A 54,486-nucleotide genomic window follows, 5' to 3' on the forward strand; every position below is an offset into this window, starting at 1 on the left:
CCCTCGTTCATCACGACGAAGGAAGTGCATACGGCCTTACCTTCCCGGATCTACCGGGAGCCTTTGCCGCTGCCGACACCTGGGATGACATTCCCACTGCTGCAGCTGAAGCACTTGACCTTTGGTTCGAAGACCAGCCCGACGTGGCCGGCGCGTCCATCGATGATCTTCGAGCCCGCCCCGACGTAGCTGAAGAGCTGGCGGCCGGCGCTTCGCTGATGCCGGTTCCCTACATCCCGGCTGACACCGCCACGGAACGCGTGAACGTGACCTTGGAGCGGTCACTGCTCCGCGCGATAGATGAGACCGCGAAGGCAAGGAAGATGACGCGCTCTTCGTTCCTGGCGTCCGCCGCAAGACGCGAGCTTTCAGGCGTCGGCGTTTAGAACTTTCGGTATGGCTTTTTGCTCACGGCAACGAGCCATACCGATCCCGGATCAGACGAACCCGCCCCCTGGCCATTTACGTCGAGGGGCTTTCACCTCCAAGGGCACTCCGCCTCCCATGTCGCGTTGGTCTTCAGATCCCGCCGCAGGTTCCAGGGCGCATTTGCCGCCCGCCAGTCGATCTCGGCCTGGCTGAAGATCCGCATCTCTTCGACATCGCAGAAGGCCGGGCCGGGAGGTGGCGCCACCACCGCCGGCTCATTCCGAAGGCAGGAGCCAGCGGTCAGGCACAGAACGGCCGAGATCGGAATCGGGAATGCTGTCCACCGCATGGTCGCGCTCCTTGTCGAGGTGAAGATCCGCCACCCGGCCGTTGCAGCCGGTCAGCATGGTGTCGAGGGTCTGCACCCGCGCCTGCAGGCGGTCGACCTTGGCCGAGAGAAGCCAGGCAAGCCCGGCCGCAGCCAGGAAGGCCGCCAGCGCGCCTCCGGCCAGGTAAGGCATCAGGAACCGCATCACGCCGCCAGCCCCTGCAGGCAGAGGTCACGCTCGGCCTCGCGCCGCCGCGTCAGTCCGCGCACCGGCTGCAGCCGGCCCTTCATGCGGGCCTTGTTCCACATCAGCAGCGCATCACAGGCGCCAGCGAGATCTCCGGCCAGCGCACGGCGCGACATCGAGGAGCCACAGAAGGCCCCTGCCCCGATGTTGTACGCGGCCGAGACAAAGGCCGCGCGGCTCTGCTCCGGCAGCAACTCGGGCAAACAGGGCCGGATGCGCGCCTCGAAGGCGACAACCTCGGCCATGAACATCTCGCGGCACTCTGCGGCCGTCGCCGTATCGCCCAGCTCGACGCCCTCGGTGTGGCCGGTGCAGATCGTGGGGATGCCGGCGATATCCAGGTAGGCCTTCAGCCGGGTGCCCTCCCAGGGCTCGATGAAGCTGACTGCCAGGGCGATGACCGCCGCCGCGCCGGTCGCGCCACGACCGAACCAGCTGCGCGGCAGACCAATGCGCATGGCGCCATCCTCTTCGACCAGGAAGGCCTCGACCTTCTCCTGGAAGATCACGCGCGCCGGGATCGCCAGCACCGCCAGCAGGCCCGCCAGCAGCGCGAAGACCGGCGCCGGGATGCCGAGCATGCGGGCATCGAGGAACATCAGGGCGACCGAGCACAGGATCAGCACCGCGCAGGCCAGCATCAGCCAGATCGACCAGGCGTAGCGCAGGATGCTCTGCCAGTTGGAAAGCAGGCGTAGTTTCATGGGAACCTCCAGGAAAGGAAAAGGCCCCGCGCAATGCGCGAGGCCGATGACACGAATGCCCGTCTTGAACATCCGAGAGAGCGGCGTCAGAAGGCCGCCATGACCGAGAAGTACTGCAAGATCGACCGCGCCGCCGGCACCTTCACCCTTCAGCTGGCGACCTGGCACAACACCTATCCGCTGGACACGCTGGAGCGCTGGCGCGATTTCTACGTCGAGCAGCGCAGCATGTTCTCGAAATGCCGCGACACCTATGACGAGACCATCGCGCTGCTGGAAAATGCCCTTGCGGAGCGCGACGCGCAGTAGCGCCGCGCCGGATCAAAGCCGGGTCTGCAGCCAGCCGATCAGCAAGGAGGCCGCGCCGCCGAGTGCCAGCCAGAAGGCCTTGTCGAAGGAGCGGAAGAATGCCCCGCGCCCGATGCTGATCCGCTCCAGCTGTGCGACCTGGCGCATCAGCTCACGTTGGTCCGCATCATAGCGGTCCATCCGCTTGAAGAGCGTGATCATCTGCTCTTCCATCCGAGCCATGGCGACCACGGCATCGCTCAACTTGTCGAGCTTCTCTTCGATCCGCGCGAGGCGGGCTTCATCCATCTGTCCAGTCCCCTGTCGTTTGAGAGTTCCGCCGGCAGCGCTCATTGCACACTCGGCATAGCGATGCTGGCCGATTTCAGACTGCCCCAATCAAGCCCAGTGCCTGATGCGTGTCGACGCCTCGGTTTCCAATGCCGAGACCGAGATCGAAGTCAGGATGGGGTGTCACGAAACCCTCCAGAACTTGACCACAGAATACAGTTCCGTCTGACCAAGATTGGCTGGGTTAGGGGCAACGATGCTGCCACTGGCGTAGCCTTGCAGCTCGATGACATCGCCTTCGGCAACGGTGAATTGCCCGGAAACATGCATGTTCGCAGACGGCCCATTCGCGGTAGCCGCAGTGCCTGCACCAATCACTGCCGTTGTCATCGCCGTGGCGTTCTGGAGCCTGCAAGCGAAGTGCCTGCTCCCCGTGCTGTTGTTGCGGACATTGCTCCACGCCTCCACCCAATACGTGCCCGCCGCCCCGAATGTCAGAGTGTTGGCGGACAACGTGATATCCAGGTCGTTCTTGTCCTCTGTATTGATATCAAGCTTGGTGAACGCCGAAGTGTTCCAAGCGTTTCCCGTGACCCCCGCAGGCTCGGTGTATGAGAACTGTGCCTGTGGCACGGCAACTGAGCGCGCGAAAGCTCCGACGCTCTTCTGGCTCGGCGGGCGCTCCTCGCTGTCGCTGGCGAAGTCGAGTTCATTGAGGACATCCCGAAAGGCCAGGCCACCGAGCGAGTCCTCCAGCGCATCCAGCGCATCGAGCACGGTCGCCTCATCCTCCAGGAGCCCATTGAGGAAGGTGACCAGGGCGGCCAGCTGCGGTGCCCCGGTCTGGGTAAACCAGGCCATCAGCGCCTCGGCGCGCGCCGGGAAGGTCGCCGGGTCGGTTTCGCTGGGCAGCAGCCCGGCGTAGGGCGTGAAGTCAGGTACAGGCATCAGGCAATCCCCATGATCGTGAAGGAGTATTCGTATTCGTCGGGCAGATCCTCCAGCCAGCGCACCGGGCCGAGAATGCCGAAGTGGATGCTGGAGGGGCGGAGCTCGGAGCCGATGGTGGCGACCAGCGAACCAGACAGGCGGTCGAGCTGCGGCTTGACCTGTTTCCAGAGCGCGTGTGAGGCAACCACCGCATAATCCATCTCGATCCGGGTCGGCCCTTTGGCCAGGGTCAGCGAGCCGTAGTCGTTGAAGCTGTAGCGGGTGCCACCGACTGACCGGCCCTCGGTACGCTGCGCCATGCCGTCGCCGACAAAGAGCTGGTCGCCAAGGAAGACCTCTCCCAGGCTGACCTCGGCGCCACTGAGCGCGATCAGGATACGCGCCGTGGTGCCGGGCACCGAGAGATCCACCAGCTTGTCCTGGAAGCCCTCGAAGGGCTCGGCAAACCATTCCCACCAATTGCTCACCTGGCGCCCGGAAAGGTTGGTCTCGGTGTCCCGAAGCACCGCATCGGCCACGTCGTAGCAGATCACCCGCGCCGAGGTGGCGACGACCCCGAAGAGAATGAGCGTATCGACCCACGAGATTCCGGGAATGTCGAGGATCACCGGCGTGGTCGCCGGGTCGATCCCGAGCCCAGGGTCGAGCCAGGGCACAGAGGCGCCGGGATCGTCCGAGGCCACTGTCGGATTGCTGAGTATCCCGTCGAAGGCCGAGAAGGCATTCGTGAAGCGGTCGAAGACCCAGCGGGCAGCCAGCGCCGACTGGTCTTCCAGCGTGGGGTCGATACCGAGGTTATCCGCGATCACCGACTGGTAAATCCGATGCCCCCGGATCACCCGATCATTCAGGGCATAGCTTGTCCCGGCATCCCAGGCAGGCGCCTCATCCTCGACAATCGAGCTTTGCACCTGGTCGAGGTCAGGCGAGAACTCACGCGCGACATACATGTCAGCCGATCTCCCGTTCAGGCGGGGTGCCCCAGGCATCCCAGTTTTCCATGAGGCTGACGAGGCGGCGCAGGGTCGTGGTCTGCGCGGTCCCTCCCTCGGAGAGCTGGCGCAGCGTCCCGCCAAGAGTGACCCCGGCATCGCCCTGCGCCCAGACATCGGCCGAGTAGCCTCGCGCCTCGGCGATGGCTGCCAGGCGGGCGTCGAACTCGCTGGCATAGAAGCTGCCCAGGTCGGCCGCGCCGCTCAGGCTGTCGATGCCGCCTTCGACCTTGGCGAAGAGATCCGACAGGGAGAGCAGCGCCGCGTAGGTCTCGCGCCCGGCCTCTGTCATCAGGTCCTGGCTCATCACCAGCTCGCGGAACTGACGCGCCGTCTCAGGCACGGCCAGCCCCAGGCCTTCAAACTGCGCCTGCAGCGCGTCACTGGCCATCTGGAGCCGCTCGGCATCGCTGAAGAAGCTGTCGGCAAAGCTCGAGAGATTGCCCGCCAGCGCATCCACGCCGCCGGCGATCCCGGCCAGGTCCTCGGCCGCAAGGGCCATGTCCTCAAAGGTGCCCCGGAAGGCCTGACCGAGCGGCTCGATCATCGTCTTGATCGCGGCGAAGACCTCGACCTGGTCGAAGCTGAGCCCCGCGATGGCCTGCGAGATCGCGTCGGCATAGCCAGAGAACCAGCCCGCCACGGCCTCCTCGATCTCCGCTTCGGACATGTCGCGGGTGTCGATCTTCTGCATGGCGAAGTCGACGCCCTCGACCATGGCCGAGGTCACATCCAGTCCGGCCTGCCCGAAGGTCTCGCGCACGGCGCCCTGGACCTGCGCCAACTGCGCGCCAAGCACCTCTCGCGCCTCTGCATCGAAGGCGGTCAGGTTGGTGCTGGTGCGGGAGAAGAGCCCCCAGAAGCTCGTCTTCTTGATGGTCTCGAAGGTGCCACCCGTCAGGTCGCCCCCCTCGACCCCGAGCTGCAGGCCCGAGCCGACCAGCTTCTTCGAGCTGAAGCCCTTGATCAGACCGACCACCGCCGTCACCGCGCCGATGATCGGCAGCGCAGCCGAGATCGCGCCCCCGATGGCACCAAGGCTGGAGACCAGCCCGCCGCCGATCCCGGAGAGCGCCGAAGTCACGCCGCTGAAGGCGCCCTGAAGGCCGCCCCAGATCCCGGCAAAGCCGCCGCCGCCCTTGCCGAAGGAGGTCGAGAGCAGCCCGCCGAAAGCATCACTGGCCGCCGAGGAGATCCCGGACTTCAGGTTGCCGAAGGCGCCGGCCATGTCTCCCTTGGCGAGCGAGGACAGAGCGCTGTCAAAGGCACCCTGCAGGCCATAGAGATCCTTGGCCGCGTCCTTGGCGCCGTCCTTCACCTTCTTCATTGCCTTGCCGCCCGAGCCGCCAAGATCGTCGAAGTCATCGCCCAGGCCCTGCACCGCATCGCTGGTGGTGGTGATCGCCGTGGTGACGCCTTCCGCGCCGTCCTGGGCTCCCTCGGCAGCCTCTTCGCCTTTGGTCCCCGCATCGGATGTGGCCTCGCCAAGCGCTTTCACCGATGCGAGAGGCGCTTCTGCTCCAGCGGTCAGATCACTGGCCGCCGTGCGGAAGTCCTCCGCCGCCTGCAGCGCATCCCGAACCGTTCGGTCGAGCCCCTCGACGGGCGCCTTCAGCGCATCCTCGTCAAAGGCCGCGCCGAAGGCCTCGGACATTTGCGAGCGGGCAACCTCGGCGGCGCCGGCATAGGGGTTCGCAATGCCGCCCAGGTCGACGCTGCCCAGCTCTCCGAAGGCCGTGTCAATGCCGACCGCCCGCAGGGCCTCGCCGATCTTCATCGTGAAGGCTTCCACGCGCCGGATCGCACCGTTCAGCATCGCCTCAATGCCGTCGATCATCCGGTTGGCCGTCGAGAAGACGATATCACCCATCACCTGGGGCAGGCTCGACCAGAGCACCTTGATCGCATCGAAGGCGCCCTGGAAGGTATTCACCGCGCCATTGGCAAAGCCGGTGAAGCGGTCAACGGTGCTCGCCAGCCAGTCCGCCGCATCGGCCCTCAGCTCCTGGAAGGTCGCCGCGATGCTTGCGCCGACGGCCTGCACCCGCATCTCGATCCGATCCCAGGTCTCCGCCACCACGTCCTTGACCAGGCGCATCAGCTGGCCGAAGCCTCCGACCGCTTCGGCCATTCCCTTCACCTTCAGCCCGACATAGACCGCGCCCGCAGCCAGCCCGGCAAAGCCCGCGACCAGCAGGCCGACCGGCGAGGCGATGGCCACCACCACTGGCAGCAGCGCCGAAGCCGCCGCCGCAAGCCCGCCAAGCGCCAGCAGCGCCGGGCCGAGGGTCGCCGCGACGGCCCCACCGACCACCAGGAAGCGCTTCACCTCGGGCGACAGGCCCTGGAAGGCCAGCGCCATATCCGAGATCCCGCCCGCGATACCCGCCACCACCGGCATGATGATCGCGCCGACCTGCTCCATGGCATCGCCGATATCCATCATCGCCGCCTCGATCTGCCCCGAGGGCAGATTGCGCAGCGCCTCGGCCTGGCCGCCTTACTGCTTTTCCAGCTCGGTCAGCATCAGCTCCTGGGCGCCGGCGGCATCGCCGACCTCGACCATGGTCTTGATCAGCTTCTTCTGCTCTTCGCTGAAGGATACGCCGACCCGGCTCAGCGCCGTCAGCCCCTGGGCCGGATCGTTCAGCGCCTTGCCCAGCATCACGGTGGACCCCTGCAGGTCCTGGCCAAGCGCCGCCGACATATCCAGCGCCATCTTCTGCGCGCGGCTGAAGACATCGCCGGTGACATTGCCGAAGGTCAGCAGGTTCGAGGTGACCTTGCCGAGGATTTCCTCATCTCCGAAGAGCGAATTGCCCTGCAGCTCGCTGGCTACCTTCTGCAGCTCGGCCGAGGTGAAGCCCGCCGTGGTCCCCATCGAGGCCAGCGCAGCATCCACCTGCGCCACCGCCTGCGCCTGGACCTTCTGCAGGTCCATCGACTTCTTGCCGATGGCCACCAAAGGCGCCGTCAGGGCCAGCGACATCCGCCCCCCGATCTTGCGGAAGTCCCGCGCCAGGCCCGAGAACTCCTTCTGCATGTTGCGCATGCCACGGGTGGCGTCGCTCATGCCCTTGTGGAACTCGGCCGAGTTCATCCCGAGGTCGATGCGCAGCGCGCCGATCAGGCCCTTGAACATCTGTCAGCTCTTTCTCTTTGCGGATTTGGCCCGGGTCTGCGCGATCCGGCCCTGGAAGTAGGCGCGGATCTCAATGCTCGAGGAGCCGCGCTTGCGGCGCCCCTCGATGAAGGCATCAGGCTTGGGGAACTTCTTGGGGTCATTGAAGGCGACCAGCATCAGCTGACCGAGGCTGTAGACCTCGCCCCGGCGCTGGCGCGCCGCCCGTTCCTGCCCGAGAAGCACCCCGGACAGGACAAGGTCGATCTGGCGCAGGGTCAGGTGCCCGAAACGGGCATGATCCTGACCGGCCGCGACCCACTGGCGCATCAGCTCTTGCCAGTCGGTTCCTCGACCTTGCCCGGCGCCGCCTTGCCGGCCTTGCCGCCGTTTCCCGAGCTGTCTTTCGCCTCCGGGAAGGCAAGGCGGATGGCGGCAGCGATGGCCCCGCCGACCTGGGTCATGCCGCAGGCGTCCAGCACCTCGCCCGCATCACGCATGGTGGTGCCTTCCTGGTATTCCAGCAGGCCCGCCCAGAGAATGGTGCGCATGACGCGCATCGAGATCCGGCCCTCGCCGGCGCCGGCCAGGGCACCAGCCACCGAGGTGAAGTCCTTGCCGGTCTCGTCTTCGTAGGCGCACATGGCGTTGGTGGTGAAGGCAAGCTTCCAGCCCTCGCCGCCCGACTTGGGCGCGAGATCCACGTAGTTCTTCAGGGTCATTTCGGTATCCTTTCAACGGCCGCTGCAGCTGCTGCAGGTGGCCCGTCAGGGCGCGGCTCAGGCGCCCGCGGTGAACTCGGTTTCGCCGGTCGTCTTGCCGGAGATGGTGAAGGTTGCATCGGCATCGAGCTGATCGAGGCCAGAGACTTCGACCACGGGCGTGATCATCAGGCAGTCGAAGGTGTCGCCGTTCTCCAGCGTGATGCGGTAAAAGGTGCCGCCGGCGCGAGCCTCATCGGCCTTCGCGGCGACAAAGCCGGCCCGGTCATAGAGGCAGGAGATCGAAAGATCGCCCGGCTCGGCGAAGCCCTCGCCGTACTCGTGAATCTTCGAGGGGCTGTCCAGCGTCGTGCGCTGGCGCGTGTTCTTGGTCAGCGTGGGGACGCTCACCCCCGTGACCTTGGCGACGGGGGTAAAAGTCACGCCGTCCTCGGAGCGTTCGACGCTGCCGCCAAACAGTTCGGTTTCACCGGGCATTGGATTTCCTTTCTGCCGTTCAGGATTTGCGCGCCAGGCGCGCCGCTTTCCGCCGCGCCCGCGCGGCAGCCTTCTCGACCTCGACACGCATGTCGTCGCGGATCTGGTCGAAGATCTCTTGCTTGGTTTCGTCCCAGGCAGGCCGGGCATGGGGCTGGGCCGCGTGGTTCGCGTTGCCGAACTCCTGCTGGAGCCCCGCCGGGTCAGAGGTGCCCGCGTACATGAAGACATCGGCCCGCCCTTCGCGCCGGGCCTGCGCGGCCTGGCGCTTCGTCAGCCGGGCGCCGGCACCATAGCTCTCTTCAAGCGCGCCTGAGGCCCCGCGCGGCGCCAGCGCGTTCGCGCGATCCGCGAAGATCTGCGCCGCCCGCTTCAGGATGCGCCGCACCAGCGACTTGCGCGTGGTGTGCTTCGGCAGCTCATTGAGAGCGCGCTCCAGCTCATCCCAGCCATGGGTTTTTAGATCGATCTTCATGCCGCGTTCCAGCGGATCGACAGGTCAATCGACATCCCGAAGAGTGGCCCGAGGTCGCCAAGCCCGCGCCCGTCGAGATCCCGCGAGCCCCTCACGAAGGCACCACGGAAGCGCACTCCCCCGGTCGTGCCCCTGTAGCCCGAGAGCAGGCTGCGCACTTCCCAGCGAAGCACCTCGGCCTCGCTGGCAGTCTGCGCCCAGGCGTCGACCTGGACTGTGCAGCTCTGGGTTTCCACCTCGCCGTCGAGCGTGTAGGTCACCGGCGCGCTGACCATCGTCAGGTTGAGGCAGGGAAAGCCCGCCGCATGGGCCGGCGGTGTGCCCCAGTTGATCCGGCTGCCGATCCGCGCCTGCAGATCTGGATCGGCCAGCAGCAGAGCCGTCAGAGCCGCCTTCATGACAGAGCTCCAGGGGCTGCTCGGGCCGCTGCGAAGGCAAAGACACCCCGGCGCACCGCATGAGGCCCCCTGCCCACGATGTCCCAGGTCTCGCCCAGCACCTGCAGGCGGTCCGCAAGCGTGATGCTGCGCGCCTGCGGCGTGTCCAGCACCAGGACGCGCACAGCGGCCACCAGCCCCTCGATCTGCAGCGCCACCTGTTCCTGCGCGCCGAGGTTCTCGACAGCCGCCCAGGAGCGCCCGATCTCTGACCACTGGTAGGTCGGCTCGTTCAGCGCAGTGCGTCCAGTCTCGACGGACCGCTCGAAGACCACCAGCCGGTCACGCAGCAGCACCTCGCGCCCGCGCGACAGCGGCGCACCCTGTGACTGGGCCATGTCAGAAGAACTCCGTTTGGGCGGGGCGCTGGTAGCGCGCCTGTTTCATCAGATGGCGCGCACCGTAGCTCGGCCGCGCCACGTCGGGCTGATCAACCGCAATCCCCGCATCGCGCCATTCCTTGGCGATCAGGATGATGGCCTGCTTCAGCCGAGGGTCGGCCACGTCAGCGCCCACCTCGGCCTCCACCTCAATCACCGCCGGGCCACCGGCGACGGTGCCGAGCGGGAACAGGATCTGCGGCTCATCCTGCAGCATCCGCAGTCCCAGATCCGGCAGGGCGACGGTGGTTTCACCGTCGCCCTGGATCAGCTTCACGCCGGTGACCTCCGCCACCGGCGCACAGGGGAACCACCAGCGCAGCAGCCCCGGCCGCGCCGCGAAGGACAGCCGCACCGAGCGCCGCCCGAGCGGGCAATTGGTGCCCGCCTCGACCACCGATTGCGCCGCGCGCAGATAGCTTTCGATCAGCAGATCCGCCTCGGCATCGGCCTCGATGAAGCCCGTGGCCCTGCGATACTCGGCAACGCTCACCGCGAGCGCAGGTGCTTCCCCGGTCAGTTGCATCGGCCCGCCTTACTTCTTGGCAGCGGTCTTGGCGCCCTGCGCAGGCGGAATGCCGGCGTCGGACTTGGCCGAGGTGGTGGCTCCACCCGCTTCCTTCTCGGCCAGAGCGGCCTCGCGGGCGTCGAGCTCGGCGGCCCGCGCCTCCATCTCGGCCTTGAGGGTCTGCGCTTCGGCCAGGGCCTGCGCGGCCTCGGACGCCTCGGTTGCCTTGGCCGAGGTCGTCTTCGGTGCCTGGTAGGCGACCGCCAGGCCAGAGGCGATGTACTGGGCCGCCCGCTGCGGCAGGAAGCCTGCGGTTTCGCCGGGATTGTAGCGGCCGACGTGTTTCTTGAACGTCACGGGAGTGAGCATCTCGGGGTCTCCAATGTCAGAGGGAAAGGGCTGCACCGGGGTCATCCCGGCGCAGGGGATCAGGCCGCCTGCAGCGACCAGTCGGCAGCGTTGAAGCCCGCGATGGCCTCGTCATGCTCGGGCGCGAAGTCGTGCTCGGCGATGGCCCGGAACAGGGTCAGGTCGCGCTGGAAGGCCGACTGCGTGTCGCCGCTGGTATCCACGAAGGAGGCCTCGGTGGATTGCGCCAGGCGCAGATCGCCACCCTCGCCGATCATCATCTCCGCGAAGTCGGCGAAGTAGATCTCGGTCTCGTTGCTGCCCGCGCCGAGGTTGTTCGGCACCTGCGAGGTCGTGTAGACGGGGAAGCCCTTCAGCGTGCCGGCGCGCTCGATCTCGGGATAGAGCGTGTTGCCGTTGGCATCGCGCAGGCTCGACAGGAAGGCCTTGGCGCTGGCGCGCATGATCCAGCCGCCCGAGGTCATCGAGACATTGGCATCCTCGACCAGGGCAATGCAGCGGCGCAGCGCGGTATCGGCCGCCATGGCCGTTGCGGCAACGGGACCGGCATCCCAGTTCGCCACCGGCGCCCAGTAGCGCAGGCCCTTCGGCAGATCGCCCGAGCCGTCATTGCGCAGGAAGGCCAGGTCCTCGCGCAGCGCCATGACCTTCAGCATGTCGTCGCGGATCATCTGGGCACCGCCGAGCGTCGCGCGCATCAGCAGCGTGTTGGAGACCGGCACCAGCGAGCTGAGCTTCTTCAGCTTGGTGTCGATCTTGTCGAAGCTCGGCTCGCTCTCGACAATCGGGTCGATCTCGCCGCCGTAGCTGGCGGTCGCGCCGCCGGTCTGCTTGGCATGGCGCAGCTCGCCCGCCGACATCGGCACGGTGCGCGCACCGGCCTTGCGCACCACCACGCGCGGACGCAGCAGGGTGATGATCTGGCTGGCCAGCGGACGCGGCACAAGCACGCCGCCCGCGCTTTCCGTGGTCGAGTCCAGGGTGGCGCCGATGCCGGAATGGCCTTCGCGCTCCAGCATCGCCACAGCGCGATCCTTGTCACCCCGGCTCGCCGCCAGGGCCAGCGCCATGAAGCCGACCTCGACACCCTGGTGCTCGGGGTTCTGCGCCTGTGCAGGGACCGAACCGGTCGGGGCTGCGGGGGTGCCGGGCTGCTGCGCATCACCGGTGGCGGCAGCAGACTGGGCGGCCTCGACCGCCTCGGCGCGCTTCACCTTCTTGTCGGCCGCCTGGAACTCGGTTTCGGCGCCGTCGAATTCGGTCTGAGCCGCGGCCAGGGCGGTCTCGTCGGGGCTCTCGGCCCCGTCCAGCTCGGACAGCTTGTCGGCCGCCAGCTTCATCTTGTCAGCCGCGGCCTTCCGGGCGCGGCGCAGGTCGTCGAGGTTCATGGATCTTCTCCTTGGGGATGCTGCACGCGCGCAGCGGTTCAGCCCCGGCCGCGACCTGCGGCGGGGATCTCAGGGTTTCCGAGAGTGTCGGGATCAGCTCAGGGCAGATGCCTGGGCTGCGAGAGCCAGCGCCGAAGCGCCGCGGCTGCGGGCGCTGCGCGCCTTGCGCGGTGCCGGCGCATAGGTGCCGAGGATGCGGGTATAGAAGGCGCGCCGGGTCTCGACCTGGTCGGCCAACCCGCGCGAGATCGCCTCGGCACCGTCAAAGAGAGCGCCGCCGTCGCGGGGATCATCCGAGACGCTGGCCCGGCTGCGCAGGTCCTCCACGCTCATGCCCCGGCCCGCCGCCGCGGCTTCATGGAAGCGCGTCTCGGCCTCGGCCAGGCTGCGCTCCAGCTCGGCCTTGCCTTCCTCGGTCGAAGGGTCGGGCCATTTTGCGCGGGCATGGGGTGAGGTGAACTCGAAGAGCTGCAGGCCGGTGCCCGCCCCCGGCTGGACGAAGGCCCCGGTCATCAGCCCGGCCCCGATGCTGCCCAGCTCGGCGCCCGGCGCCACCGAGATCTCGCGTGCCTGGCTGGCGAGCCAGAAGCCCGCGCTGGCGGCCAGCGGATCTACCAGCGCATGCACCGGCTTCACCTTGTCCAATTCGGCGATGGCAGCCGCCGCCCCGGCACAGCCAAGGACCGCGCCGCCTGGCGTGTCGAGTTCCAGCACCACCGCCGAGACCGCCTCGTCGCTCGCCAGCTGCTCGCAGGTCTCGATCAGCCCGCGATAGGTGGCCCAGCCGAACCAGCGTTCCAGCACCGCGGAATTGGGCGTCAGCACACCACGCACTGGCACTACCGCCACGCTGCGCTCCACCGCGAAGCGCTCGACGGCGGAGGCCACCGGGCCGCGCGCCTCGTCATCCTCCATCGCCTGCGGCATCGGATGTTCCAGCAGCCACCGCGCGGCGGGTTCGTGCAGCGCCATGATGCTGCCGCCCAGCAGGGCGCGAAGGGTCGGTCGGCTCATTCCTCGGTCTCCTTGTCCTTTGTCGGGTTCTCGTCACGGGTCATGTTCGACGGCGGATAGATCGCGTCGCCGCCCGCCACGTCGCCCAAGCCCTCTTCCCGGCGCGCCTCGTTCAGCGACATCCAGGGGCCACCCACGGCCTTGTTGAGCGCCTCGTAGCGCTCCTTCGTCGTCGCCCGCAGCAGGGCGTCGAAGTTGTGGCGCAGGAAGAGCCCCCGGCGCCGCTCGGCCTCGGTCAGCAGACCAAGGGCCAGCTGGGTCTCGATGAAGCTGCCCCAGTGGCTGAGGCAGTCCGAACGGTAGTCGATGGCCTGCTGCTGGCCATTCGCCTTCACCCCATGCTCCAGCATCTGGAGCTTGGAGGGCGGCATCCGGTAGGTCGCGGCAATCTGCTCGCGGTCGAACTTGCGGCTCTCCAGCAGCTGCTGATCGGCGGCCGAGAGATCCAGCCGCTTGATCTCGTCATCCGGGCCGATCACCGGAATGCCGTTGTCGCCCTCGTCGCGCAGTGCCCGGCGCAGGCGTTCCCGCTGGCGCTGGTAGTTCTCTTCGTCTGCGTCGAAGGCCTGGATCTTGGCATAGGCCTTCATCGAGGTGCCCGAGGCCGAGCGCGCCGCCGCCTCCTGCCCGGCCAGGGCAATGCCGAAGCTCTCGGCCGCAACCGAGATCGGGCTACGCCCGGTCCAGCCGTCCTCGGACATGTAGCGCAGGTGGACCATGGTGCGGCCCGGAGAACGGCGTCGGATTCCTGCCCCGTCCTCGAAGTCGTAGAACCGCGCCCGCCCGTTGCGCAGCACGCTGCAGAAGTCGGGATGCACCCAGTCGATCATGGTCAGCTCGCCGGCCCCGTCGCGGGGCGCATAGGCAAAGGCGGTGCCGCGCAGCGCGAAGGCGTAGGTCATGGCAAAGCGCGTCACCATGGCGGTGACGCCCTCCGAGGCCTCGACGTTCAGCAGGTGGCCGGCGGCATGCTCGCGCACCCGCACCTCGCGGCCTTCGCCGTCGCGCTGCCAGACCTGCAGAGGCAGCTTGGCAAGGTCGCCCGCGATGATCGTGCAGCAGGCGGTGACGGTGGCATGGCGCTGCGCCATCACCGGCGTCACGCGAGGCAGTGCCGTCACGCGGCTGCCCGAGCCGTTGAAGCCGATATCGTACATCCAGGCCTCGGGCTGCGCCGTACCGCTGGTGGCGACCGGCGCGGCGGCGCTGATCACCGGCTCGGAACGCGCCGCCGGGACAGGATCGTCCCGAAGGCTGCGCGTCAGTGCTGCCAGAATACTCATATCACCTCGATCTCCCGGTGTTTCGTCTTGCCCTTGCCGGCCACGGCCCGGCCGACCGCCATGATCATCGCCACCGCCGCGTCGATCCGGCCCGTGCTCTTCTTCTTGTTCGGCTTCACGTTCTCCGAGGCGTCCTCGTCGCGGTGGACGTTGCCGACCTGCCAGGCCAGCACCGGGTTGCCGCCGTGGCGGATGCGGTTCTGCGCCACAAGCTCCTCCACCCGCTTCATCGGGTTGGACATGCTGGCGAAGCCCTGGCGGTGCTCGACCATCGGGAAGCCGTCCTTCTCCAGCCGCTCGGCCAGGTACTTCATGCCCCAGGGGTCATAGGCGACCTCCTGGATGTCGAGGTGCTTGCGCAGCCAGTGCAGCCGCGCCCGGATCTCTTCCTCGTCAACCGATCCGCCCTTGCAGATCTCCAGCCAGCCGGTCTGCTGCCAGCCGACATATTCCCGCTTCTCGGTCTGGGCGCGGTGGATGAAGCCCCGCGGCCCCTCGGGCAGGAAGGTATAGGCGAAGACGTGGATCTGCTCCCCTTCCGGGATCGCCACCACGATTGCCGTGGTGTCGACCTTGTTCGACAGGTCGAGCCCAACCCAGGCGCGCCGGCCCCGGAAAGCGCTGATATCCTGCGGCGCCGCCGCGCGGCCCTGGTCCCAGACATCCCTGGCAATCCAGGTCTCGGCACCCTCGGTCCAGAGGTTCAGGTGGAACCGCCGGAAGTTCGGCATCTTGGCCGCGATGATCTGCGCCAGCTTCGCCGCCGCTTCGATCTCCGCCCGCGGCTTCGACACGTCCAGGTTCGGGTTGCCCTTGGCCCAGCTCACCGGGTCCATCGGATCGCAGTCGACCGGCGGCTCGGCCACGTAGGCGAAGAAGCGATCATCCTGCACGTCGCCGCGCAGCACGCTTTCGGCATAGTCGCGCAGCTCGCCGCAGAGCGAGGCCCGGTCATGGCCCGCCGTGGTGATCACCCAGTCGATGGGCTGGGTCCGCGCGATCATCGATTCCGTGATCGTCTCGGCCAGCTCTCGGTCGGTCCAGCGGTGCATCTCGTCCCGCGCGAGGAAGTGCGGGTTGATCCCGTCCGAGCTGTTCCCGTCCCGCGACAGGCAGGCGATCAATCCGTCGGTGTGCGGGTTCTCGATCTGGGTCCGGTAGACATCCATGCCCCGGCTCAGCACCGGCGAATGCTTGATCATCCGCTTGATGCCCCGGAACAGCAGCCCCGCCTGGTCCCGTGTCGTCGCCGCGCAATAGGCCTGCGGCGCCGCCTCGCCATCCAGCAGCTGCGAGAACAGCATCGGCACCGCCGTGTCGGTGGTCTTGCCGTTCTTCTTGCCCACCTGGTGATAGGTGTTGCGGAACCGGCGCAACCCGCCCTCGCGCTTCCAGCCGAAGACCGATCCCATACGGAAGACCTGCCAGGGCTGCAGCTCGAAGGCCTTGCCCGCCAGCGCCCCCTCGGTGTGCCGCAGGATCTTGGCGAAGTTCAGAATCCGGTCGGCGCCCTCAGGATCGAAGTACAACCCCCGCTCGGTGCCGGTCTCCAGATCCGAGAGGTGCCGCGCGCAGGCCATGGTGACGAGCTCGCCGGCCACGACCCGCCCCTCGACCACGTCGCGGGCGTAGGCCGTGACCGGATGGTCGTCAGGATGCACCACCGCGCATCGCCTTCTCCAGCTCCTCCAGGAAAGAGCCCTGGCCGCCATTGCCGAGGCGCGCTTCATCTACCGGCGACATGCCATAGAGCGCGCCGATCCTCTGCATCGTGGCCAGCGCGTCCTGGCGCTGCCCCCAGGCGGCCCGCTTCTTTTCCTGCAAACCGTTGCGGGTCTTCACCTCGTAGTAATTGCCAGTAAGCGCCAGCTCGCCGCTGAAGCGGATGAAGTCCCCGACCGCCACGCAATAGGCGGCAAAGAGATCTTCATGATGCGGCTCCAGCCGGTTCTTGGCGATCATCACCGGCGCCAGGTGTTCCCAGGCTTCGACCGCCTCGGGATGCGGGAACCACTCGGGCGCCGGCGGTGTCGGGCGATAGGTGTCGCCCTTCATCGGCACCACGTTGTCGAGGGTCGGCTTCTTCCCTTTCATCCTACCCTCCTTTCAGTTGGGCTTTTTTTCTCAATTAGGCGCGCACGAAAACGTCGGTCCCCTCACCGGTCAGGGTGATTGGGCGCTGATTTTCGACCTACCCCCTGGGGGTGCGGTGAAAGACCTCGCCGGCCGTCTTGCGCGAGTGGCAGGGCTTGCAGAGCGGCTGCCAGTTCGACCGATCCCAGAACTTCGCCCGATCACCACGGTGCGGCTCGACGTGATCGACCTCGCGCGCCGGCACGACGAGCCCCAGCTCGGCGCAATGCGCGCAAAGCGGATGCTTCGCCAGGAAGCCCTTCGCCGCCCGCTGCCAGGCAGCGGAGCGATAGAGCCGCCGGTTCGCCTGCGCCTCTTCGCTCTGCTGAGCCGCCGCCTTCCGCGCCGCGATCTTCTCCTGCCGGATCGCCTCATGCGTCTGGCAATGCGAAAGCCCCGCCTCGGCCAACTCTTCGCAGCCGAAAGCGACGCAGATCTTGCGCGGCATGGGAAACCTCGATGTCAGGAAACGAAAACGCCCGGCAGCTGGTGATCAGCTCCGGGCGCAAATGGGTCGAGTGCATTGATGCAAGAGGTTTAGGATTTCGTCAAGAAAAAATCCTACGCACCTTTAGTGTTATTGCCGAAGTCAGGAACACCCCTTAGCAGCTTGGGCGCGATCAATCGACTGAAGCTTTCCTTTTGCGATTGCAATCATAGCTTCCTGATCATTGCCAGACATCGAAGACACCGGCAACCCGAGCAAGAAAACACCCCAGGCATCTCCGTTCGCAGCGGATTGCTGTTTTGCCGAGAGGTTTGCGAGTTCTTGAGTGATCTTAAGCTCTTCAGCAGCAAGAGACCGGCACGAGGCAGAGCGGTATGCGTCATCCGACATTTCAACCGCGGCGATTTGATCCGGCTTTTTCGCGCAAGCTGTGAGAGCAAGCACCGAGAGCGTGGCAAGAGTAATGAAGCGCATTGTTCGTTCCAAATGTTGTGACAATCAGCGCCCAAGAAAAGCTCAGTTCAGCCACCGGGAGAATACATAGGAATTCGTATTCTAATGCCTGTGATCAAAAAACACCGAACATGTTATGCGACCAGCGTCTTGCTCCAAGGTGAGTGCGACGGCATCCACTCGGAAACCTGATGACCCGTCAGCCCGCCATAGACCCGGAACGTATCCCGCAGCTCCCTCAGCGCAGACCACCACAGCAGATACGCCCGCCGCGCCCGCGCCTCGTCGCGCGGATGGTTCTCGATAGTGATCGGGCACCAGCGCGCCTCGACCTCGCGGTCCTTGCCGCGGCTGCGATAACGCACCAGGCCGCAGCGTTCCGTCTCGGCGAAGCGCCCGTGCTTCGTTTCACGCCACCCACGGGGCCGCACACGTGGCGCGGCGCCAGCACCCCAGCCATGATGCTGCCCCGCCCGCGCCAGCTCGGCGATGGTCAGCGCCATGCGGCGCCCACCCACGCCCTCCGGCAGCTGCGCCAGCGCATCCGCCACGGCCTCGGCATCCGGGTGCGGATCCGAGCGTCCGCCGCCATCGACACGGCACCCTAGCTTGGCGCGCTCGATCATCACCCACTCCATGCCGAAGCCCGGCAGCTGGCCCGGCATCGAGGCCCGCACCTGGTCGAACTCGATGGAGACCTTCTCGCGCTGGAAGGCCCATTCGATCAGCTCCAGGATCGAGACCTCCTTCACGCCGACCGGCTGCGCCGGCGTCATCCGCATCATCATGGTCATGCCGCGTTTCCCTTCTCCATGCCGAGCCGCACCAGCTCGCGCGCCGCGGCCTCATGCGCCTGCCAGGCCAGCAGCCATTCGCGGTCAACCGCATCGACCGGTAGGCCGAGCCCGAGCCGCTCCTTCAGCCGGGCCGCGCGCGACTGCCCTGCCCCGCCCCGATCCGCGACAATGCGGCGCTCCTGGGCGTTCAGCGGCGGGCGATGCTTGGCCAGCCACCAGCGGTATTCCTCGACAAGCCGCCCCTCGGCCAGCGCATGCCGCCCCGCCTCGCTGCCGAACCAGGACGCAAGGCCTGGCATTTCCTCCAGCGGTCGGGGCTGGGCGATCTGCGCCAAGGCGACGAAACCCGCATGGGTCGGCCAGAAGTCGCGGGCCTTGCCCTCGCCCTTGGTGCGCATCGCCTCGAAGAGCCGGCGCAGGTTCTCGTCGCTCATGTAGGCCAGGTCATCCGCCAGGCGGTCGAGCCGCTTGCGCGCTTCATCGGGATCGGTGCCGCGCTGGAACCGGAAACCGATGGCCTCCAGCGGCTCCAGCAGCACACGCCGCACCCGGTCGCGCTTGGTTTCGGAGCCCTCTCCCTCAGTCCGCATCGCTATCGCCCCGCTCGCTTTCCCGAGGCATTCCGTCTTCGGCCCCGCAATGCCGCATCGCCTGCAGCGTCTCCTCGACAAGCTGTTGCAGGCATTCCACGTCCGAGAAGGTCATCACGAAGTCCATCGTGCGCCCCTTGAAGCTGACACGCACGTCGGTGGTTCCGAAGCACTCACCGGTGCCATGCCACCCACTGCCCAGCATCCAGATGAAGCCGCACGGCGGCGCCAGAGGCAGATGATCAGGATCATCCGGCAATTGCCCGACGAAGGACACGGTTTGATTGGTCACGTGGCTGCTCATCGCAATTCCTTTCTCAGAAAAGTCCCGACCGCTGCCGCTCGTCCGGCGTCAGCAGTTCCGCGTTTCGGATGTGGTCCTGCACCCAGGGCTTGAGCTCTCGCAGCGCGTCCTGGCGGCCTTCCCGGAACACCCGGATTGCCCGTTCCGCCTCGGCCACTACGAGGGGATTTTTCGACCCCTCGCGCGCGGCGCGCGGGTTAATTACAGGTTCTTTACAGGTTACCTCTCCAGTGGGCTGGAGACGGCTCCCCGCTGAAATTGGAGACGGATCGGCCCTCAAATTGGAGACGGCTCCGTCTCCAGTTTCTGGAGACCGCTTGCCCTGTTTCCCGCCTCCAGTTCTTGGAGACGGCTTTGCACCTGCCCCGCCTCCAGATGCTGGAGACGGCTCCTTGGCCGCGCCCAGCTCGAAGCCCAGCACGTAGCGGGTCGGTTTCTGGCGCCGCGTCCGCCCGTCGCGTTCCTGGTGCCGGGCGATCAGGCCCTTGGCCTCCAGCCCGTTCAGCGCGTTGTTCAGCGTCCCGTTCGAGATCCCGCAGCAGTCGATCAGGTAGGCCTGCGTCGGGAAGCACCCCTGCGAGGGGTTGTGACAATCGCAGAGGTGGAAGAGCACCCGGAATTCGCTGTTGGTCAGCGCCTTCGCCGGGATGCTCGACAACCAGTTGGTGGCCTTGTGGCTCATTCTGCTCTCCTGGGTGCAAGGCACCGTTCGCAGCCGACCAGGTCGACTCCGTCTTCAAGTTCCATTGTTCAGAGGCCCGGATCTGCCCGGGCCACTCAGGTCCGCGCGTTGCGCGCGATACGTTCCAGCCGCTTCAGCTCGGCTTCATGCGCCGCCTCGACAGAGCCATAGACGCCCAACAGTGACCGCAGCTCGCGGCAGGGTCCCGTCCCATGGGCCGCGCAGGCGCAATGCCCGCGCCCGAGGCGCCGGCAGAGCGTATGCACGTTCTCGTCCGAGGTCGGGCGACCCCGGCTGTCATCGGAAAAGGGGCGCGGAGGGCCGGGAGGAGAAGGGCCCTCCGCGCCAGTGCCCCGATGCGCACAGACCTGCGCACCAGGGTGGGGAGATTTCGCGGGACGCCTCATGCTGCCCCCCTTCGTTCCTGGATCATGGCGCGGGCGCGCAGCAGCGCTTCGACCGCCTCGGCGATCTCGCGCTCTGCTGCTTCGCAGGCGTCGGCACTGGCCATCTCGGCGGCGCGTAGGGCGGCCGCCTGAGCCTCGCCGCATTCCTTGGCGACCGTGCCGCAATGCGCGAAGAGGCTGGTGACACCAGCAGGCACTTCGACCGGCTGGAAAACCCCGCCGCCGAGGCGCGCGAAATGCTGGGCAATCGGCACCGCCGCAGCGGGGCGCATCCGGCCGAGGCGATGAAGGTAGTTCACCCCCAGCCCGCCAGGTCGCGCTTCGCTCATCTCGGCGCCGTAGGAGATCGTCGATCCCCGCACCCCGAGCAGCTCCGCGATTTCCTCATTGGTGTGCCCCGAGGCGCGGTAGCTCGACTGCACCGCTTCCTGGATCGTGCCGTAAGGGTGGTTACGCATGTGAATGCCCCCCTGCCCGTTTAGCTGGAGGAGAGGCAGGCCGAGCCATATTCTCCCTACTGCAGACCTCAGAAGGCAGACCCTGTGCGGCGGCCTGAGAAGCCGCCACATTGCAGAGGTCATCAGCCGTAAGAGCTATCTGCCTCTTGTCGGCTGCTGCGAGTATGGAGACGAAGAACTCAGCGCGAATTTTGCCGCTCGGAAGCGCCCACTTGTGAACACGGGCCAGAGACACGCCAAGGTCACTCGCGAAACAGGATCGCGACGGCCACAAAGAAATCAGTTCACGGAACGAAGTCAGCTCGGTCATAGGCTCAGGTAATGGACGATTCTCCCATTCGTCAAGAGCGGAAGCTTCTTCAATGGAAGAATTTCCCATATCCGGCATCATGCGCAGACAGCCACAGCCCGCCGGGAGCAAGCGCCATGAAGACCATCGACCCAATCGCAGTAGGCGAGCGCCTTGCGCGCCTGCGCGACTACCACGGGATCAATCAGGGCGACTTCGCAGACTCCGTCAACATCGACCGCTCGAGCTACTCCAAGATCGAGCGCGGCACCAAGGCCCTAAAGGCGGACATGGCCTTTGCAATTGCAGAACGATGGGGCGTCAGCATGGACTTCCTTTACCGCGGGCGCCTTGATGACTTGCCGCACAAGATGGCGGAGAGCTTCATCAGCAACCGCACCAACTGAAGCCTGTAGGCCTTATCTATCGAGACCCCCAGAACTCCCGCCGCCCAAAACAGCACCCTCTCCTCCAGGTCATATTCTTCCGGCATCCCCCACCCCAGAACAAATTAGGAACGGGGCCCACTCTCCGCCCTAGCTGACGCGAATGCAATAGACGTTTTGTCCATTTTCAATATTGACTATGGACGTTTCTTCCTTTTTCATGACCCCCATCAACCCGATGGAGGCATCACATGCTCACACCAGACCAAAGCGCGCGGATCATGGCCAACTGGGCCAACCGCAAGGCCGCGAAGGGCCACCCGATTGCGCCTGAGCGGCTCGCCCGCCTGAACCCGCAGCACCTGTCCCGCCCCGCCAGCGCAGAGATGGCCGAGGTCATCCAGATCGCCGGGCGCGTTCGGCTGAAGGTGCGCGAGATCATCGCGCGGGAAGGCCTCGCATGAGCGCGCTCAGCCTCGGGAGCTTGCCCTACCTCGCTGCAATTGCAACGGGCTGGGCGCTAGCCACTGCCTCGCTGGTCTGGCTGGCAGGCGCCCCCTTCCATCCGACAACGCCGATCACCCTGCAGGAGACCGCGAAATGACCGACCTGTCGCAGACCATCCGCATGGTCCCGCTCGACCAGCTTTTCCTGCACCCTATGAACCCGCGCCAGCAGGTGCCCGACGAGGACATCGCCGCCATGGCGCAGTCGCTGGCCTCTGCCGGGCTGCTGCAGAACCTCTGCGGCATCGAGGAGGACGGCCGCATCGGCATCGTCGCCGGCGGCCGCCGCCTGCGCGGGCTCAAGCTGCTGGCTTCGCAGGGCTGGGAACCGCGCGGCCTCGCCGATCCCATCGACCCTGTGCCGGTGCAGATCACCCGTGATCCTGCCGAAGCCCGCGCCTGGGCGCTGGCCGAGAACGTCACCCATAGCGCGCTGCACCCAGCCGAAGAGATCCGCGCCTATGGCGAGCAGGCCACCCACGGGGTGCCGGTCGAGACCATCGCCCGCGCCTTCGGCAAGACCGAGCGCCACGTGCGCCAGCGCCTCAAGCTGGCCGGGCTCGCGGCCCCGGTGCTGGACCTGCTGGCCGCCGACAAGATCGGTCTCTCCGCCGCCGAGGCGCTCTGCCTCTCCGAGGACCCTGCCCGCCAGACCGCCATGGCCGAGACCGCCGCGGCGCGCGGCCTGAGCGCCGCACAGATCCGGGGCGAACTGAAGGGCGCTTCGATCCCCGCCAGCGACCGCCGCGCCATCTTCCTGGGGCTGGCCGAATACGAGGTCGAAGGCGGCACCGTCGCGCGTGACCTCTTCACCGACGATGCCTTCCTTGAGGACGCCGCGCTGCTGGAAAGGCTCTGGTCTGCCAAGCTGGAACGCGAGGCGGCCCGGATCGGCGAGGAGGAAGGCTGGAGCTGGCTCGAGGTGAGCCAGGACAGCTACACACCGTGGAGCCTGATCGACAAGCTGGAGCGCCTCTGGCCCGAGCCGGTAGAGCTGCCCGAGGGCGATGCCGCGGAGCTGGACCGACTGCAGGCCCTCCACCCCGAAGAGCGCTCCGCAGCGCAGACCGCGCGAATGCAGGATCTGACCCGCCGCGCCGCAGGCGACTTCAGCGACGACCAACGCGAGAGCGGCGGGATCATCGCCTACGTCAATTCCGGCGGCGAGCTGACCATCGACCGCGCCTGGCGCAAGCCCGAGCGCAAGAGGGCCAAGGATGGCCAGAGCGAAGGCCCCGGTCGGGACAAGCCCGCCCTGCCCCAGAATGCCGTCGAGGATCTGCGCCGCATCGGCCATGCCGCCCTGCAGGTCGCGCTGATCGACCAGACCGAGCTGCTGCTCGATCTCTTCGCCTGGCAATGCGAAGCCCGCCTGCCAAGCTGGGGCGGCGCGCTCGGGATCTCCTTGGCCGAGCCGATGATCCGGCCCGACAAAGACAGCGGCTTCCACCATGACGCCCGCTTACCCGACCTCTCGCCCGACACCAGCGCGGCGCGCGACTGGGACGCCTTCACCGCCTTTCGCGCGAAGGGCAAGAAGCACCGCAATCAGGTCCTCGCGCGTTCACTCGCCCGCACGGCCAACGGCCCGAGCAACGGCCCGCTGGCCGAGATCCTGGCGCAGCACGTCGATGCGCAGCGCATGGTCCGCAAGATCTGGACGCCCGACGCGGCGAACTACTTCGGCCGCGTCCGCCCCGACCTGCAGGTGGCGATCTGGGAAGAGCTGACCGGCGCCGAGGGCGACGAGCTCAAGCGCTTCACCGACCTGAAGAAAGGCGAGCGCGCCAAGGAGCTGGAGGCGCTCTTCGCAGACGCCAGCGTCCAGGAGGCCCTCGGCCTCTCGCGCGAGCAGGTGAAGGCTATCGACGCCTGGTTGCCGGCAGAGCTGCGCGGCACTCCTATGCCGACCACGCAGGAGGCCTAGATATGGCGCGCGCGAAACCCTCAGCCGCTGCGGTCAGAAATGTCCTCGACGCGATGATCGCGCGCGGCCTGCAACCCGGCTCGGTCCAGGTCGCCGCCGATGGCAGCTTCTCGGTCGAGACCCTGAAACCGCGTGACCGGCCGGCGCCGGTCGCGCAGGGAGAGCCCCGGAAATTCGGCCAGGCACGGGCTGACTGATGAAGGTGAAGTTTCCCGGCTATGTGCCGGAAAAGTTGCGGTCGGGCGAGATACGGCACCGTGTCCGCGTCGAGGGTAACCCGAAGAAGCGTATCCGCATCCCGGTCGGCCCCGACGACCCCACCTTCACCGAGCACTACTACGCCGCCCGTGCCGGCCAGGTCGTGGAAACAGAGCCGCTCAAGCCGGTGGTGCGCCACTCTCTCGACGAACTGGTGCGCGACTACCTGATCTGGCTGGAAGCGCAGGTGCAGGCAGGCAACGCCTCCCCCATGACCCTCAAGCAGCGCCGTAGCCTCTTTGGCAAGGTCTGCGAGATGAAGGACCCCGAAGGTGAGCGCATGGGCGACCTGCACCATGACCTGCCCCCGGCCGGCATCCACCACATCATCGACCAGTGGGGCGAGGCCACCGCCCAGGCAGACAACTCCCGCAAGGCGCTCAGTGCCGCATACAGGTGGGCAATCACGCGCGGCCGCGCGACACGCAACCCCTGCACCGGCATCGCGCGCGTACACCGCAGCCGTGGCGGCGCCGTGCCCTGGAGCACCAGCGACGTACGCGCCTTCCTAGATGCCCACCCAGAAGGGACCACCGCCCGCCGCTGGCTCTTCCTGGCCATGTTCACGGCTTGCCGGATCTCCGATGTCCGCATCCTTGGTCGGCAGCACGAGGTGATCCGCGATGGCGTGGTGTTCCTGGACTGGCAGCCGCAGAAGAAGGGCTCAGCATTCGTCTCCGTCCCTATCGCGCCCCAGCTTCTGACCGAGCTGCGCGCAACCGAGGACGAAGGTGCGACCTATATCCTGAGCGAACACGGCCGGCCCTACCGCTCGACCGCGGCACTGCACCAGCGCATCCGTAGGTGGGTTGATACGGCTGGCCTGGAGAACAGAAGCCAGCACGGGCTGCGCAAGGCCATGGGCGAGATCCTGGCCGAGGCCGGCGCCACGCAACACCAGATCATGGCGGTGATGGCGCACACGCAGCCAGCGACTTCGGCGATCTATACGCACCGCGCGGACCGGCGCCGAATGGCTGCTGCAGCCATGCAGGCGATCAAAGGGTTCTCTCTTTAAGCGTCCGCTGCTTCCGAATCTGACATTCATCGAACTTCCTGCTCGTGGCCAATAGGCGCAGGGAGTTGCCGTTCGAGCGGCAGCACCAGGATGGCGGCTTAGCGCAGGAACCGGACACGCCCGGCGGGCTGTCTTAAGCCGCACCGCTAGGCGCTTCCGGCCCTTGGCCGTCATTCATGCGAAGGGAGGCGAACGGCAGGTCTGAGCCCAGACTCACCGATGCTGCGGGGCGCGCGAATGTCGGCTTTCGTCCGGCGCGTCGCACCATGATGGAGTTAGTCAGCTTCCACCAAGTCACTCCGGGCATCGCGGATGATCATCCACGACGAATGCAGGAAAAGCCCCGCGATCGCGAACGCGACGATCAGGTCGGGCCATGCACTGCCAAGCCACGCGACCAGCCCGGCGGCGATGACCACGGCGAGGTTGCCGATGGCGTCGTTGCGAGAGAACAGCCAGACGGCTCGCATATTGGCATCACCCTTGCGGTGCTTTAGCAGCGGCAGCACCGCGAGGATGTTTACGATCAGCGCACCTACCGCGAAGGCTCCCATCAACCCGGCTTCTGGCGTGGTCTGGTTGAGGACACGCCAGAGCGTGCTGCCGACAACGCCAAGGCCCAGAAGGCCCAGAAACACGCCTTGGATCATCGCCGACCGCGCCCGCCATGTCAGGCTCCAGCCGATGGCGAGCAGGCCCAGAAACGTGATCGCACCATCGCCCAGAAAATCGAGCGCGTCTGCCTTCAGCGCCTGCGAACCGGACAAGAACCCGCCGAACATTTCGACCACGCCGTATCCGAGATTGAGCGCGACCACGATCCAGAGCGCGCGGCGATAGCTCGGGTCCTTGTAGGCCGGATCGGACGATGTATCGCCGTCCTCGATCTTCTCGAAACCGTAGCCGGTCGCGTCGAGCGCGGGCCGCACTTTCGGCAGATCGCCGTCCGCGATCCGCAATGTCATGATGTGGGTGGCGGCGGACACCTTCACGTCGCCTTCGGCCACGCCCGCAGACCGGGCCGCGCGCTCGATCTCGGCGGCATCTTTCGCGCAGTCCATGCCTTGCACCCGCATTCGGATCGGGGAGGAGGCTGTCGCCAACTTGCTGTTATCGGGCTGGCTCATGTGCGATCCTTTTTGTGGTGGCGGGCGAAAAGGTACGCTGCTAACGTATCAGTGGATAATGATATGACAGCGCAAAACATTCAAGACGATCTTTCGGCACCCGATACACTGGATCTGCGGGCAAAGCTCTTCCGGGGCCTAAGCGATCCCAGCCGTCTGACGATCCTCGATGCGCTGGTGTCGGACGAACGCAACGTGCAGGAAATCGTCGGGCATACGGGTTTGGGTCAGCCCAACGTCTCGAACCATCTGCGCTGTCTGCTGGAATGCGGGCTGGTCAGTCGCCGCAGCAAAGGCCGCTTCGTTCGGTATCGTCTGGCGGACAGGCGGGTCGCCGATCTCATCCGTGATGCAGATCAGCTACTTGCCTCGACAGCCAACGGAGTTGATGCCTGCCAAAGCTATACGGACTAACCGGCGCGACCTGCTGCAATGTCCTATCGGTGCGCCAAACCTGAAGCAGCCATCTGCGCATCCGCAGCGAATGCACCCTTTGTCCCGCTGAGGAGACCTTGCTCCAACTCGCAGCGAAGATCCGGTTCCCGCCCTTTCTTTCCGGACCTGGAGAGATGCTGCGCCCGGAAGGAATGTCGCGGAAGGGCTGACTCCGGTCATTCGCTGCACCATGCACTAGCGTCCGCTTTGAGCTGACCTACGACCGAATCGACATCTGCTTTGAGCGCCCGTCCGCAGTTTGCCGACCATCTGCGAAACTCCCAGGCCATGGCACGGGTGCCATTTTCCCACTGCGGTGATCCCCTGGGACGGCCCCAAAACAGCGAGCCGCCGCCACCCGGCTTGGCCCAAAAGTGTCCCACGCCCAAAATCCGTGGGACAAATTTGGGAATTTATTGTTTCTTTTCAAAGGCCGTTCAGGGAAGTGGTGCCCCGCCCCGGACTCGAACCGGGACGACCGTTAAGCCGTCGGATTTTGAATCCGATGCGTCTACCATTCCGCCAGCGGGGCAACGCGAAAATTCCTACTGGCAAGTCGGGACATCGTCAATCTGCTGATTGGCCCTGTCCGCGCGCAGGGCACGGCCGAGGCGCTTCGAGACAGCCGACACGCCCTGCCCTGGCAGCGCCCTGGACCTAGGGCCACGACACATAGGGTTGAGCGCCTTGAAAAAGCGGCACTTTCCGGCTGAAAGAGCATCAAATCTCTCGACCGAAGCCCACGAGAGGATTAGTCAGTTGGCCAAAGTCTTTTCAATATTCCCGGTCGTGTCATGTTCCTTATCTATTTCCTTGTCATCGCCGCCGTGCTGCGGATCGGCAGCCTGATCATCTCGATGCGCAACGAGGCCCGGCTGCGCGCCGGTGGCGGGGTCGAGCACCATGCCGGCACCACCCGGCTGCTGGCCATCGCCCATGTGGCCTTCTACGTGCTGGCCTTCGTCGAGGGGATCTCGCGGCATCCGGCTCTGGACTGGGTCTCGCTTGCCGGGCTGGTGATCTACGCCGGCGCCATGCTGGCGCTGGTCTGGGTGATCTGCCAGCTGGGCCAGCTCTGGACGGTGAAGCTGATGATCGCCAAGGACCACGAGCTGGTCACCGGCTCGCTCTTTGCCCGGCTGCGCCATCCCAACTACTTCCTGAACATCATCCCCGAGCTCCTGGGCTTTGCACTGGTGATGCATGCCTGGTCGACGCTGGTCATCGGCCTGCCGCTCTATGCCATCATCCTGCGGCGCCGGATCTCCCAGGAAGAGCGTATCATGCGGGCGCATTTCGCAGGCTACTAGGGCCTATTCCGCCGGGGTGGCCGAGGTCCTCTCGCGCCCGTCGCGGATCACCTTTCGCATCGCCTCTTCGGCCAGCTCCGGCAGGCCGCTGGCGATGGCGCGGGCGATGGCACGGTGATTGCCGGCCACATCGGCGCGGGTGGTGGGGAAGTTCTCTTCCTTTTCCATCAGGAAGAGCGAGTAGAGCGCGGTCTGCACCATGTCGCCGAGCGAGCGCAGGAAGCGGTTGCCCGAGATGCGCAGCACCTGCTTGTGGAACTCGTAGTCCGCCACGGCGAAATCGGCGCGGCTCTTGGCGGCTTCCATCTCGTCGCAGAGGGCAAAGAGCTGATCGCATTCCAGCTGGTTGGCCTGGCGCGCGGCGCGGGCGGCGGCGGCGGGCTCGAAGATCAGGCGGATCTCGAAGAGCTCGTCGTAGAAGCGCCCCGGAGACTTCACCGCCGAGTGCCAGCGCAGCACGTCCTCGTCGAACATGTTCCAGTCGTCGGGGTGGCGCACATGGGTGCCCACCTTGGCCTTCGACTGGATCAGCCCCTTGGCCGCCAGGGTCTTCTTGGCCTCGCGCACCACGGTGCGCGAGACGTCGAACATTTCACAAAGGTCGGGATCGAGCGGGATCATCGTCTCGGCCGGGTATTCCCCCGCCACCACCGCGCGCCCGAGCTGCTCGACCACGAAGCTGGTATGGTTCGAGGTCCGCGCCCGCCGGGCGTCGGCCGAGACGACTGTCATGACGGCGTGGCGGAGCCAGTCCGAACTCTCTTTCGGCTTGTCGTGGCCCAAGTCAGTCCCTTTTGCAGCAGGATGAATGCAAAGAGCAGAGCTCCGATGACAATCTTAGTCCACCAGCTCGACAATGTCCCGTCGAAGACGATGTACGTCTGGATCAGACCCATGATCAGGATACCAAAGAAGGTGCCCGCAACGAAGCCGTATCCGCCGGACAGAAGCGTGCCGCCGATGACCACCGCCGCGATGGCGTCCAGCTCGACCCCCACGGTGGCCAGCGAGTAGCCCGCCGAGGTGTAGAGCGAGAAGACGATCCCCGAGAGCCCGGCCAGCCCGCCCGAAATGGCGTAGATCGACACGGTGGTGCGTGCCAGCGGCACCCCCATCAGGCGCGAGGTGGCGACGCCGCCGCCCAAGGCATAGACGTTCTGGCCCAGCTTGGTGCGGTGCAGCACCAGGGCGCCGGCGATGAAGGCCAGCAGCATGATGGCGCCGATCAGGCGGAAGCGGCCTCCGCCCGGTGCCTTGTAGTAGATCGACTGCAGGAAGTCGTAGAACTCATGCTCGATCGGCACGCTGTCGGTGGACAGCACGTAGGCCGCGCCACGGGCGAAGAACATGCCGGCCAGGGTGACGATGAAGGGCGGCATCTCCAGGTAGTGGATCACCGCCCCCATGGCCGCGCCGAAGGCGGTGGTCAGCACCAGCACCATGGCGAAGGCGGTCAGCGGATGGATCGAGGTATCGCGCAGCACCACGGCCAGGAAGACCCCGGTGAAGGCGATGACCGAGCCGACCGAGAGGTCGATACCGCCCGACAAGATGACGAAGGTCATCCCGACCGCGACGATGCCCAGGAAGGCGTTGTCGGTCAGCAGGTTGGCGACGACACGGGTCGAGAACATCGCCGGGTATTGCGCCGTGCAAAGCGCATAGGCCAGCACGAAGGTCAGCAGGGTGACCAGCAGCGGCAGATGGGTCGAGCGGATCACTGGGCATCCTCCTTGGGCGTCAGTACGGGCCGCGAAGAGCTCTTCTCGGGTTGGACATGCAGGCTCGAGGCCCGCAGCATGTAGATCAGGTGGCCGACCTTGGGCGACTGGATGACCAGGATCGCCAGGATCAGCACCGACTTGATGATCAGGTTGAACTCGGGCGGCATGCCCGAGAGCAGGATCAGCGAGTTGACCGACTGGATGATCAGCGCGCCCAGGAGCGAGGCGAGGATCGAGAACCGCCCGCCCAGCAGGGAGTTGCCGCCGATGACCACGGCGAGGATGGCGTCAAGCTCCAGCCAGAGGCCTGCGTTGTTGGCATCCGCCCCCTTGATGTCGGCGGCGACGATGACACCAGCCAGCGCGGCGCAGAAGCCGGTCATGGCGTAGACGCAGATCAGCAGCACGCGGGAGTTGATGCCCGCCAGCCGCGACGAGGCCTCGTTGATGCCGATGGCCTCGATCAGCATGCCGAGGGCCGTGCGGCGCACCGCGAAGATGGCCCCTGCCCCGAGCGCGATCCAGATCAGGATCGGGGTCGGGATGCCGACGATGGTGCCTGCGCCGAGGCGGATCAGGCCGGGGTCGATGAAGGTCAGGATGGTGCCCTCGGTGATCAGCTGCGCGATCCCGCGACCGGCCACCATCAGCACCAGCGTGGCGACGATGGGCTGGATGCGCAGCACCGCCACCAGGAAGCCGTTCCACAGCCCGCAGAGCGAACCGACGGCCAGGGCGCCGATGAGCGCGGTGGTCCAGTGGTGCCCCTCGCTGACCAGCGAGGCGGCGGTGGCGCCCGCGATGGCCATGACCGCACCGACCGAGAGGTCGATGCCGCGCGTGGCGATGACCAGGGTCATGCCGATGCACAGCAGCGCCACCGGCGCGCCGCGATTCAGCACGTCGATCAGGTTGCCGAAGACTCGGCCGTTGTGGATCTCGATGTTCAGGAAGCCGGGAAAGACCGCGACATTGAAGGCAAGCACGACGCCGAGGATGATCAGCTGCGGCAGGATGCGCTTGAAGACGGACGGGGTGGTGGCGGACATCAGGCTGTTGCCTCCTTGGCGGGCTCTTCGGCGGCGATGGCGCGGATGATGTTGGACGGGGTGATCTGGTCTCCGGTCAGCTCGCCGACCTGGCGGCGATCCCGCAGCACCACCACGCGGGTGGAATAGGCCACGAGCTCTTCCATCTCCGACGAGGCGACCAGCAGCGCCATGCCCTCTTCGCGCAGCCGCTCGATCAGGGCGATGATTTCGGCATGGGCGCCGACGTCGATGCCTCGGGTGGGTTCATCGAGGATCAGCAGGTCGGGTTGCGTCGCCAGCCAGCGCGCCAGCAGCGCCTTTTGCTGGTTGCCGCCCGAGAGCAGCCGGATGGGCATGTCGAGACTGGCCAGACGGATATCCAGCGCACGCACGTAGTGCTCGGCGATCTCGTTGACGCGGGCGCGGGGCAACGGCCTGATCCAGCCCTGCCGGGCCTGCAGCGCCAGGATGATATTGTCGCGCACCGACAGGTCGCCGACGATCCCTTCCGTCTTGCGATCCTCGGGACAGAGGGCGAAACGATGGGTGATCGCATCACGCGGGCGATTGATGCGGATCTCCCGCCCCCGCTTCGAGATCTTCCCCTGATCGCCCTGCACCGCACCGAAGACAAGGTTCGCCGTCTCGGTCCGGCCCGAGCCCAGAAGGCCCGCAAGGCCCACGACCTCTCCCTCGTGCAGGGTCAGGTTGAAGGGTTCGACCATGCCGCGCTTGCCCAGGTCCTCGATCTCGACCAGCACCTCGCCGGCATGACCGCCCTTGCGCTCCTGCACCTTCTCTTCCAACTGGCGGCCCAGCATCAGGGTGACGATGTCATTGGAGCTGACCTTGCGCAGGTCACGCTCGCCCACCACCTGGCCGTTGCGCAGCACGGTGGCGCGGTCCGAAATCTCGAAGACCTGGTCGAGGAAGTGGGTGATGAAGACCACCGCCAGCCCGCGCTCCTTCAGCTTGCGGATGACAGAGAAGACCAGTTGCACCTCCTCGCGGTCGAGCGAGGCGGTCGGCTCGTCCAGGATCAGCACCTTGCCCGACATCTCGACGGCGCGGGCGATGGCGATGACCTGTTGCACTGCAACGGAATAAGAGGTCAGCGGCTCGGCCGGGTCGATGTCCAGGCCATAGTCCAGCAGCACGTCGCGGGCGGCGCGGTTCATCGCGCGCCGGCGCAGCAGGCCGCCGCGGGTGATCTGGCGACCGAGGAAGAGGTTCTCTGCCACGGTCATGTTCGGCAGCAGGTTGACCTCCTGGTAGACCGTGCCGATGCCGAGCGCCTGGCTTTCATTGGTCGAGGCCGGGTCGACTTCGACGCCCTCCAGCTCGATCTTGCCGCCATCGCGGCGATAGGCGCCGGTGAGGCATTTGATCAGCGTGGACTTGCCCGCGCCGTTTTCGCCCAGAAGCGCGTGAACCTCGCCGGGGAGCAGCTTCAGCTCGACCTCGTCCAGGGCCACGGCGCCGGGAAAGAATTTGGAAATCCCGCTGGCATGAAGCAGCGGGCGGATATCATCTGGCATTTCGTCAACTCGTGTTGGGCCGCCCGAGGGTGAAAAAGCTGCCCGACATCATGACCTGCCGGGCAGCTACCGTCAGGTCCCGGAGCCCTTCCTCCGGGACCCGCCGGGGATCAGTAGCCCAGATCCTTTTTCATCTCGTAGACTGCCTGGTTGTCGTCATCGGCAGTATAGAGCTTGCTTTCGGTCTGAATCCACTTCGGCGGCATGGTGCCATCGGCGAAGTAGGCTTCCAGGGCGTCCAGGGCCGGGCCCGCCATGTTCGGCGTCAGCTCGATCGTGGCGTTCATCTCGCCCTGGGCAATGGCCAGGTGCGCATCCGGCACGGCGTCGATGGCGACGATCAGGATGTCCTCACCGGGGTTCAGACCGGCTTCCTTGATCGCCTGGATCGCACCGACGGCCATGTCGTCGTTATGGGCATAGAGCGCGCAGATGTTCTCTCCGCCCTCGGCCTTCAGGAAGCTCTCCATGACGACCTTGCCTTGGGACCGGGTGAAATCGCCGGTCTGGCTGCGGACGATTTCAAGGTTGTCGTGGCCGCTGATGGCGTTCTCGAAACCGGTCTTGCGGTCGATGGCCGGCGACGAGCCGGTTGTGCCCTGAAGCTCGACGATGCGGCAGTCCTCCCCAGCCACCTCATCGACCAGCCACTGACCGGCAACGCTGCCCTCGTGAACGAGGTCAGAGGTGACGGCGGTCAGGTACAGGTCATCTGCGGCATCGACCGTCCGGTCGAGCAGCACGACGGGGATCTCGGCATCCTGGGCTTCTTCCAGGACCTGGTCCCAGCCGGTAGCGACGACCGGAGCCAGCAGGATCGCGTCAACGCCCTGGGCGATGAAGCTGCGCAGGGCCTTGATCTGGTTTTCCTGCTTCTGCTGGGCATCGGCGAATTTCAGGTCGATGCCACGGGATTCCGCTTCCTGCTTGGTGACCGTGGTCTCGGCAGCACGCCAGCCGGATTCCGATCCGATCTGGGAAAAGCCGATGGTCATGTCAGCCGCCATCCCGGCGACAGGCAAAAGCGATACGGCGCTCGCAAGGAGCGTGGTTCTAAGTTTCATGATTTCCTCCCTTCGAACAAAGCATGTTCGTGAAAATCATTAAGTATGACTTATTTGATTCTGTAAAGCCGTAAGTTAATCACGCGATTTCAGATACTTAGAAATTCACGCCCGCGTGAGGACTCGGGGAGGAGCCCGCTTTCTGCGCCGCAGAAACGGTGGAATCGGGCCCGGAAACGAGCCGCGATTGACGCCGGTCAGCGTCGCCACTCTAGAGGGTGAGAGGGGGTGAGCAAAGCCAGACTTGGGTCGCAGCGCTGCCCCGATGCCTGCCCGGATGACTGGCGCTGGTGTCTGGCCGGGCCAGCCTGGGTCCCTGACGCGGCGCCGGGACAGGCGCCGCGGGGCTTGGTTGGGGACCTAGCGCTCGCCCCGCCGGTATGGCTGCATCAGCGCCTGGGGCACCCGCGCCCGGCGCGCCATGAGGATCAGCGCCAGGATCGACAGCAGGTAGGGCAGCATCAGGAAGAGCTGGTAGGGCACCCCATCAACCACCGTCTGCAGCCGCAGCTGGAAGGCGTCGAAGAAGGCGAAGAGCAGCGCGCCCAGAAGCGCCCGCGCGGGCTTCCACGAGGCAAAGACCACCAGCGCAACGCAGATCCAGCCCCGGCCCTGCACCATGGTCGGGAAGAAGCTGTTGAAGGCCGCCAGCGTCAGGAAGGCTCCGCCCATGGCCATCAGTGCCGAGCCGCCCATGATCGCGCCGATACGCAGCAGGATCGGGTCGATGCCCTGGGCGTCGGCGGCATGGGGGTTCTCTCCGGTCATCCGCAGGGCCAGGCCAAGCGGCGTTCGGTAAAGCCCCCAGGCCAGCAGCACCACCAGCGCGAGCGCCAGGTAGGTGGGCGGGGTCTGGCTGAAGAGCACCTGCCCCACGAAGGGGATATCCGACAGGCCGGGGATCTCGATCGGCCGGAAGGGCTCGACCGTGGGCGGGGACGAGGCCGTCGGCACCGCCAGGCGGAAGATGTAATAGGACAGGCTCGAGGCGAAGAGCGTGATGCCCAGACCGGTGACATGCTGGCTGAGGCCAAGCGGCACCGTCATCAGCGCATGCAGCAGGCCGAAGAGCGCCCCGGCGGCGGCGGCGGCCAGCATGCCGGTCCAGAGGTCTCCGCCAGAGTAGACCGTCAGCCAGCCGACCATGGCGCCGAAGGTCATGATGCCCTCGATGCCGAGGTTCAGCACGCCGACCCGTTCGCAAAGCAGCACGCCGAGGGTACCGAAGATCAGCGGCGTGGCGATGCGCAGCACCGCTTCCCACATGCCGATGGAAGAGAGGATATCGAGAAGAGTGCTCATTTGCGGATCCTGTACTGGGTCAGGAAGATCGCCACCAACATGGTCAGCAGCGACAGGGCGACGGTGACATCGGCGATATAGCTGGGGATGCCCAGGGCGCGCGACATGCTGTCGGCGCCGACGAACATCACCGCCGAGAAGAGCGCGGCGGCGATCACGCCGAGGGCCGAGAGATTGGCCAGCATGGCGATGATGATGCCCGAGTAGCCATAGTTCGGCGAGAGATCGGTGCTGACGTAGCCCTTCACCCCCATGACCTCGATGGCGCCGGCAAGACCCGCCATCCCGCCCGAGAGGCAGGCCACCATGATCAGCGTCCGGCCAAGCGGCACACCGGCGAAAGAGGCGGCGCGCGGGTTCAGACCGGCGGCGCGGGCGCGCATGCCGAAGACCGTGCGCGACTGGATCCACCAGACCGTCACCGCCATCACGACGGCGATGACGAGACCGGCGTGCAGGCGGGTGCGCTCTAGCAGCTTCGGCAGCAAGGCGCTGTCGGGCACCGGCACCGATTGCGGCCAGCCGAAGGCCAGCGGGTCCTTCATCGGTCCCTCGATCATCAGCGAGACGAAGAGCACGGCGACGAAGTTGAGAAGCAGCGTGGTGACCACCTCGTCGACGCCGAATTTCAGCCGCAGACCGAGTGGCAGCAGCAGCAGCACCATCCCCGCCACGGCCCCGGCGATGAGGCAGAACAGGATGGCCAGCGGCGCGGGCAGAGCGGCGATCGCCGGGATCATGCCGAAGGCCGCCACGGCCAGGGCGCCCATGTAGAACTGCCCCTCGCCGCCGATGTTCCAGAGCCGCGCGCGGAAGGCCACGGCGGCGGCCAGGCCCGTCAGGATCAGCGGTGTCGCCCGTGTCAGCATCTCCGAGAAGCCAAGGCGCGATCCAAGCGCGCCCTTCAGGATCAGCCGGTAGGCCTCAAGCGGGTTGGCGCCCGCGATGGCAATCAGCACGCCTGCGCCCAGAAGCGCGGCCAGGATCGCCACCAGCGGCGCGGCCAGGGTCAACCCGCGGGAGGGGTGGTCTCGTCTCTCAAAGCGCATTGTCGCCCTCGATCTTCTCGGCGGCGGACCAGTCGCCCGCCATCATCAGCCCCAGAAGCTGGGAATTGGCCTTCTCGGCCGGGATCGCGGGCGACAGCCGCCCGTTCACGATGGCGCAGATCCGATCCGACAGCGCCATGACCTCGTCCAGGTCCTCAGAGATCAGCAGCACGCCAGCCCCCCGGCCACGGGCCTCGAGGAGGCGCTCATGAACGCCCGCGATGGCGCCCTCGTCCAGCCCCCGGCTGGGCTGCGCCGCCACCAGGATCTTCGGCCCCGCGTTCAGCACCCGGCCCAGGATCAGCTTTTGCATGTTGCCCCCAGACAAGAGCCGGATACGGCCGTCTATGCTGGCGCCCCTCACGTCGTAGGTGTCTATGATAGCTTGCGTTTCCGCCCGCGCCGCGCCCCGTTTCACCACGCCGCCCTTCGAGAATTCGGGCGACCAGATCCGCTCCAGCACCGCGTTTTCCCAGGTCGCCATGTCGCCGATGGAGCCTTCCGCATTGCGATCCTCGGGGATGCGTCCGATGCCCGAAGCGATGGCATGGGGCACGTCGAAGCGGGTCACCTCCTGCCCCTCGACCAGCAGCGCGCCGGCGTCCGGGGCATGCAGGCCCGAGACCACGCCTGCCAGCGTCGTCTGGCCGTTGCCCGACACGCCGATCACGCCCAGGGTCTCATTGGCATGCAGGCGGAAGTTGACGGATTTCAGCGAGGCCCCGCCGCGCCCGCCGAGGCTGAGATCGACAGCCTCAAGCAGCACCGCACCGGGCGTCGCCGGGGGCCGCTCGGGACGTTTCACGGCACGGCCCACCATCAGCTCGGCCAGTTCCTCTTTCGAGGTCTCGGCCGTCCGCCGTTCGGCCACTACCTTGCCGCGCCGCAAGACCACGACCCGGTCCGAGGCCGACATGACCTCTCCTAGCTTGTGAGAGATGAAGATCAGCGAAAGCCCCTTGGCGGCCATGTCCTTCAGCGTGGCAAAGAGGCCCTCGGCCTCTTGCGCAGTCAGCACCGCCGTGGGTTCATCGAGGATCAGGATGCGGGCGTCATTGTAGAGCGCCTTCAGGATCTCGACCCGCTGGCATTCACCGACGGAGAGATCCGAGACGCGGGCGTCCGGATCGACCTTCAGGCCAAAGCGTTCGGACAGCTCGACCAGGCGCTTGCGCCCCGCACGCCGGTCCGAGCGCAGCTTCCACAGGCTCTCGGTTCCCGTCATCACGTTGTCGAGCACCGTCAGGTTCGGGGCCAGCGCGAAATGCTGATGCACCATGCCGACGCCCGCCTTGATCGCGGCACGGGACTTGCCGGGCGGCAGCTCGGCCCCCTCGACCTTCACCGTGCCCTCATCGGCAGTGTAATGGCCGAAGAGGATCGACATCAGCGTCGTCTTCCCGGCGCCGTTTTCCCCCAGCAGGGCAACGATTTCGCCACGGTCGAGATGCAGCGAGACATCCTCGTTCGCGGTGACGGCGCCGAAGCGCTTGGTGATCCCGTCAAGTTCAAGGACGCGGGTCATGCTTGGCCTCCGAAGAGTGGAATGGGGTGGGTCCAGCGGTGCTCGGCCTCAAGGGCCGCACCAAGCGTCAGCAGGCGCAGATCGCCGCCCATGGGCGCGATGAGCTGGACGGGAAGCGGCAGCCCCTCATGGGCACCGAAAGGCAGCGTCAGCGCCGGGGCGCCGGTGATGTTGGCCAGGGCCGCATAGGGCGCGAGCGCGTCCATGCGGGCCAGCTGGGTCTCGGGCTCGGCGTGGTCCGTGGGGAAGCTGCCGAGCGGCGGCGGCGCGGTCGAGAGCATGGGGGTCAGCAGCACGTCGCAGCTCTCGAAGATCTGCCAGAGCGCATGGGCCGCCCCTGCCCCGGCCTCGGTCGCCTGCCACAGGTCCACGGCGGCAAGCGCCGCGCCGCGTTCCGCGAAGGCGCGGGTCAGCGGCTCGAACTGCGCGGGGTCCAGACCGGCGTGAACCAGCGTGGCCAGGTTGGCCGAGACGATGCGATCGAAGGCGCGGGCGCAGGTCTTGCGGAGAGGCGCCAGCGCCTGCGCGTCGATCTGGACGATACGATGACCGAGGGTCTCAAGCACCCGCGCGGCGGCCTCGACGGCCTCGGCCCGCTCGGGCGCGATCTTTGCATCGCCGGTGACGAGGCCGATGGTAAAAGCTCCCTCGGCAGGCAGCTGCGCCGGGTCCGGGAAAGGTCCGCGCGCATGTCCCGTCAGGCAGGGCCAGAGCGCCTGCGCATCGCGGATGCTGCGGGTCACGGCGAACTCGGTGGCGATGCCGCCCAGGTGGTTGCCGAAGCCCGGCCCGCCCGGAATGGCCCCGCGCGAAGGCTTCAGCCCGACCAGCCCGCAGGCCGCCGCGGGCACCCGGATCGAGCCCCCCGCATCCGTCGCATGGGCCAGCGGCACGATCCCCGCCGCCACGGCAGCCGCAGAGCCACCAGACGAGCCGCCCGCAGAGAGCGCGGGGTTCAGGGGATTGCGGCAGATCGGACCGACGGCAGGTTCAGAGGAGAGCGACAGGCCGAACTCCGGCACCGTCGTCGCGCCGAAGGGGCGGAACCCGGCGGCCCGGAAGCGCTGCGCCAGATCGCTGTCGGCTGCGCCCTTCTTGCGCGCCAGCGCGGCGGACCCGGCCCGCATGGGGATACCGGCGAAGGGGCCGCCCAGGTCCTTGACCAGCAGGGGGACCCCCGCGAAGGGGCCGGCCTCGGCCGCTGCAGGTTCGGCCTCGCTCAGCCAGCAGACAGCGCCCAGGTCGGCGCAGGCACGGGCACGGGCACGGGCCTGCGACATGGCTCCGGCGGGCGAGATCGCGCCTGCGGCCAGCGCGGCGGCGAGGCCGGTGGCATCATCAGGCATGGCGAGGGCGGCGGGGCTGTCAGGCACGGGGCGCGGTCCCGAAAGGAGATACAGAAAGTCCCGCCCGATTACCGGGCGGGACAGGATTTCACAAGCGTCAGAGCAGCTTACTCGGGCTCGTCGAAGTTGCGCGGCACCTCGAATTCACCCGCGATGATGGCTTCGCGGGTTTCCAGCATGGCCTTCACGGCCGCCTCGGGCGCAACGCCTTCGACATAGTTGATGTCGTTGCCGCCGTCCTTCATCAGGCTGAGCGGGGTGTAGTTCTTGCCCGTGGGGTTGCCTGCGGTGGCATCGGCCAGCGCGGCATCCAGCAGCGGACGGAAGGACCACAGCGCATTGGCAAAGACGGTCTCGGGGTATCGCGGCGTGTAGTCGATCATCGAACCGATGGCCTTGATGCCTCGCTCCTGCGCCGCGTCGGCGGTGCCGATACGCTCGCCGAAGAGGATATCCGCACCCGAGTCGATCAGCGCCAGGCCAGCTTCGCGGGCCTTGGGCGGATCGAAGAAGGTGCCGATGAAGCTGGTCAGGTGCTTGGCCTCGGGGTTCACCGACTTCACGCCATCGGCGAAGCCGTTGATCAGCATGTTGACCTCGGGGATCGGGATCGCCCCGACCGAGCCGACCACGCCGGTTTCGGTCATGGCGCCGGCCAGCATGCCGGCAAGGTAGGCCGCTTCCCAGTTCCAGGTGCCGAAGACGCCAAAGTTGTCGCCTGCCGCCTCGCCGGAAGAGCCCAGCAGGAAGGAGGTGTCGGGATAGTCGCCCGCCACGGTGCGCGCCTCGCGCTCGACCGCATAGGCTTCGCCGACGATCAGCACGTTGCCGGCTTCGGCATATTCACGCATGGCGCGCGGGTAATCGGTGCCCGAGACGCCTTCCGAGAAGGTGTATTCGATCACGCCTTCCTCGTCGGCTGCGACCATGGCGGCGTGCAGGACCGAGTTCCAGGCGTTTTCGACCGGGCTGGCGTGGATGCCCGCGACCTTCACAGGCGCGCCTTGCGCACGCAGGATCGAGGGGGCGAAGAGGGTCGAGGCGCCAAGCGCGGCGCCGGTGCCAAGCAGGCGGCGGCGGTTGATGAGAAGTTTCGTCACAGGAAGTCTCCCTTGTCGTTCCGGGTTGTCCGGGGTGTTTCGTGGGCCGGTGCGGCCATGCCTCCATGTCGGCTACGCGGGCCGGTGCAAGTCAAGCGCCAGCGCTTTCCATACGCCCGCGCTCCGACACTCCCCCGAGGCTCTGCCCTGTAATTGGGCAAATATCTGACCATCTGGTCAAGTTGCATGTTGCGGCGCGTAGTCGGCGGGGTTGACCGTTCCGGGCCGCCCCGCAAGCGACAGCCGCGAGACCTCGGGCGCGGTCTCCGACACCAGCTTGCCACGGCGCCAGACCTTCAGACGGTTCGGGCGCAGGCGGATCGCCTCGGCGGCGTCGCGGGCCTGCAGCAGCACCAGGTCGGCGTTGCAGCCCTTGGCCAGGCCGTAGCCCTCGAGCCCCATGATCTTCGCGGAGTTGGTCGTAACCATCTGGAAAAGCTGCTTCTTGTCCTCGCCAGAGCCAAGCTGAGTGGCATGCAGCGCCATATGCGCCACGTCCAGCAGATCGCCCGAGCCCATGGAGTACCAAGGATCCAGCACGCAGTCCTGGCCGAAGCCCACGGTGATGCCGGCCTCCAGCAGCTCGGGGATGCGGGTCAGGCCGCGGCGCTTGGGGTAGGTATCGTGGCGGCCCTGCAGCATGATGTTGATCAGCGGATTGGGGATCGCGGCCAGTTCGGCCTCGGCCATCAGCGGGATCAGCTTCGAGACATAGTAATTGTCCATCGAATGCATCGAGGTCAGGTGGCTGCCGGCCACCCTGCCCTGCAAGCCGAAGCGCACGGTCTGCGCGGCCAGGGTCTCGACATGGCGCGACAGCGGGTCGTCGGTCTCGTCGCAATGCATGTCGACGCGCAGGCCCCGGTCGGCGGCGATGCGGCAGAGCGCTTCGACCGAGCGGGCGCCGTCCTCCATGGTACGCTCGAAATGCGGGATGCCGCCGACGATGTCGACGCCCATGTCCAGCGCGCGGACAAGCGCCTCGGCCGCCTCGGGGCAGCGGTAGAAGCCGTCCTGCGGGAAGGCCACCAGTTGCAGGTCAATATAGGGGGCGACGATCTCGCGCACTTCCAGCAGCGCCTCGGCGGTGACAAGGCGGGGGTCCGACACGTCCACATGGCTGCGCACCGCCAGCAGGCCCTTCGAGACCGCCAGGTCACAGTAGCGCACGGCGCGGTCTATCAGTGCCTCCTTGGTCAGCGTCGGCCGCAGCTCGCCCCAGAGGGAGATGCCTTCCAGCAGCGTCCCCGAGATATTCATTCGGGGCAGACCCAGCGACAGGGTCGCGTCCATGTGGAAATGCGGATCGACGAAGGGCGGCGTGATCAGTTGGCCTTCCGCGTCGATCACTTCGCCGGCTTCGGCGGTGATCCCGGGCGCCACCTCGGCGATCTTGCCATCCTTCACGGCGATATCGACACCTGCGGTACCGTCGGGAAGATTGGCGTTGCGGATGAGAAGATCGAACATGGGGCGCTCCTGAATCGCTTTCACCAAAGGTTAGGCGTCAGGTAACCGCATGTCACGGCAAAGGAAATCCGAATGTCTCTGCCAAGGCATCCGGCCGGGCCGCTTTGCCCGACAAAGCGACGGCCAGGGGCCCCGAAGCATGCTCCGGGGCCCTCGGGTCTCAGGCGCCGCGCGCCATGATGGCGTCGAGGCTGTCGTGCTCGGCCACGTAGTGACCGGGGGCGACTTCCCGAAGCTGCGGCACGTAGTCGAGCTCTCCGGCGTCTAGCTTCGAGGGCAGGAAGCGCAGCGCCGCCTTGGTATCCAGCGGAGAGGGCAGCTCTCCGGGGATGCGCAGACGCTCGCGCGCGCGCTCGGCCACCGGATCTGGGATCGGCACGGCAGAGATCAGCGAGCGCGAATAGGGATGCTGCGGCTCGGCGCAGATCGTGTTCGCCTCGCCCATCTCGACGATCCGGCCCAGGTAGAGCACCATGATCCGGTTCGAGATCTCGCGCACCACCGACAGGTCGTGGCTGATGAAGAGCATCGACATGCCAAACTCGGCCTGCAGGTCCTTCAGCAGCTTCACGATCTGCGCCTGGATCGACACGTCGAGCGCCGAGACGGCCTCGTCGCAGATGATCAGCTTGGGGCGGTTGATCATGGCGCGGGCGATGCCGACACGCTGGTTCTGACCGCCGGACAGCTCATGCGGATAGCGATTGTACTTCTCCGCCTCCAGCCCGACGCGCTCCATCATTTCCAGCACGGCGTCACGGCGCTCGCGCTTGGTCATCTCGGGGCGGTAGGTCTTCAGCGGCTCGGCGATGCTGTCCGCGATGGTCATGCGCGGATCGAGCGAGGCCAGCGGGTCCTGGAAGACGATCTGCAGGTCCTTGCGTTCCTTGATCAGCGCCTTGCGGTCGAGATCGGTCAGCGGCGTGCCCAGCCAGCTGACCTCGCCCGCCGTGGGTTCCACCAGACGCAGCACGGCGCGGGCCAGGGTGGACTTTCCGCAGCCGGATTCGCCCACGATGCCCAGGGTTTCGCCCGCCTTCAGCTCGAAGGAGACACCGTTGACCGCCTTCAGAGGCACGGTGCGGCCAAAGAGACCGCCCTTCTGCTTGATCGGGAAATGCACCTTGATGTCGTCGACATCCAGGATCGTCTCGCCCGAGCCTTCGGCCTTCACGCTGCTGTCGCTGTCGATGCGCGGCATCGCGTCGAGCAGGCGCTTGGTATAGGCGTGGGAGGGGTTGGCGAAGATCTCGACCGCCTCGCCCTCTTCGACGAATTCACCAAGCCGCATGACCTTGATGCGGTCGCACATGCGCGCCACGACGCCCATGTCATGGGTGATCAGCGCGATGGCGGTGCCCATCTCCTGCTGCAGCGCCGACATCAGGTCCAGCACCTCGGCCTGGACGGTGACGTCCAGCGCGGTGGTGGGCTCGTCGGCGATCAGCAGCTTCGGCTCGCAGAGCATGGCCTGGGCGATCATCACCCGCTGGCGCATGCCACCCGAAAGCTCGTGCGGATATTGCTCCAGCCGCCGTGCGGCCTCGGGGATGCGCACGCGCTCCAGCCAGTCGAGGCAGGCCTTGCGCGCCGCGGCACCGGACAGACCCTTGTGGATCTTCAGCACCTCGGCCATCTGCTCGCCCACACGAAGATGCGGGGTCAGCGCGGTCAGCGGGTCCTGGAAGATCATGCCCAGGTCGGCGCCGCGGATCAGGTTCAGCTTGCTGGGCGGCAGGTTCAGGATCTCGCGGTCCTGGAACTGCACCGAGCCCGTGGCGCGCCCGTTCGGCGGCAGCAGGCCCATGGCGGCCATGAAGCTCTGGCTCTTGCCCGAGCCGCTTTCGCCGACGATGCCCAGGCATTCGCCCGCCGCGATGTCGAAGGAAACGCCCTTCACGGCCTCCACGGCCCCGTCCGGCGTGTCGAAGCTGACTTTCAGGTCTTTGACGGAAAGAATGCTCATGTCAGCGGTCCTTCGGGTCGAGTGCGTCACGCAGGCCATCGCCGATGAAGAACATCGTGATGATGATGGTGACGTAGAAGAAGAGCGGGAACAGCAGCTGCCAGAGCGTGCCGTAGTTCATCGTCCCCGCCCCCTCGGCGATCAGACGCCCGAGCGAGGTCATGGGTTCCGAGATCCCGAGGCCCAGGAACGAGATGAAGCTTTCGGCCAGGATCATCTCGGGCACCAGCAGCGAGGCATAGACGATCACCACGCCGATCAGGTTCGGCAGGATGTGGCGGAAGATAATGCCGGTCTCGCTGACGCCGCCAGCCCGGGCGGCCTCGATGAACTCGCGCGTCTTCAGGGTCAGGGTCTGGCCCCGCACGATGCGGCTCATGGTCAGCCAGCTGACCGCGCCGAGCGCCACGAAGAGCGTCACGAAGCTGCGGCCCGCGATGACCAGGATCAGGATCAGCACCAGGGTCAGCGGGATCGCCAGCATGATATCGACGAAGCGCATCATGAAACTGTCCAGCCGCCCGCCGTAGTAGCCGGCGATGACGCCCCAGGCCGTGCCCACGATCAGCGCCATGCCGGCACCGATCAGCCCGACCAGCAGCGAGGTCTGGGTGGCCTGGATGGTGCGCGCGAAGAGGTCGCGGCCCAGCTCGTCGAGGCCGAAGTAGTGGCCCGTCTCGAGAGAGGGCGCCCCCATCCCCTTGATGTCGCCCATGCGGGTCCAGTCGATCTCTTCGTTGCTGTACTGCGCGAAGAGCGGGCCGAAGACGACGAAGGCGATGATCAGCGCCAGCACCACGACCGAGGCCATGGCGGCCTTGTTGCGAAGGAAGCGATCCATCGCGTCGCGGAACAGCGAACGGCCCCGGATCGCGTTGAAATCGGTGATGTCGGCGGCAAGCTCGGCCGCCTTTTCAGATTTTCCGAACATGGCAGCCTCAGTAGCGGATCTTGGGATCGAACCACGCATAGGCGAGGTCGGTCAGAAGGTTCACGATGACGGTCAGCGCGCCGTAGAGGATGGTGACCCCCAGCAGGACGGCATAGTCGCGGGTAAGGGCCGAGCTGACGTAGCTCGCACCAAGTCCCCCGGTCGAGAAGTACATGTCGACGAAGACCGAGCCGGTCAGCACGTAGACGAAGACCGGACCGAGGTAGCTGACGACGGGCAGCAGCGTCGGCTTCATCGCGTGGCGCCAGATGATGGCGCGGGTCGGCAGGCCCTTGGCGCGGGCGGTGCGGATGAAGTTGGAATTCATGATCTCCAGCATCGAGGATCGGGTGATCCGGGCGATATTGCCCATGTAGGAGGTCGAGAGCGCGATCACGGGCATGATCAGGTACTGCCACTGACCGCCATTCCAGCCGCCGCCAGGCAGGATGCCGAGCCACAGGGTGAAGGTCAGGATCAGGATCGGGCCCATGATGAAGTTCGGCAGGGCCTGGGCGGCAATGCCGAGCGAGACGGCAATATAGTCGATCCAGGTGTTGTGACGGATGGCGGCGGCAATGCCGAGCGCGATGCCGACCACGGAGGCGGCAAGGAACGACAGGCTGCCATAGGTCAGCGAAATCGGGAAACCATGGGCGATGATATCGTTCACGCTGCGATCCTTCTGCACGAAGGAGGGACCGAAATCGAAGTGCACCACGATGTTGTAAAGATAATCCCAGAGCTGCTTCCACAGCGGCTGGTCGAGCCCGTACTGGGCCTGGATATTCGCCAGAACGGCCGGCGGCAGCGGACGTTCAGAGGTAAAGGGGCCGCCCGGTGCGGTGTGCATCAGGAAGAAGGAGGCGACCACCAGTAACAGGATGGTGGGAACCGCGACCAGCAGTCGGCGCGCGACATATGCGAGCATTGGAATGTACCGGAATTGGGATGGCCCCCGACTGCGCCATTTGCATGACGAAGCCGAGGGCCAAACGGGTTAACACACGAGTTTACTCGGCGAGCTTGTACAGGTTCTTCGAGTACCAGTTCTGCTCGACGTTATCGACGGGCCAGTTGCCGACGTCGCTGTCCATCATGTAGACGCCCGCGTAGTGGTAGATCGGGATCACCGGGGTTTCCTCGGCGATGATCTCTTCCGCGCGGGTGTAGAGCGGCGTGGTGTCCTCGGCGGTCTTCGCGTCGGTGATCAGCTGATCGTACTCGGCGTTCGAGAACTTGCCGTCGTTGTAGCCCGAGGGGGTGGTGATCAGGTCGAGGAAGGTCGAGGCCTCGTTGTAGTCACCACACCAGGCGCCACGTGCCAGGTCGAAGTTCTGGTTGCCGCGCTCTTCGAGGAAGACCTTCCACTCCATGTTGGCGAGGGTGGCTTCGACGCCCAGCTTCTGCTTCCACATCTGGCTGAGAACCACGGCGACCTTCTCGTGGGCTTCCGAGGTGTTGTAGACCATCTCGAAGGACAGCGGGTTGTCGGCACCGTAGCCTGCTTCGGCCAGCAGTTCCTTGGCCTTCGCGTCACGCTCGGCCTGGGTCATGTTGACCATGTCCGAGGACGGCGGGGTGAAACCGGCAACGGCTTCCGGGGTGAAGCTGTAGGCTTCGGGCTGACCACCGGCCATCACGTTCTCGGTGATGATCTTGCGGTCGACGGCCAGCGACAGGGCCTTGCGCACCATCGGATCCTTGAAGGCCTCGGGGCCCGAGTCCGACAGGTTGAAGGTGTAGTAGTAGTTGCACAGGCGCGGGAAGGAGATCGCCTCGTCGGGGTATTCTTCCTTCAGGCGCGGGTACTGGCCTGCGGGCACGTCGGTGCGGTCCAGTTCACCGGCGAGGTAACGGGTCAGGGCCACGTTCTCGTCGTTGATGATCAGGCCGACGGTCTTGTCGAGGATGGTGTTCTCGTTGTCCCAATAGGTCTCGTTGCGCTCGCGCACGATACGCTCGCCGGGCTTGTACTCGGTCAGCACATAGGCACCGTTCGAGACGATGTTCTCGGGCTTGGTCCACTCTGCACCGAACTCCTCGATCACCTTCTGGGGCGCCGGGAAGGTGGTGGAGTGGGTGGTCATCTGCGGGAAGTAGGGCAGCGGGGTGGTCAGCTTGACGACCAGGGTGTGGTCATCGGGAGCCGAGACGCCCAGCTCTTCCGGGGCCAGGTCGCCGGCGATGACTTCCGAGGCGTTCTCGATCGACATCAGCTCGACGAACCACTGGTAGGGAGAGGCGGTCGCGGGATCCGCGGCACGGCGCCAGCCGAAGACGAAGTCGCCGGCGACAACCGGATCACCGTTCGACCAGACCGCATTGTCACGCAGGGTGAAGGTGTAGGTCATCTTGTCGTCGGAGAGCTCGTAGCCGGTGGCCACGCCGGGCACCAGGTTGCCGTCTTCGTCCTGGTTCATCAGGCCTTCGAAGAGGTCACGCACCACGTTTGCGCCGTCCACGTCTTCAACGATCTGCGGATCGAAGGAGCTGACGTCGTCCAGCAGACGGTAGGTGAAGGTCTGGTCGGCAGCCAGTTCCTGGCCGGTTTCGGGATGGGTGGCAGCTTGCACACCCGACAGGGCCGTCCCCGACAGCAGGGCCGCAATGGCCAGCTTGGTGATGGGTTTCATGTTTCCTCTCCTCATTTATCAAGGCTTTTCCACGTCACGGGCACATGCCAGACGCGCTGGCGCTTCCCCGGCCACGCGACGGAATTGCGGCAGCCTAATGTCCGCAGGGGCGGGTTCAAGCAATTCTGAAATGCCCTCGCGGAATGCCGCGAGGGCATTGGCAGAGTTCCGCCTACGGCCATCTGACGCCAAGTAACGTCACACTTGCAAAATACCGCGTCGTCAGCAAGAGCCGCGACGCTGCGTCAACCCCAGGTTGCCGGTCCGACCGAGGGGCGACCGCATAGGGCGCGGCAGCTGACCAATCGCGCGCCCCGAGACCCTGTGCCGCAAGGGCAAAGAACCCGCTTTTGCGTTAACAGTGCGTAAATAGGCCTGTTCACAGGTCCTAGAATCGCCATCATTTATCCCTATCGCTCCGATAAGCGTTGTAGTGCAGCGGAACCAGTTTTGACGTTATTCATTCGATCGGAATCCTCAGGAATGCTCGAGCAGTCCCAACGGATCACACTCTCTCCCGACCAGCGAGCCATCGCGCCTGACGCCTGTCCACGCCACGTTGACCTTTACGGAACCCTCACAGGGACGGCGCTCTGCCCGACCGCCCCCCGCCGGAGGAGATCCGCATGGAGCTGATGCACATCTTCGAGACTGACCAGCACCATCTGGTCCAGCTTGGCGCCATCTTGCTGGCGATCCTCGCGCTGTTGATCCAGGGCCGCGCCTATCGCGCCCGTGGCCGCCGGATGACCCAGCTGGCCCAGGACCTGCAGGAATCGCAGCGCATCGCCCGCATCGGCACCGTCCGCTGGGACTTCCAGCAGGACCGCGTGGAATGGACCGACGAATATGCCCGCCTGCTGGCCCTGCCCTTCGGCGGCCACATGACCGGGGGCGAGTTCCAGGCCATGCTGCTGCCCGAATACGAAGACCAGGTGGTCGAGAGCGAACGCACCGCCATTGCCACCTCCGCCAAGACCGGCAAGCCGGCCCGGCGCGAGATCGTCTACAAGGTGCGGGCCCGCGACGGGCGCATCATCGACATCTCTGCGGTTTCCGAGCTCATGGCCGACCGCGACGGGAGACCGCTCTACCTGATCTCGACCATCCGCGACGTGACCGACGAGCTGGCGCAACAGGCCAAGCTGGCCGAAAGCGAGCACAACCTCGCCGCCGCCCTGCGCGTGGCCGACCTGCACTGGCTGCGCCAGGAGCACCCCACGGGCAAGGTCACCTGGTCGAACGGCATGAACCGCCTTCTGGGCCGCCCAGACGACGCCCCGCCCCTGCTGCTGCGCCACTACATCGACCGCGATGACTTCCGCCTGCTCTCTGAACGCTTCGAGAAGCAGCGCGACGAGGGCGTCGGGCGCGGCAAGGTCAATCACACCACCACGCTGAAGCTGAAGCGTACCGATGACAGCAACCTCTATGCGCGCGCCTATTTCGAGGCGACCCTGGATGAGGACCGCGAGCTCGAAAGCATCCGTGCCGTCTTCCGCGATGTCTCGGAAGAGGTCGCCCAGGAGGCCAAGCTGCATGAGGCCGTGGAAGCGGCCCAGATGGCAAACCGCTCGAAGAGCGAATTCCTGGCGGTGATCAGCCACGAGCTGCGCACGCCGCTCAACGGGGTCCTGGGCATGCTGGGCGCGCTGGAGGACGGCAACCTCGCGGGCGAACCCCTTGAGCAGGTCAAGGTCGCGCGCCGCAGCGCCAATGACCTTCTGGTCATCCTCAACGACATCCTGGACGCCTCGAAGATCGAAGCGGGCCGGATGCAGATCGAGGAAGAGAACTTCGAGCTCGAGGGGCTGGTGGATTCGGTCATCCACCTCTACGGCCGCCAGGCCCAGGAGAAGGGTATCGAGCTGGAAGGCCGGATCGACGCGGGCCTGCCCGCCTGGGTCAGGGCCGACGCGGGCCGGGTGCGCCAGATCCTGTCCAACCTGATCAGCAATGCCATCAAGTTCACCAGCGAGGGCAGCGTCGTGCTCTCCATCGGCGCCAGCCCGAATTCCACGCCCGAGCGGCTGGAGCTGCGGCTCTCGGTGCGGGACACCGGCGCCGGCATCCCCGAGGAATACCATTCGCGCGTTTTCGGCCGCTTTGAACAGCTCGGCGCCTCCTACTCGAACCGCATGGCGGGCACCGGGCTGGGCCTGTCGATCAGCCTGCGCCTGGCAGAGCTCATGGGCGGCAAGATGGACTTCACCAGCCGCGAGAACGCGGGCTCCTGCTTCTGGCTCGACCTGCCCGTCGAGGCCACCGAGGCCGTCGACCGCAAGGAAGACCCCGAGGACCAGCAGATCGAGCTGCCGCGCATGCGCATCCTCGTCGCCGAGGACAACAGCACCAACCAGCTCGTCATCCGCTCGATGCTGGACCGCATGGGCCAGAACGTCGACCTGGTGGTCAATGGCGCCGAGGCCGTGCAGGCGGTGCGCGACTTCGACTACGACATCGTGCTGATGGATGTCTCGATGCCGGTGCTCGACGGCACCGGCGCCACCCGCCAGATCCGCGCCCTGCCCAGCCGGGGCCGCCCCTTGCCCATCCTGGGTCTCACCGCCCATGCCGGTGCCGATCAGCACGAGTTCTACCTGGAGACCGGCTTCGACGAGGTGCTGACCAAACCCATCACCGCGCATCAGCTGGCCGCTGCGCTCTATCGCTGGATTCCCGCTGAGCTCTCCTCGGAGCCCGGCACCGTGATCGAGCCGACATCCTCGCCGACGCAGCGCGCGCCCGAGCCCCTGCCCCCGGCGCCCGGTCAGCTCGAGGTCGCCAAGGCCTCTGCCGAGATCTCGGGCGCGGTGGATTTCGTCGATTCAGCGGCCTTCCGGGCACGGCTGGTGTCGCTGAACGAAGAGTTCAGCGGCGGGCTGACCGAGAAGATGCTGCAAGCCACCCGGCGCGACGTGGACCGTCATATCGGCCTGCTGAAGACCCAGCTTGCCGCCACGCCGGAGACCGCCGACAACACCGCTCTGGCCCGCAGCTTCCATTCGCTCGTCGGCATCTTCTCGACGCTCGGGTGCGAGACGATGACCACCCAGTGCCGGCTGCTGGAATCCCTGCCCGACCCCCATGGCGAGGCGCCCACGCTGATCAAGGATCTGCTGGAGCAATTGCAGGCCATGCGGCGCGAGATCACGACCCTGACCAGGGACGAGGCCGAGGCCGCAGGCGACTCCGGGGCCGACAAGGGCAGCCGTCAGCCGGCCTGATCGCTGCTTGCGCCGCCGGCGCGCGCGCTGCGGCCCAGCTGGCGATACTCGGCCACCAGGTGATCGAAGACGGCACGCACCCTGGGCAGCTTGGCCAGGTTCTCATGGGTGACGATCCAGGTGGGCAGCCGCGCCAGCTCGAGACCCGGCAACACCCGGACCAGGCCCGGATCCCGATCACCGACCGGAACCTGGGTGGCGGCGATGCCGCAGCCCGCCCGCGCGGCGGCCAGCTGCGCCGGGTGGCTGTCGGTGACCAGCGAGAAATCCGCCGATTCACCCATCCCCAGCCCCGCCGCCAGGGCAAGATCGCCCGCGCTGCGGTCCGGGCCGATGGTGTCGTGCTGCTTCAGCTCCTCGGCGTTCTGCGGCGTGCCGCGCCGTGCCAGGTAATCCGGCGAGGCGAAGAACCCCAGAGATATCTCGGCCACCTTGCGGGCCACCAGGGCCGCCTGCCGCGGCTCGACGGTGCGCACCGCCACGTCGACCTCCTGCGACAGGAGATCGGCGGGCCGGTTGCTTAGCTCCAGCTCGATGCGCAGGGCCGGAGCCTTCCTGCGCAGCCGCGCCAGCATCGGCGGAACCACCTCCATGCCCATCATGTCCGGCACGCTGATCCGCACACTTCCCGCCACCTCCTCTGCCGGGCCCGAGGCCTGACGGATGAACAGCTGAGAGGCCATGGCCATGGCGCGCGCCGGTGCGCGCAGGGCCTCGGCCGCGCTGGTCGGGGTCAGACCATTGACGGACCGCGTGAAAAGCACCGTGCCCAGGTCCCGCTCGAGCCCTTCGAGCCGGGCGCGGACCGTGGGATGCGACAGGCCAAGACGACGGGCGGCGCCTGACAGGCTGCCCTCTTCCAGCACGGCGAGGAAGATGCGCTGATCTTCCCAGGAGACAGGTTTGCTCATAACTTTCTTTCTATCAAATGTAGGCGTTCTGGCAATTCCCTTTCATGCGGGCCGGGCGCAGTCTCTGCCCACCCCCTACGGAAAGGATCGGAAGATGACGAAGAAGATCGCACTTGTCCTGGGCGCCACCGGCGGTGTCGGCAGCGCCATTGCCCGAGCGCTCCTGCGCCATGGCTGGACCGTTCGCGGCATGGCAAGGAACCTCGAGACCGCCCGCGCGCGCGGCCTTGCGGGGGTCGACTGGCTGAGAGGTGACGCGATGCAGGCACAGGATGTGGCCCGCGCCGCCGAGGGGGTGGCGCTGATCGTCCACGCTGTGAACCCGCCCAACTACCGGAACTGGGACAAGCTGGTGCTGCCGATGATCGACAACACCATCGCCGCCGCCCGCGCCAATGGCGCCCGCATCATGCTCCCCGGCACGATCTACAATTTCGATCCCGCCGAGGTCAGCCTGATCCGCTCCGACAGCCCGCAACGCCCGCGCTCGGTGAAGGGGCGCATCCGGGTGAAGCTGGAAGAGCGCCTGCGGGCGGCTTCGGCCAATGTCCCGGTGCTGATCCTGCGAGCGGGGGATTTCTACGGTCCCGACGCGCGCTCGAGCTGGCTGTCGGAGGCCATGGTGCAGAAGGGCAAGCCGGTGAAGCGCATCATCAATCCGGCCCGCACCTGCCATACATGGGCCTATCTGCCCGACCTGGCAGAGGCCACGGCCCGGCTGCTGGAAGTGCCCGAGAGACTATCGGATTTCGAGGTGCTGCAATTCTCGGGCTACGACGATCCCGACGGGCAGCAGATGGCCCAGGCCCTGCAGCGGGTCGTGGGCCACAAGGTCCCGGTCTGGCGCTTCCCCTGGTGGGTGGTGAAGCTGGTGGCGCCCTTCTGGCGCTTTGGCCGCGAGATGGCAGAGGTGGCGCCCCATTGGCACACGCCCATGCGGCTCGACAACAGCCGGCTGGAGGTCCTCATCGGACCGGAACCCAGGACCGCGCTGGACGACAGCCTGCGCGCCAGCCTCATCGACATGGGCTGCCTGCGGCCCGAAACCCTGCCCGCACCGCAGGCGGCCTGAGCGCGGCCACTCAGCCTCCGGCCCCCAGCTCGCGCAGGTGGTCGCAGACCTGGGCGCGCCAACCGGCGCGGAAGCGCTCGGCCAGCCGTGAGAGCGGCCGGTGCACCGGGGTATAGATGGCATAGCTGTAGGCGATCGGCTCGATCAGTGGCCGGAACACCACGCGCGGCGGTCCCTTGTGGATCGCCGCCTCGGTCACCGCGGTCAGCGGATCGACCAGCGACAGGCATTGCCCCGCCGCGACGAAATGCAGAAGCGGCACGAAGAACTGGCATTGCACCACCTGCGGGCATTGCGCCCCCGCCGCCTCGAGCGCCGCCGTGACCCGCGTCGTCAGCGGGTGCCCGCCCGAGAGCACCCCAAAGCGCTCTCCGTCCAGATCCGCCAGGGACAGCCTGTCGCGCGCCGCCAGCGGGTGGTTCACCGGCAAAGCGCACAGACATTGGGCAGGGATGACATCCTCGTCGAACAAACGCGCGTTCCCGGTGCCTTCCTGGAAGTCTCCGAAGCCGAAGTCGATGGACTGGCTGCCGGCCAGCTGGCGGATCTGCGGCGAGGTCCGCGTGGCCAGCGAGACGGTGATTCCAGCCGCCCCGCCCGCCTGCGGCCCGATCTCTCGGGACAGGAATTCCGGCATCAGATGCGAGGCCGGGCCCGGCATGGTGGCCAGGTTCAGATGGCCCGTGCGCGCCTCCGAGAGCGCCTGCATCGTCCCGGTGATCCCCTCCAGCCTGCCGATGATTTCCTCAGCCTCGTCAAAGAGATAATGCGCCTCCGGCACGGGCACCATCTGCCGCCCCTCGCGCTGGAAGAGCTTCAAGCCCAGGCTCTCTTCCAATGACTTGATCGCCAGGCTGACGGCGGGCTGGGATCGGTTCAGGTTGCGCGCCGCCTGGCTGAGAGAGGCCGATTTCATCACCTCCCTGAAGGCGGTCAGCTGGGTCAGGTTCATCGGTTCCCCCGCGGCAAGTCCATTTTCGGAACTTATGGATACCAAAGAAATTCAAATTTGTATTTATGAATTCAGGGGGTATCGGTGTTTTCACCAACAACAAGAACCTCGACAGGGAGCACAATCCAATGACCTTCACCTCCAAGCTTACCGGCGCGCTGCTCGGCGCGGCCCTGGCCCTGGCGGCCGGGACCGCGGCCCAAGCGCAAAACCCGACCTTCTTCCGCATCGGCACCGGCGGCGCCGGCGGCACCTATTTCCCCATTGGTGGCACCATCGCCAACGCCATCTCGGCCCCTCCCGGCTCGCGTCCCTGCGACGAGGGCGGCCAGTGCGGCGTGCCCGGCCTGATCGCCATCGCCCAATCCACCACCGCTTCGGTCTTCAACGCCGCCGCCGTGCAGAACGGTGAGCTCGAGGCCGGCATGGCCGCCGCAGACGTGGTGCGCGCCATGTACATGGGCACCGGCAAGTTCGAGGGCAAAGCGCATCCCAAGCTGCGCGTCATCGCCAACCTCTACCCCGAGGACCTGCACCTGGTGCTGCCCGAGGGCGCCTCGATCGACAGCCTTGCGGATCTCGAAGGCAAGCGCGTCGGCATCGCACAGGCCGGTTCCGGCACCCAGGTGGCCGTGCTGCAGATGCTCGAGAAGTGGGGCGTGACCCGCGACAACATGGACGAGGCAGAGCTCAACAACTCCCAGTCCGCCGAGCGCCTGGCCGATGGTCAGCTTGATGGCTACTTCTACGCCGCCGGCTGGCCCGTCGCCGCCATGGTCCAGCTGGCCTCGACCAAGGGCATGGAGCTGCACAGCTTCACCGAAGAGGACCTGGCCACCATCAACGAAGCCGTCCCCGCATATATCCCCTCGAAGATCCCGGCCAATGTCTATGAAGGCATCGACTACGACGTGCTGACCCCCGCCGTCTCGGCGCTGCTGGTCGTCTCCTCGGACCTGGATGAAGAACTGGTCTACGGCATCACCAAGGCGATGTGGAACGCGAACAGCCGCAAGCTGCTGGACAATGGCCACGCCAAGGGCAAGCAGATCACCCTTGAGACCGCGCTTGACGGCCTGGAGGCGCTCGGTGTGCCGATGCACCCCGGTGCCGAGGCCTTCTACAAGGAAGCGGGGATGCTGGAGTAATCCTCCCCCTTCTCCTGCCGGGCCGCATGCTCCCCCTTTCGCGGCCCGGCACAAGAATGACCCCGAAGACCGGGGCCTGTCGCCACAGGCAGGCCCCTCACTATTTCAGGAGACGACCCGATGCAGGCATCCGGCGACACGCTGAGCGCGGAAGAGCTGCGCGAGATCGAACGCAAGTACGACGAGGGCGCCGCCACCCGCGCCGTCCCCCCCGCAATGGCCCTGGTGCTGAAGGTGGTGGCGCTGAGCTTCGCGGTCTACCACTTCCTCACCGCAGGCTTCGGCCTGCCGGCCGATCACTGGCACATGGGCTGGCACCTGGCCGGGCTCTTCATCCTGATCTACGCCTATTTCCCCATTTTCCACAGCAAGGGCGCCTATGACCTGAAGGTCAGCCGGTTCCGCGTCGGCAATGTGCCGATCCCCGACCTGGTGCTGATGGCGCTCGGCGTCGCGGCGGCGCTCTACCTGCCCTTCGCCTGGCGCGGGATCGCCTGGATGGGGGTCGAGGAACAGACCTTCCGCATGGGCAATCCCAACACCTGGGACATGGTCTTCGGCATCATCCTGATCGGCACCGTGCTGGACCTGGCGCGCCGCACCCTGGGCTGGATCCTGCCCG

60 protein-coding genes and 1 tRNA gene (1 of these 61 only partly in view) are annotated in these 54,486 nt (G+C 66.4%); 14 read left to right on the forward strand and 47 right to left on the reverse strand.

The annotated features are described in order from the left end of the window. Positions 1–386, forward strand: a 386-nt coding sequence (locus CRO50_RS14700; RefSeq protein WP_097146692.1) for a type II toxin-antitoxin system HicB family antitoxin, incomplete at its 5' end; no start/stop codon positions are given. A gap of 258 nt (positions 387–644) precedes the next feature. Here the strand turns inward: CRO50_RS14700 and CRO50_RS14705 are convergent. Both CRO50_RS14705 and CRO50_RS14710 read right to left on the reverse strand, forming a co-directional pair. Continuing rightward, positions 645–902 (reverse strand): hypothetical protein, encoded by a 258-nt coding sequence (locus CRO50_RS14705; protein ID WP_097146693.1) that lies wholly within the window; start codon positions 900–902, stop codon positions 645–647. Next, the gene (locus CRO50_RS14710) at positions 902–1,648 is read right to left on the reverse strand and encodes a lysozyme (RefSeq protein ID WP_198431809.1); all 747 of its coding nucleotides are present in this window, start codon (positions 1,646–1,648) and stop codon (positions 902–904) included. The genes CRO50_RS14705 and CRO50_RS14710 overlap by 1 nt, the downstream gene beginning before the upstream one ends. Positions 1,649–1,747: 99 nt before the next feature. On the opposite strand from CRO50_RS14710, the gene CRO50_RS14715 reads away from it, so the two are divergent. Then, positions 1,748–1,957, forward strand: coding sequence for a hypothetical protein (locus CRO50_RS14715; RefSeq protein ID WP_143516938.1), 210 nt, complete (start codon positions 1,748–1,750; stop codon positions 1,955–1,957). 12 nt (positions 1,958–1,969) lie between these two features. Here CRO50_RS14715 and CRO50_RS14720 read toward each other — a convergent pair whose 3' ends face one another. The 26 genes from CRO50_RS14720 to CRO50_RS14840 all read right to left on the reverse strand — a co-directional run bounded on the left by CRO50_RS14720 (position 1,970) and on the right by CRO50_RS14840 (position 20,616). Next, on the reverse strand, positions 1,970–2,245 hold the full coding sequence (locus tag CRO50_RS14720; RefSeq protein WP_097146695.1) for a hypothetical protein: 276 nt from the start codon (positions 2,243–2,245) through the stop codon (positions 1,970–1,972). Between the two features lie 165 nt (positions 2,246–2,410). Beyond that, complete coding sequence (locus CRO50_RS14725) at positions 2,411–3,175, reverse strand: hypothetical protein (RefSeq protein WP_097146696.1); 765 nt, start codon at positions 3,173–3,175, stop codon at positions 2,411–2,413. Further along, a complete protein-coding gene (locus tag CRO50_RS14730; RefSeq protein WP_097146697.1) occupies positions 3,175–4,128 on the reverse strand; it encodes a hypothetical protein in 954 nt (317 codons plus the stop codon). Before CRO50_RS14730 ends, CRO50_RS14725 begins: the two co-directional genes overlap by 1 nt. A 1-nt stretch (position 4,129) precedes the next feature. Next, complete coding sequence (locus tag CRO50_RS14735; protein WP_143516939.1) at positions 4,130–6,613, reverse strand: hypothetical protein; 2,484 nt, start codon at positions 6,611–6,613, stop codon at positions 4,130–4,132. A 57-nt stretch (positions 6,614–6,670) separates the two neighbouring features. Beyond that, entirely contained in the window at positions 6,671–7,312 is a 642-nt protein-coding gene (locus tag CRO50_RS14740) for a phage tail length tape measure family protein (protein ID WP_097146699.1), read from the reverse strand. Between the two features lie 3 nt (positions 7,313–7,315). Further along, on the reverse strand, positions 7,316–7,621 hold the full coding sequence (locus CRO50_RS14745; RefSeq protein ID WP_097146700.1) for a hypothetical protein: 306 nt from the start codon (positions 7,619–7,621) through the stop codon (positions 7,316–7,318). Further along, on the reverse strand, positions 7,621–8,013 hold the full coding sequence (locus CRO50_RS14750; RefSeq protein ID WP_097146701.1) for a hypothetical protein: 393 nt from the start codon (positions 8,011–8,013) through the stop codon (positions 7,621–7,623). The genes CRO50_RS14745 and CRO50_RS14750 overlap by 1 nt, the downstream gene beginning before the upstream one ends. 57 nt (positions 8,014–8,070) lie before the next feature. Beyond that, positions 8,071–8,490 (reverse strand): phage tail protein, encoded by a 420-nt coding sequence (locus tag CRO50_RS14755; protein ID WP_097146702.1) that lies wholly within the window; start codon positions 8,488–8,490, stop codon positions 8,071–8,073. A gap of 19 nt (positions 8,491–8,509) precedes the next feature. Then, positions 8,510–8,965, reverse strand: coding sequence for an HK97 gp10 family phage protein (locus CRO50_RS14760; protein WP_097146703.1), 456 nt, complete (start codon positions 8,963–8,965; stop codon positions 8,510–8,512). After that, positions 8,962–9,363 carry a tail completion protein gp17 gene (gp17, locus tag CRO50_RS14765; RefSeq protein WP_097146704.1) on the reverse strand — a complete coding sequence of 134 codons (402 nt, stop codon included), beginning with the start codon at positions 9,361–9,363 and terminating at the stop codon, positions 8,962–8,964. Before gp17 ends, CRO50_RS14760 begins: the two co-directional genes overlap by 4 nt. Beyond that, complete coding sequence (locus tag CRO50_RS14770) at positions 9,360–9,740, reverse strand: phage head completion protein (protein ID WP_097146705.1); 381 nt, start codon at positions 9,738–9,740, stop codon at positions 9,360–9,362. The genes gp17 and CRO50_RS14770 overlap by 4 nt, the downstream gene beginning before the upstream one ends. A 1-nt stretch (position 9,741) precedes the next feature. Beyond that, entirely contained in the window at positions 9,742–10,308 is a 567-nt protein-coding gene (locus tag CRO50_RS14775; protein WP_097146706.1) for a head-tail connector protein, read from the reverse strand. 9 nt (positions 10,309–10,317) lie between these two features. Further along, entirely contained in the window at positions 10,318–10,659 is a 342-nt protein-coding gene (locus CRO50_RS14780) for a hypothetical protein (RefSeq protein ID WP_143516940.1), read from the reverse strand. Between the two features lie 59 nt (positions 10,660–10,718). Next, positions 10,719–12,047 (reverse strand): phage major capsid protein, encoded by a 1,329-nt coding sequence (locus CRO50_RS14785; protein WP_097146708.1) that lies wholly within the window; start codon positions 12,045–12,047, stop codon positions 10,719–10,721. A gap of 93 nt (positions 12,048–12,140) precedes the next feature. Continuing rightward, a complete protein-coding gene (locus CRO50_RS14790; protein ID WP_097146709.1) occupies positions 12,141–13,061 on the reverse strand; it encodes a S49 family peptidase in 921 nt (306 codons plus the stop codon). After that, entirely contained in the window at positions 13,058–14,344 is a 1,287-nt protein-coding gene (locus CRO50_RS14795) for a phage portal protein (protein WP_097146710.1), read from the reverse strand. The genes CRO50_RS14790 and CRO50_RS14795 overlap by 4 nt, the downstream gene beginning before the upstream one ends. Then, positions 14,341–16,008 (reverse strand): terminase large subunit, encoded by a 1,668-nt coding sequence (locus tag CRO50_RS14800; protein ID WP_232617797.1) that lies wholly within the window; start codon positions 16,006–16,008, stop codon positions 14,341–14,343. The genes CRO50_RS14795 and CRO50_RS14800 overlap by 4 nt, the downstream gene beginning before the upstream one ends. Beyond that, positions 15,995–16,438: a P27 family phage terminase small subunit gene (locus tag CRO50_RS14805; protein WP_097146711.1), complete on the reverse strand. Its 444-nt coding sequence runs from the start codon at positions 16,436–16,438 to the stop codon at positions 15,995–15,997. The genes CRO50_RS14800 and CRO50_RS14805 overlap by 14 nt, the downstream gene beginning before the upstream one ends. Before the next feature lie 97 nt (positions 16,439–16,535). Next, positions 16,536–16,925 (reverse strand): HNH endonuclease signature motif containing protein, encoded by a 390-nt coding sequence (locus CRO50_RS14810; protein ID WP_099459234.1) that lies wholly within the window; start codon positions 16,923–16,925, stop codon positions 16,536–16,538. A 141-nt stretch (positions 16,926–17,066) separates the two neighbouring features. Then, complete coding sequence (locus CRO50_RS14815; RefSeq protein WP_097146712.1) at positions 17,067–17,399, reverse strand: hypothetical protein; 333 nt, start codon at positions 17,397–17,399, stop codon at positions 17,067–17,069. Between the two features lie 113 nt (positions 17,400–17,512). Then, positions 17,513–18,172 carry a hypothetical protein gene (locus tag CRO50_RS14820; RefSeq protein WP_097146713.1) on the reverse strand — a complete coding sequence of 220 codons (660 nt, stop codon included), beginning with the start codon at positions 18,170–18,172 and terminating at the stop codon, positions 17,513–17,515. After that, positions 18,169–18,765, reverse strand: a complete 597-nt coding sequence (locus CRO50_RS14825) for a hypothetical protein (protein ID WP_097146714.1) — start codon at positions 18,763–18,765, stop codon at positions 18,169–18,171. Before CRO50_RS14825 ends, CRO50_RS14820 begins: the two co-directional genes overlap by 4 nt. After that, the gene (locus tag CRO50_RS14830; RefSeq protein WP_097146715.1) at positions 18,755–19,069 is read right to left on the reverse strand and encodes a hypothetical protein; all 315 of its coding nucleotides are present in this window, start codon (positions 19,067–19,069) and stop codon (positions 18,755–18,757) included. The genes CRO50_RS14825 and CRO50_RS14830 overlap by 11 nt, the downstream gene beginning before the upstream one ends. A gap of 13 nt (positions 19,070–19,082) precedes the next feature. Then, on the reverse strand, positions 19,083–19,751 hold the full coding sequence (locus tag CRO50_RS14835) for a helix-turn-helix domain-containing protein (protein WP_097146716.1): 669 nt from the start codon (positions 19,749–19,751) through the stop codon (positions 19,083–19,085). Positions 19,752–19,846: 95 nt separating this feature from the next. Beyond that, entirely contained in the window at positions 19,847–20,017 is a 171-nt protein-coding gene (locus CRO50_RS20215; RefSeq protein ID WP_157791758.1) for a hypothetical protein, read from the reverse strand. 137 nt (positions 20,018–20,154) lie between these two features. Continuing rightward, positions 20,155–20,616 carry a hypothetical protein gene (locus CRO50_RS14840; RefSeq protein ID WP_143516941.1) on the reverse strand — a complete coding sequence of 154 codons (462 nt, stop codon included), beginning with the start codon at positions 20,614–20,616 and terminating at the stop codon, positions 20,155–20,157. A 426-nt stretch (positions 20,617–21,042) separates the two neighbouring features. Between CRO50_RS14840 and CRO50_RS14845 the strand changes: the two genes are divergently transcribed. The 6 genes from CRO50_RS14845 to CRO50_RS14865 all read left to right on the forward strand — a co-directional run bounded on the left by CRO50_RS14845 (position 21,043) and on the right by CRO50_RS14865 (position 25,000). Continuing rightward, the gene (locus tag CRO50_RS14845; RefSeq protein ID WP_157791759.1) at positions 21,043–21,312 is read left to right on the forward strand and encodes a helix-turn-helix domain-containing protein; all 270 of its coding nucleotides are present in this window, start codon (positions 21,043–21,045) and stop codon (positions 21,310–21,312) included. A 230-nt stretch (positions 21,313–21,542) separates the two neighbouring features. Further along, on the forward strand, positions 21,543–21,755 hold the full coding sequence (locus CRO50_RS14850) for a hypothetical protein (protein WP_143516942.1): 213 nt from the start codon (positions 21,543–21,545) through the stop codon (positions 21,753–21,755). Beyond that, entirely contained in the window at positions 21,752–21,895 is a 144-nt protein-coding gene (locus CRO50_RS20220) for a hypothetical protein (protein ID WP_157791760.1), read from the forward strand. The genes CRO50_RS14850 and CRO50_RS20220 overlap by 4 nt, the downstream gene beginning before the upstream one ends. Next, entirely contained in the window at positions 21,892–23,724 is a 1,833-nt protein-coding gene (locus tag CRO50_RS14855) for a ParB/RepB/Spo0J family partition protein (RefSeq protein WP_097146720.1), read from the forward strand. Before CRO50_RS20220 ends, CRO50_RS14855 begins: the two co-directional genes overlap by 4 nt. A 2-nt stretch (positions 23,725–23,726) precedes the next feature. Further along, on the forward strand, positions 23,727–23,921 hold the full coding sequence (locus CRO50_RS14860) for a hypothetical protein (protein WP_097146721.1): 195 nt from the start codon (positions 23,727–23,729) through the stop codon (positions 23,919–23,921). Next, positions 23,921–25,000, forward strand: coding sequence for a tyrosine-type recombinase/integrase (locus CRO50_RS14865; RefSeq protein ID WP_097146722.1), 1,080 nt, complete (start codon positions 23,921–23,923; stop codon positions 24,998–25,000). Before CRO50_RS14860 ends, CRO50_RS14865 begins: the two co-directional genes overlap by 1 nt. A gap of 275 nt (positions 25,001–25,275) precedes the next feature. Here CRO50_RS14865 and CRO50_RS14870 read toward each other — a convergent pair whose 3' ends face one another. Next, positions 25,276–26,127, reverse strand: coding sequence for a cation diffusion facilitator family transporter (locus CRO50_RS14870; protein WP_007803328.1), 852 nt, complete (start codon positions 26,125–26,127; stop codon positions 25,276–25,278). Between the two features lie 63 nt (positions 26,128–26,190). Between CRO50_RS14870 and CRO50_RS14875 the strand changes: the two genes are divergently transcribed. Further along, positions 26,191–26,541, forward strand: a complete 351-nt coding sequence (locus CRO50_RS14875) for an ArsR/SmtB family transcription factor (RefSeq protein ID WP_097146723.1) — start codon at positions 26,191–26,193, stop codon at positions 26,539–26,541. A 467-nt stretch (positions 26,542–27,008) separates the two neighbouring features. Here the strand turns inward: CRO50_RS14875 and CRO50_RS14880 are convergent. Then, positions 27,009–27,094: transfer RNA gene (locus CRO50_RS14880), tRNA-Leu, on the reverse strand. A 262-nt stretch (positions 27,095–27,356) separates the two neighbouring features. Here CRO50_RS14880 and CRO50_RS14885 point away from each other — a divergent pair. Then, on the forward strand, positions 27,357–27,872 hold the full coding sequence (locus CRO50_RS14885) for an isoprenylcysteine carboxylmethyltransferase family protein (protein WP_097146724.1): 516 nt from the start codon (positions 27,357–27,359) through the stop codon (positions 27,870–27,872). A 3-nt stretch (positions 27,873–27,875) separates the two neighbouring features. Here the strand turns inward: CRO50_RS14885 and CRO50_RS14890 are convergent, their stop codons facing one another. The 15 genes from CRO50_RS14890 to CRO50_RS14960 form a co-directional block, all read right to left on the reverse strand. After that, positions 27,876–28,604, reverse strand: a complete 729-nt coding sequence (locus CRO50_RS14890) for a FadR/GntR family transcriptional regulator (protein ID WP_097146725.1) — start codon at positions 28,602–28,604, stop codon at positions 27,876–27,878. After that, positions 28,601–29,593, reverse strand: coding sequence for a galactofuranose ABC transporter, permease protein YjfF (gene yjfF, locus CRO50_RS14895; protein WP_218844990.1), 993 nt, complete (start codon positions 29,591–29,593; stop codon positions 28,601–28,603). The genes CRO50_RS14890 and yjfF overlap by 4 nt, the downstream gene beginning before the upstream one ends. Then, positions 29,590–30,645: an ABC transporter permease gene (locus tag CRO50_RS14900; RefSeq protein ID WP_097146726.1), complete on the reverse strand. Its 1,056-nt coding sequence runs from the start codon at positions 30,643–30,645 to the stop codon at positions 29,590–29,592. Before CRO50_RS14900 ends, yjfF begins: the two co-directional genes overlap by 4 nt. Further along, positions 30,645–32,165: a sugar ABC transporter ATP-binding protein gene (locus tag CRO50_RS14905; RefSeq protein WP_097146727.1), complete on the reverse strand. Its 1,521-nt coding sequence runs from the start codon at positions 32,163–32,165 to the stop codon at positions 30,645–30,647. The genes CRO50_RS14900 and CRO50_RS14905 overlap by 1 nt, the downstream gene beginning before the upstream one ends. Positions 32,166–32,275: 110 nt before the next feature. Continuing rightward, positions 32,276–33,229, reverse strand: coding sequence for a galactofuranose ABC transporter, galactofuranose-binding protein YtfQ (ytfQ, locus tag CRO50_RS14910; RefSeq protein ID WP_097146728.1), 954 nt, complete (start codon positions 33,227–33,229; stop codon positions 32,276–32,278). Between the two features lie 360 nt (positions 33,230–33,589). Next, on the reverse strand, positions 33,590–34,531 hold the full coding sequence (locus CRO50_RS14915; protein ID WP_097146729.1) for an ABC transporter permease: 942 nt from the start codon (positions 34,529–34,531) through the stop codon (positions 33,590–33,592). Beyond that, on the reverse strand, positions 34,528–35,580 hold the full coding sequence (locus CRO50_RS14920; RefSeq protein WP_097146730.1) for an ABC transporter permease: 1,053 nt from the start codon (positions 35,578–35,580) through the stop codon (positions 34,528–34,530). Before CRO50_RS14920 ends, CRO50_RS14915 begins: the two co-directional genes overlap by 4 nt. Then, positions 35,570–37,105 carry an ABC transporter ATP-binding protein gene (locus CRO50_RS14925; protein WP_097146731.1) on the reverse strand — a complete coding sequence of 512 codons (1,536 nt, stop codon included), beginning with the start codon at positions 37,103–37,105 and terminating at the stop codon, positions 35,570–35,572. The genes CRO50_RS14920 and CRO50_RS14925 overlap by 11 nt, the downstream gene beginning before the upstream one ends. After that, on the reverse strand, positions 37,102–38,478 hold the full coding sequence (locus CRO50_RS14930; RefSeq protein ID WP_232617798.1) for an amidase: 1,377 nt from the start codon (positions 38,476–38,478) through the stop codon (positions 37,102–37,104). Before CRO50_RS14930 ends, CRO50_RS14925 begins: the two co-directional genes overlap by 4 nt. 80 nt (positions 38,479–38,558) lie before the next feature. Further along, positions 38,559–39,551 (reverse strand): BMP family protein, encoded by a 993-nt coding sequence (locus CRO50_RS14935; RefSeq protein WP_097146733.1) that lies wholly within the window; start codon positions 39,549–39,551, stop codon positions 38,559–38,561. A 177-nt stretch (positions 39,552–39,728) separates the two neighbouring features. Beyond that, positions 39,729–41,021, reverse strand: coding sequence for an amidohydrolase family protein (locus CRO50_RS14940; protein ID WP_097146734.1), 1,293 nt, complete (start codon positions 41,019–41,021; stop codon positions 39,729–39,731). 160 nt (positions 41,022–41,181) lie between these two features. Continuing rightward, positions 41,182–42,987 carry an ABC transporter ATP-binding protein gene (locus CRO50_RS14945; protein WP_232617799.1) on the reverse strand — a complete coding sequence of 602 codons (1,806 nt, stop codon included), beginning with the start codon at positions 42,985–42,987 and terminating at the stop codon, positions 41,182–41,184. A gap of 1 nt (position 42,988) precedes the next feature. Beyond that, a complete protein-coding gene (locus CRO50_RS14950; protein WP_097146736.1) occupies positions 42,989–43,918 on the reverse strand; it encodes an ABC transporter permease in 930 nt (309 codons plus the stop codon). A 7-nt stretch (positions 43,919–43,925) separates the two neighbouring features. Then, on the reverse strand, positions 43,926–44,849 hold the full coding sequence (locus CRO50_RS14955) for an ABC transporter permease subunit (protein ID WP_097146737.1): 924 nt from the start codon (positions 44,847–44,849) through the stop codon (positions 43,926–43,928). 82 nt (positions 44,850–44,931) lie between these two features. Continuing rightward, positions 44,932–46,554, reverse strand: a complete 1,623-nt coding sequence (locus CRO50_RS14960; RefSeq protein ID WP_097146738.1) for a peptide ABC transporter substrate-binding protein — start codon at positions 46,552–46,554, stop codon at positions 44,932–44,934. A gap of 626 nt (positions 46,555–47,180) precedes the next feature. Between CRO50_RS14960 and CRO50_RS14965 the strand changes: the two genes are divergently transcribed. Next, a complete protein-coding gene (locus tag CRO50_RS14965) occupies positions 47,181–49,781 on the forward strand; it encodes an ATP-binding protein (protein ID WP_097146739.1) in 2,601 nt (866 codons plus the stop codon). Here the strand turns inward: CRO50_RS14965 and CRO50_RS14970 are convergent. Then, entirely contained in the window at positions 49,769–50,692 is a 924-nt protein-coding gene (locus CRO50_RS14970) for a LysR family transcriptional regulator (RefSeq protein ID WP_097146740.1), read from the reverse strand. The genes CRO50_RS14965 and CRO50_RS14970 overlap by 13 nt on opposite strands. Positions 50,693–50,786: 94 nt before the next feature. Between CRO50_RS14970 and CRO50_RS14975 the strand changes: the two genes are divergently transcribed. Next, positions 50,787–51,764: an NAD-dependent epimerase/dehydratase family protein gene (locus tag CRO50_RS14975; RefSeq protein ID WP_097146741.1), complete on the forward strand. Its 978-nt coding sequence runs from the start codon at positions 50,787–50,789 to the stop codon at positions 51,762–51,764. Between the two features lie 10 nt (positions 51,765–51,774). On the opposite strand, the gene CRO50_RS14980 is transcribed toward CRO50_RS14975, so the two are convergent. Then, positions 51,775–52,716, reverse strand: coding sequence for a LysR family transcriptional regulator (locus CRO50_RS14980; RefSeq protein WP_097146742.1), 942 nt, complete (start codon positions 52,714–52,716; stop codon positions 51,775–51,777). Between the two features lie 128 nt (positions 52,717–52,844). Between CRO50_RS14980 and CRO50_RS14985 the strand changes: the two genes are divergently transcribed. Further along, positions 52,845–53,864, forward strand: coding sequence for a TAXI family TRAP transporter solute-binding subunit (locus CRO50_RS14985; RefSeq protein ID WP_097146743.1), 1,020 nt, complete (start codon positions 52,845–52,847; stop codon positions 53,862–53,864). A gap of 120 nt (positions 53,865–53,984) precedes the next feature. Continuing rightward, positions 53,985–54,486: the start of a TRAP transporter permease gene (locus CRO50_RS14990; protein ID WP_097146744.1), read on the forward strand. 1,706 nt of this gene lie beyond the right edge of the window; only the first 502 of its 2,208 coding nucleotides appear in the window; the start codon lies at positions 53,985–53,987; its stop codon lies beyond the right edge, outside the window.

It is taken from the genome of Pseudooceanicola antarcticus, from assembly GCF_900215355.1.
In the GTDB taxonomy this organism is placed as follows: Bacteria; Pseudomonadota; Alphaproteobacteria; order Rhodobacterales; family Rhodobacteraceae; genus Pseudooceanicola; species Pseudooceanicola antarcticus.

What these genes read in the sequence shown, in the direction of transcription:
- CRO50_RS14750 (WP_097146701.1), bottom strand. Translation starts at nt 8,013, where the DNA reads ATGACCCTGAAGAACTACGTGGATCTCGCGCCCAAGTCGGGCGGCGAG.
- CRO50_RS14775 (WP_097146706.1), bottom strand. Translation starts at nt 10,308, where the DNA reads ATGCAACTGACCGGGGAAGCACCTGCGCTCGCGGTGAGCGTTGCCGAG.
- CRO50_RS14760 (WP_097146703.1), bottom strand. Translation starts at nt 8,965, where the DNA reads ATGAAGATCGATCTAAAAACCCATGGCTGGGATGAGCTGGAGCGCGCT.
- CRO50_RS14950 (WP_097146736.1), bottom strand. Translation starts at nt 43,918, where the DNA reads ATGTTCGGAAAATCTGAAAAGGCGGCCGAGCTTGCCGCCGACATCACC.
- CRO50_RS14985 (WP_097146743.1), top strand. Translation starts at nt 52,845, where the DNA reads ATGACCTTCACCTCCAAGCTTACCGGCGCGCTGCTCGGCGCGGCCCTG.
- ytfQ (WP_097146728.1), bottom strand. Translation starts at nt 33,229, where the DNA reads ATGAAACTTAGAACCACGCTCCTTGCGAGCGCCGTATCGCTTTTGCCT.
- CRO50_RS14890 (WP_097146725.1), bottom strand. Translation starts at nt 28,604, where the DNA reads ATGACAGTCGTCTCGGCCGACGCCCGGCGGGCGCGGACCTCGAACCAT.
- CRO50_RS14725 (WP_097146696.1), bottom strand. Translation starts at nt 3,175, where the DNA reads ATGCCTGTACCTGACTTCACGCCCTACGCCGGGCTGCTGCCCAGCGAA.
- CRO50_RS14875 (WP_097146723.1), top strand. Translation starts at nt 26,191, where the DNA reads ATGACAGCGCAAAACATTCAAGACGATCTTTCGGCACCCGATACACTG.
- CRO50_RS14830 (WP_097146715.1), bottom strand. Translation starts at nt 19,069, where the DNA reads ATGAGCAGCCACGTGACCAATCAAACCGTGTCCTTCGTCGGGCAATTG.
- CRO50_RS14970 (WP_097146740.1), bottom strand. Translation starts at nt 50,692, where the DNA reads ATGAGCAAACCTGTCTCCTGGGAAGATCAGCGCATCTTCCTCGCCGTG.
- CRO50_RS14945 (WP_232617799.1), bottom strand. Translation starts at nt 42,987, where the DNA reads ATGAGCATTCTTTCCGTCAAAGACCTGAAAGTCAGCTTCGACACGCCG.
- CRO50_RS14920 (WP_097146730.1), bottom strand. Translation starts at nt 35,580, where the DNA reads ATGCGCTTTGAGAGACGAGACCACCCCTCCCGCGGGTTGACCCTGGCC.
- CRO50_RS14825 (WP_097146714.1), bottom strand. Translation starts at nt 18,765, where the DNA reads ATGCGGACTGAGGGAGAGGGCTCCGAAACCAAGCGCGACCGGGTGCGG.
- CRO50_RS14860 (WP_097146721.1), top strand. Translation starts at nt 23,727, where the DNA reads ATGGCGCGCGCGAAACCCTCAGCCGCTGCGGTCAGAAATGTCCTCGAC.
- CRO50_RS14925 (WP_097146731.1), bottom strand. Translation starts at nt 37,105, where the DNA reads ATGACCCGCGTCCTTGAACTTGACGGGATCACCAAGCGCTTCGGCGCC.
- CRO50_RS14850 (WP_143516942.1), top strand. Translation starts at nt 21,543, where the DNA reads ATGCTCACACCAGACCAAAGCGCGCGGATCATGGCCAACTGGGCCAAC.
- CRO50_RS14780 (WP_143516940.1), bottom strand. Translation starts at nt 10,659, where the DNA reads ATGCTCACTCCCGTGACGTTCAAGAAACACGTCGGCCGCTACAATCCC.
- CRO50_RS14975 (WP_097146741.1), top strand. Translation starts at nt 50,787, where the DNA reads ATGACGAAGAAGATCGCACTTGTCCTGGGCGCCACCGGCGGTGTCGGC.
- CRO50_RS14905 (WP_097146727.1), bottom strand. Translation starts at nt 32,165, where the DNA reads ATGCCAGATGATATCCGCCCGCTGCTTCATGCCAGCGGGATTTCCAAA.
- CRO50_RS14785 (WP_097146708.1), bottom strand. Translation starts at nt 12,047, where the DNA reads ATGAACCTCGACGACCTGCGCCGCGCCCGGAAGGCCGCGGCTGACAAG.
- CRO50_RS14885 (WP_097146724.1), top strand. Translation starts at nt 27,357, where the DNA reads ATGTTCCTTATCTATTTCCTTGTCATCGCCGCCGTGCTGCGGATCGGC.
- CRO50_RS14795 (WP_097146710.1), bottom strand. Translation starts at nt 14,344, where the DNA reads ATGAGTATTCTGGCAGCACTGACGCGCAGCCTTCGGGACGATCCTGTC.
- CRO50_RS14730 (WP_097146697.1), bottom strand. Translation starts at nt 4,128, where the DNA reads ATGTATGTCGCGCGTGAGTTCTCGCCTGACCTCGACCAGGTGCAAAGC.
- CRO50_RS14840 (WP_143516941.1), bottom strand. Translation starts at nt 20,616, where the DNA reads ATGCGTAACCACCCTTACGGCACGATCCAGGAAGCGGTGCAGTCGAGC.
- CRO50_RS14805 (WP_097146711.1), bottom strand. Translation starts at nt 16,438, where the DNA reads ATGAAAGGGAAGAAGCCGACCCTCGACAACGTGGTGCCGATGAAGGGC.
- CRO50_RS14915 (WP_097146729.1), bottom strand. Translation starts at nt 34,531, where the DNA reads ATGAGCACTCTTCTCGATATCCTCTCTTCCATCGGCATGTGGGAAGCG.
- CRO50_RS14715 (WP_143516938.1), top strand. Translation starts at nt 1,748, where the DNA reads ATGACCGAGAAGTACTGCAAGATCGACCGCGCCGCCGGCACCTTCACC.
- CRO50_RS14790 (WP_097146709.1), bottom strand. Translation starts at nt 13,061, where the DNA reads ATGAGCCGACCGACCCTTCGCGCCCTGCTGGGCGGCAGCATCATGGCG.
- CRO50_RS14870 (WP_007803328.1), bottom strand. Translation starts at nt 26,127, where the DNA reads ATGAGCCAGCCCGATAACAGCAAGTTGGCGACAGCCTCCTCCCCGATC.
- CRO50_RS14965 (WP_097146739.1), top strand. Translation starts at nt 47,181, where the DNA reads ATGGAGCTGATGCACATCTTCGAGACTGACCAGCACCATCTGGTCCAG.
- CRO50_RS14820 (WP_097146713.1), bottom strand. Translation starts at nt 18,172, where the DNA reads ATGACCATGATGATGCGGATGACGCCGGCGCAGCCGGTCGGCGTGAAG.
- CRO50_RS14745 (WP_097146700.1), bottom strand. Translation starts at nt 7,621, where the DNA reads ATGCGCCAGTGGGTCGCGGCCGGTCAGGATCATGCCCGTTTCGGGCAC.
- gp17 (WP_097146704.1), bottom strand. Translation starts at nt 9,363, where the DNA reads ATGAAGGCGGCTCTGACGGCTCTGCTGCTGGCCGATCCAGATCTGCAG.
- CRO50_RS14940 (WP_097146734.1), bottom strand. Translation starts at nt 41,021, where the DNA reads ATGTTCGATCTTCTCATCCGCAACGCCAATCTTCCCGACGGTACCGCA.
- CRO50_RS14955 (WP_097146737.1), bottom strand. Translation starts at nt 44,849, where the DNA reads ATGCTCGCATATGTCGCGCGCCGACTGCTGGTCGCGGTTCCCACCATC.
- CRO50_RS14960 (WP_097146738.1), bottom strand. Translation starts at nt 46,554, where the DNA reads ATGAAACCCATCACCAAGCTGGCCATTGCGGCCCTGCTGTCGGGGACG.
- CRO50_RS14815 (WP_097146712.1), bottom strand. Translation starts at nt 17,399, where the DNA reads ATGCGCTTCATTACTCTTGCCACGCTCTCGGTGCTTGCTCTCACAGCT.
- CRO50_RS14740 (WP_097146699.1), bottom strand. Translation starts at nt 7,312, where the DNA reads ATGTTCAAGGGCCTGATCGGCGCGCTGCGCATCGACCTCGGGATGAAC.
- CRO50_RS14710 (WP_198431809.1), bottom strand. Translation starts at nt 1,648, where the DNA reads ATGAAACTACGCCTGCTTTCCAACTGGCAGAGCATCCTGCGCTACGCC.
- CRO50_RS14770 (WP_097146705.1), bottom strand. Translation starts at nt 9,740, where the DNA reads ATGGCCCAGTCACAGGGTGCGCCGCTGTCGCGCGGGCGCGAGGTGCTG.
- CRO50_RS14735 (WP_143516939.1), bottom strand. Translation starts at nt 6,613, where the DNA reads ATGGATATCGGCGATGCCATGGAGCAGGTCGGCGCGATCATCATGCCG.
- CRO50_RS14865 (WP_097146722.1), top strand. Translation starts at nt 23,921, where the DNA reads ATGAAGGTGAAGTTTCCCGGCTATGTGCCGGAAAAGTTGCGGTCGGGC.
- CRO50_RS14980 (WP_097146742.1), bottom strand. Translation starts at nt 52,716, where the DNA reads ATGAACCTGACCCAGCTGACCGCCTTCAGGGAGGTGATGAAATCGGCC.
- CRO50_RS14835 (WP_097146716.1), bottom strand. Translation starts at nt 19,751, where the DNA reads ATGAGCCACAAGGCCACCAACTGGTTGTCGAGCATCCCGGCGAAGGCG.
- CRO50_RS14845 (WP_157791759.1), top strand. Translation starts at nt 21,043, where the DNA reads ATGAAGACCATCGACCCAATCGCAGTAGGCGAGCGCCTTGCGCGCCTG.
- CRO50_RS14900 (WP_097146726.1), bottom strand. Translation starts at nt 30,645, where the DNA reads ATGTCCGCCACCACCCCGTCCGTCTTCAAGCGCATCCTGCCGCAGCTG.
- CRO50_RS20220 (WP_157791760.1), top strand. Translation starts at nt 21,752, where the DNA reads ATGAGCGCGCTCAGCCTCGGGAGCTTGCCCTACCTCGCTGCAATTGCA.
- CRO50_RS14720 (WP_097146695.1), bottom strand. Translation starts at nt 2,245, where the DNA reads ATGGATGAAGCCCGCCTCGCGCGGATCGAAGAGAAGCTCGACAAGTTG.
- CRO50_RS14755 (WP_097146702.1), bottom strand. Translation starts at nt 8,490, where the DNA reads ATGCCCGGTGAAACCGAACTGTTTGGCGGCAGCGTCGAACGCTCCGAG.
- CRO50_RS14705 (WP_097146693.1), bottom strand. Translation starts at nt 902, where the DNA reads ATGCGGTTCCTGATGCCTTACCTGGCCGGAGGCGCGCTGGCGGCCTTC.
- CRO50_RS14810 (WP_099459234.1), bottom strand. Translation starts at nt 16,925, where the DNA reads ATGCCGCGCAAGATCTGCGTCGCTTTCGGCTGCGAAGAGTTGGCCGAG.
- CRO50_RS14855 (WP_097146720.1), top strand. Translation starts at nt 21,892, where the DNA reads ATGACCGACCTGTCGCAGACCATCCGCATGGTCCCGCTCGACCAGCTT.